Annotated in this window: 48 protein-coding genes (2 of these 48 cut by a window edge); 20 read left to right on the top strand and 28 right to left on the bottom strand. The window is 61.8% G+C overall.

All coding sequences use genetic code 11. From position 1 onward, the window contains the following. The 9 genes from MRX98_RS11670 to MRX98_RS11630 form a co-directional block, all read right to left on the bottom strand. Nucleotides 1-244: the start of a TRAP transporter small permease subunit gene (locus MRX98_RS11670; RefSeq protein ID WP_246908024.1), read on the bottom strand. 299 nt of this gene lie to the left of the window's left edge; 244 of the gene's 543 nt are visible here — the first part of the coding sequence; its start codon is at nucleotides 242-244; the stop codon falls past the left edge of the window. Nucleotides 245-376: 132 nt separating this feature from the next. Then, entirely contained in the window at nucleotides 377-1,414 is a 1,038-nt protein-coding gene (dctP, locus tag MRX98_RS11665) for a TRAP transporter substrate-binding protein DctP (RefSeq protein WP_246908021.1), read from the bottom strand. 483 nt (nucleotides 1,415-1,897) lie between these two features. Further along, nucleotides 1,898-4,003 (bottom strand): FAD-dependent oxidoreductase, encoded by a 2,106-nt coding sequence (locus tag MRX98_RS11660; protein WP_246908007.1) that lies wholly within the window; start codon nucleotides 4,001-4,003, stop codon nucleotides 1,898-1,900. 120 nt (nucleotides 4,004-4,123) lie between these two features. Beyond that, nucleotides 4,124-4,696, bottom strand: a complete 573-nt coding sequence (locus MRX98_RS11655) for an electron transport complex protein RnfA (RefSeq protein WP_246907993.1) — start codon at nucleotides 4,694-4,696, stop codon at nucleotides 4,124-4,126. 16 nt (nucleotides 4,697-4,712) lie between these two features. Beyond that, complete coding sequence (gene rsxE / locus MRX98_RS11650; RefSeq protein ID WP_246907990.1) at nucleotides 4,713-5,336, bottom strand: electron transport complex subunit RsxE; 624 nt, start codon at nucleotides 5,334-5,336, stop codon at nucleotides 4,713-4,715. A gap of 16 nt (nucleotides 5,337-5,352) precedes the next feature. After that, nucleotides 5,353-5,946: an RnfABCDGE type electron transport complex subunit G gene (rnfG, locus tag MRX98_RS11645; RefSeq protein WP_246907987.1), complete on the bottom strand. Its 594-nt coding sequence runs from the start codon at nucleotides 5,944-5,946 to the stop codon at nucleotides 5,353-5,355. A 2-nt stretch (nucleotides 5,947-5,948) separates the two neighbouring features. Next, a complete protein-coding gene (locus MRX98_RS11640; protein WP_246907974.1) occupies nucleotides 5,949-6,908 on the bottom strand; it encodes an RnfABCDGE type electron transport complex subunit D in 960 nt (319 codons plus the stop codon). Next, the gene (locus MRX98_RS11635; RefSeq protein WP_246907972.1) at nucleotides 6,901-8,187 is read right to left on the bottom strand and encodes a 4Fe-4S dicluster domain-containing protein; all 1,287 of its coding nucleotides are present in this window, start codon (nucleotides 8,185-8,187) and stop codon (nucleotides 6,901-6,903) included. The genes MRX98_RS11640 and MRX98_RS11635 overlap by 8 nt, the downstream gene beginning before the upstream one ends. Nucleotides 8,188-8,260: 73 nt before the next feature. Further along, nucleotides 8,261-8,707 carry a cytochrome c3 family protein gene (locus tag MRX98_RS11630; RefSeq protein ID WP_246907970.1) on the bottom strand — a complete coding sequence of 149 codons (447 nt, stop codon included), beginning with the start codon at nucleotides 8,705-8,707 and terminating at the stop codon, nucleotides 8,261-8,263. A 227-nt stretch (nucleotides 8,708-8,934) separates the two neighbouring features. Between MRX98_RS11630 and MRX98_RS11625 the strand changes: the two genes are divergently transcribed. From MRX98_RS11625 to MRX98_RS11600, 6 genes are all read left to right on the top strand, one after another. Next, on the top strand, nucleotides 8,935-9,432 hold the full coding sequence (locus tag MRX98_RS11625) for a PaaI family thioesterase (RefSeq protein ID WP_246907967.1): 498 nt from the start codon (nucleotides 8,935-8,937) through the stop codon (nucleotides 9,430-9,432). Between the two features lie 396 nt (nucleotides 9,433-9,828). After that, complete coding sequence (locus MRX98_RS11620) at nucleotides 9,829-11,598, top strand: acetate--CoA ligase (protein WP_246907964.1); 1,770 nt, start codon at nucleotides 9,829-9,831, stop codon at nucleotides 11,596-11,598. Between the two features lie 110 nt (nucleotides 11,599-11,708). Beyond that, nucleotides 11,709-11,993 carry a hypothetical protein gene (locus tag MRX98_RS11615; protein ID WP_246907961.1) on the top strand — a complete coding sequence of 95 codons (285 nt, stop codon included), beginning with the start codon at nucleotides 11,709-11,711 and terminating at the stop codon, nucleotides 11,991-11,993. Between the two features lie 17 nt (nucleotides 11,994-12,010). Continuing rightward, nucleotides 12,011-13,639, top strand: a complete 1,629-nt coding sequence (locus tag MRX98_RS11610) for a solute symporter family protein (protein WP_246907958.1) — start codon at nucleotides 12,011-12,013, stop codon at nucleotides 13,637-13,639. A 130-nt stretch (nucleotides 13,640-13,769) separates the two neighbouring features. Next, nucleotides 13,770-14,327, top strand: coding sequence for a hypothetical protein (locus MRX98_RS11605; protein ID WP_246907955.1), 558 nt, complete (start codon nucleotides 13,770-13,772; stop codon nucleotides 14,325-14,327). Between the two features lie 174 nt (nucleotides 14,328-14,501). Beyond that, complete coding sequence (locus tag MRX98_RS11600) at nucleotides 14,502-16,169, top strand: HD domain-containing phosphohydrolase (RefSeq protein ID WP_246907952.1); 1,668 nt, start codon at nucleotides 14,502-14,504, stop codon at nucleotides 16,167-16,169. Between the two features lie 9 nt (nucleotides 16,170-16,178). Here MRX98_RS11600 and MRX98_RS11595 read toward each other — a convergent pair whose 3' ends face one another. The 12 genes from MRX98_RS11595 to MRX98_RS11540 form a co-directional block, all read right to left on the bottom strand. Beyond that, entirely contained in the window at nucleotides 16,179-18,116 is a 1,938-nt protein-coding gene (locus MRX98_RS11595; RefSeq protein ID WP_246907949.1) for a DUF294 nucleotidyltransferase-like domain-containing protein, read from the bottom strand. Beyond that, nucleotides 18,116-18,970 carry a lipoyl synthase gene (gene lipA, locus MRX98_RS11590; protein ID WP_246907936.1) on the bottom strand — a complete coding sequence of 285 codons (855 nt, stop codon included), beginning with the start codon at nucleotides 18,968-18,970 and terminating at the stop codon, nucleotides 18,116-18,118. Before lipA ends, MRX98_RS11595 begins: the two co-directional genes overlap by 1 nt. Continuing rightward, nucleotides 18,967-19,659, bottom strand: a complete 693-nt coding sequence (lipB, locus tag MRX98_RS11585; protein ID WP_246907934.1) for a lipoyl(octanoyl) transferase LipB — start codon at nucleotides 19,657-19,659, stop codon at nucleotides 18,967-18,969. Before lipB ends, lipA begins: the two co-directional genes overlap by 4 nt. A gap of 6 nt (nucleotides 19,660-19,665) precedes the next feature. Continuing rightward, nucleotides 19,666-21,111, bottom strand: a complete 1,446-nt coding sequence (gcvPB, locus tag MRX98_RS11580) for an aminomethyl-transferring glycine dehydrogenase subunit GcvPB (RefSeq protein WP_246907931.1) — start codon at nucleotides 21,109-21,111, stop codon at nucleotides 19,666-19,668. Further along, complete coding sequence (gene gcvPA / locus MRX98_RS11575; RefSeq protein WP_246907929.1) at nucleotides 21,108-22,442, bottom strand: aminomethyl-transferring glycine dehydrogenase subunit GcvPA; 1,335 nt, start codon at nucleotides 22,440-22,442, stop codon at nucleotides 21,108-21,110. The genes gcvPB and gcvPA overlap by 4 nt, the downstream gene beginning before the upstream one ends. Before the next feature lie 5 nt (nucleotides 22,443-22,447). Further along, on the bottom strand, nucleotides 22,448-22,846 hold the full coding sequence (gene gcvH, locus MRX98_RS11570; RefSeq protein WP_343217758.1) for a glycine cleavage system protein GcvH: 399 nt from the start codon (nucleotides 22,844-22,846) through the stop codon (nucleotides 22,448-22,450). A gap of 136 nt (nucleotides 22,847-22,982) precedes the next feature. Beyond that, the gene (locus tag MRX98_RS11565) at nucleotides 22,983-23,969 is read right to left on the bottom strand and encodes a DUF4340 domain-containing protein (RefSeq protein ID WP_246907927.1); all 987 of its coding nucleotides are present in this window, start codon (nucleotides 23,967-23,969) and stop codon (nucleotides 22,983-22,985) included. Nucleotides 23,970-23,984: 15 nt separating this feature from the next. Beyond that, nucleotides 23,985-26,171 (bottom strand): Gldg family protein, encoded by a 2,187-nt coding sequence (locus MRX98_RS11560; RefSeq protein ID WP_246907914.1) that lies wholly within the window; start codon nucleotides 26,169-26,171, stop codon nucleotides 23,985-23,987. 16 nt (nucleotides 26,172-26,187) lie between these two features. After that, nucleotides 26,188-26,889: an ABC transporter permease gene (locus MRX98_RS11555; RefSeq protein ID WP_246907902.1), complete on the bottom strand. Its 702-nt coding sequence runs from the start codon at nucleotides 26,887-26,889 to the stop codon at nucleotides 26,188-26,190. A gap of 2 nt (nucleotides 26,890-26,891) precedes the next feature. Next, entirely contained in the window at nucleotides 26,892-27,830 is a 939-nt protein-coding gene (locus MRX98_RS11550; RefSeq protein ID WP_246907900.1) for an ABC transporter ATP-binding protein, read from the bottom strand. Nucleotides 27,831-28,060: 230 nt separating this feature from the next. Further along, nucleotides 28,061-28,333: a transcriptional regulator gene (locus MRX98_RS11545; protein ID WP_246907898.1), complete on the bottom strand. Its 273-nt coding sequence runs from the start codon at nucleotides 28,331-28,333 to the stop codon at nucleotides 28,061-28,063. Beyond that, nucleotides 28,326-28,811, bottom strand: coding sequence for a low molecular weight protein-tyrosine-phosphatase (locus MRX98_RS11540; protein ID WP_281432321.1), 486 nt, complete (start codon nucleotides 28,809-28,811; stop codon nucleotides 28,326-28,328). Before MRX98_RS11540 ends, MRX98_RS11545 begins: the two co-directional genes overlap by 8 nt. Nucleotides 28,812-28,990: 179 nt before the next feature. Between MRX98_RS11540 and MRX98_RS11535 the strand changes: the two genes are divergently transcribed. Together MRX98_RS11535 and MRX98_RS11530 are read left to right on the top strand one after the other, a co-directional pair. Next, nucleotides 28,991-30,136, top strand: coding sequence for a sigma-54-dependent transcriptional regulator (locus tag MRX98_RS11535; protein WP_246907892.1), 1,146 nt, complete (start codon nucleotides 28,991-28,993; stop codon nucleotides 30,134-30,136). 64 nt (nucleotides 30,137-30,200) lie between these two features. Next, the gene (locus MRX98_RS11530; protein ID WP_246907889.1) at nucleotides 30,201-31,829 is read left to right on the top strand and encodes a B12-binding domain-containing radical SAM protein; all 1,629 of its coding nucleotides are present in this window, start codon (nucleotides 30,201-30,203) and stop codon (nucleotides 31,827-31,829) included. Between the two features lie 54 nt (nucleotides 31,830-31,883). Here the strand turns inward: MRX98_RS11530 and MRX98_RS11525 are convergent, their stop codons facing one another. The 3 genes from MRX98_RS11525 to MRX98_RS11515 form a co-directional block, all read right to left on the bottom strand. Continuing rightward, complete coding sequence (locus MRX98_RS11525; protein ID WP_246907881.1) at nucleotides 31,884-34,706, bottom strand: Hsp70 family protein; 2,823 nt, start codon at nucleotides 34,704-34,706, stop codon at nucleotides 31,884-31,886. 193 nt (nucleotides 34,707-34,899) lie between these two features. Further along, complete coding sequence (locus MRX98_RS11520; RefSeq protein WP_246907860.1) at nucleotides 34,900-36,720, bottom strand: Hsp70 family protein; 1,821 nt, start codon at nucleotides 36,718-36,720, stop codon at nucleotides 34,900-34,902. A gap of 16 nt (nucleotides 36,721-36,736) precedes the next feature. After that, complete coding sequence (locus tag MRX98_RS11515) at nucleotides 36,737-37,519, bottom strand: DUF2760 domain-containing protein (RefSeq protein ID WP_246907857.1); 783 nt, start codon at nucleotides 37,517-37,519, stop codon at nucleotides 36,737-36,739. Between the two features lie 321 nt (nucleotides 37,520-37,840). Between MRX98_RS11515 and MRX98_RS11510 the strand changes: the two genes are divergently transcribed. Beyond that, nucleotides 37,841-38,512, top strand: a complete 672-nt coding sequence (locus MRX98_RS11510) for a TVP38/TMEM64 family protein (RefSeq protein ID WP_246907854.1) — start codon at nucleotides 37,841-37,843, stop codon at nucleotides 38,510-38,512. A 63-nt stretch (nucleotides 38,513-38,575) separates the two neighbouring features. Here MRX98_RS11510 and MRX98_RS11505 read toward each other — a convergent pair whose 3' ends face one another. Together MRX98_RS11505 and MRX98_RS11500 are read right to left on the bottom strand one after the other, a co-directional pair. Then, nucleotides 38,576-40,867: a hybrid sensor histidine kinase/response regulator gene (locus tag MRX98_RS11505; RefSeq protein WP_246907851.1), complete on the bottom strand. Its 2,292-nt coding sequence runs from the start codon at nucleotides 40,865-40,867 to the stop codon at nucleotides 38,576-38,578. 93 nt (nucleotides 40,868-40,960) lie between these two features. Then, a complete protein-coding gene (locus MRX98_RS11500) occupies nucleotides 40,961-41,521 on the bottom strand; it encodes an HD domain-containing protein (protein ID WP_246907848.1) in 561 nt (186 codons plus the stop codon). 269 nt (nucleotides 41,522-41,790) lie between these two features. Here MRX98_RS11500 and MRX98_RS11495 point away from each other — a divergent pair, with 269 nt between their 5' ends. The 10 genes from MRX98_RS11495 (at nucleotide 41,791) to MRX98_RS11450 (ending at nucleotide 54,807) form a co-directional block, all read left to right on the top strand. Further along, the gene (locus MRX98_RS11495; protein WP_281432316.1) at nucleotides 41,791-44,532 is read left to right on the top strand and encodes a 2-oxoglutarate dehydrogenase E1 component; all 2,742 of its coding nucleotides are present in this window, start codon (nucleotides 41,791-41,793) and stop codon (nucleotides 44,530-44,532) included. Between the two features lie 94 nt (nucleotides 44,533-44,626). Continuing rightward, nucleotides 44,627-44,788: a hypothetical protein gene (locus MRX98_RS11490; protein WP_246907842.1), complete on the top strand. Its 162-nt coding sequence runs from the start codon at nucleotides 44,627-44,629 to the stop codon at nucleotides 44,786-44,788. 118 nt (nucleotides 44,789-44,906) lie between these two features. After that, nucleotides 44,907-46,229, top strand: coding sequence for a 2-oxoglutarate dehydrogenase complex dihydrolipoyllysine-residue succinyltransferase (gene odhB / locus MRX98_RS11485; protein ID WP_246907840.1), 1,323 nt, complete (start codon nucleotides 44,907-44,909; stop codon nucleotides 46,227-46,229). 2 nt (nucleotides 46,230-46,231) lie between these two features. After that, complete coding sequence (gene lpdA, locus MRX98_RS11480) at nucleotides 46,232-47,644, top strand: dihydrolipoyl dehydrogenase (protein WP_246907837.1); 1,413 nt, start codon at nucleotides 46,232-46,234, stop codon at nucleotides 47,642-47,644. Between the two features lie 142 nt (nucleotides 47,645-47,786). After that, nucleotides 47,787-49,229 (top strand): acetate--CoA ligase family protein, encoded by a 1,443-nt coding sequence (locus tag MRX98_RS11475; protein WP_246908090.1) that lies wholly within the window; start codon nucleotides 47,787-47,789, stop codon nucleotides 49,227-49,229. A 109-nt stretch (nucleotides 49,230-49,338) separates the two neighbouring features. Then, complete coding sequence (locus tag MRX98_RS11470; protein WP_246907834.1) at nucleotides 49,339-50,145, top strand: SDR family NAD(P)-dependent oxidoreductase; 807 nt, start codon at nucleotides 49,339-49,341, stop codon at nucleotides 50,143-50,145. A gap of 157 nt (nucleotides 50,146-50,302) precedes the next feature. Next, nucleotides 50,303-51,775 (top strand): CoA-binding protein, encoded by a 1,473-nt coding sequence (locus tag MRX98_RS11465; RefSeq protein ID WP_246907831.1) that lies wholly within the window; start codon nucleotides 50,303-50,305, stop codon nucleotides 51,773-51,775. Beyond that, nucleotides 51,772-52,476: an acetate--CoA ligase family protein gene (locus MRX98_RS11460; protein WP_246907828.1), complete on the top strand. Its 705-nt coding sequence runs from the start codon at nucleotides 51,772-51,774 to the stop codon at nucleotides 52,474-52,476. The genes MRX98_RS11465 and MRX98_RS11460 overlap by 4 nt, the downstream gene beginning before the upstream one ends. Continuing rightward, nucleotides 52,457-54,247 (top strand): SLC13 family permease, encoded by a 1,791-nt coding sequence (locus MRX98_RS11455; RefSeq protein ID WP_246907825.1) that lies wholly within the window; start codon nucleotides 52,457-52,459, stop codon nucleotides 54,245-54,247. Before MRX98_RS11460 ends, MRX98_RS11455 begins: the two co-directional genes overlap by 20 nt. A gap of 59 nt (nucleotides 54,248-54,306) precedes the next feature. Beyond that, entirely contained in the window at nucleotides 54,307-54,807 is a 501-nt protein-coding gene (locus MRX98_RS11450) for a GNAT family N-acetyltransferase (RefSeq protein ID WP_246907822.1), read from the top strand. A gap of 79 nt (nucleotides 54,808-54,886) precedes the next feature. On the opposite strand, the gene MRX98_RS11445 is transcribed toward MRX98_RS11450, so the two are convergent. Together MRX98_RS11445 and MRX98_RS11440 are read right to left on the bottom strand one after the other, a co-directional pair. Continuing rightward, on the bottom strand, nucleotides 54,887-56,569 hold the full coding sequence (locus MRX98_RS11445) for an AMP-binding protein (RefSeq protein ID WP_246907818.1): 1,683 nt from the start codon (nucleotides 56,567-56,569) through the stop codon (nucleotides 54,887-54,889). Between the two features lie 28 nt (nucleotides 56,570-56,597). Further along, nucleotides 56,598-57,167, bottom strand: coding sequence for a helix-turn-helix domain-containing protein (locus MRX98_RS11440; protein ID WP_246907815.1), 570 nt, complete (start codon nucleotides 57,165-57,167; stop codon nucleotides 56,598-56,600). Nucleotides 57,168-57,552: 385 nt separating this feature from the next. On the opposite strand from MRX98_RS11440, the gene MRX98_RS11435 reads away from it, so the two are divergent. Beyond that, on the top strand, nucleotides 57,553-57,671 hold the beginning of the coding sequence (locus tag MRX98_RS11435) for an SGNH/GDSL hydrolase family protein (protein ID WP_246907811.1). It continues 649 nt past the right edge of the window; only the first 119 of its 768 coding nucleotides appear in the window; its start codon is at nucleotides 57,553-57,555; its stop codon lies off the right edge, out of view.

Genomic DNA, 57,671 nt, shown 5'->3' with positions numbered 1-57,671 from the left:
AGAGAATATCGACATTCACATGACCGCCCCAGCGCAGGATGTGGCCACCGGAAAGAATGACGTACACACCGAAGGTGAGCTGGGTCAGCTCCTGGCCCCACACCGTGGGCGCGTTGAAAATGTAGCGGCGGATCACCTCGCTGAGCACCAGCAGGAACATCAGCAGGACGGCGTAGGAGAGGATGCGCCCCAGATGATCGTTCAGGGCGTCCACAAACCCGAGGATGGCATTGATGGCTCTCATAATGGTCTCCGGTACCGAATGATTCTTGCAACCTGCCCCGGCAGATCCCTTTTAGGTGGCTGCCGGGGTGCGGCTGCAAAGCTTCAGGGAAATTCCATAGCCGGGCCGATGACGACCGGCCGGCAGGACCGGTTACGGGAGGCGGCCCATGCTGCGGTTGAACTCTTTGATCATCTCCACCGCCTTGGCGCAGTCGGGTGAAAGCGCTGCCACTTCATCCCAGATTTTGATGGCGGCGGCCTGCATTTTCGAAAACTCCGCGGGCGGTATGGTCAGTACGGTAACGTCATGTTCTTTCTGGACCTTGGCCAGTTCAAGTTCTTCCAGGTATTGGTACTGATTGGTGCGGCGCCAGAAATGCTCTTCGAGCGTCCTGGTAAGGATCTCCTGGATGTCGGCGGGCAGCTTGTCGAAGGCATTTTTGTTGATCACCCAGATGTCGGTGGCGGCCACGTTGAGGGCCGGTTTGAGATGGTATTTATTGATTTCATAGAATTTCATGCTGCTGCTGCCCTGCACGGCACCCCAATGGGCGCCGTCCAGCATGCCGGAAGCCAGACCGGCATAGATATCGCCGCCGGGAATCATGGTGGCGGCGGCACCGATGGAGGTGAGGTATTTTTGCATAATGCCCGAAGAGCGCAGCTTCAAACCCTTGAAATCATCCATGCTGCGTACCGGCTTTTTCAGCGAGAGTTCCGTCGTGTAGATGCGGTCGGAAAAAAAGAGCAGGCCGTGGTTTTTGAGCATGTCGTCCTTGACCAGTTGTTCGAATCCCATCCACTGGTGAAAGTATACCCCTTCCCATTCGGCGGCGAAATTGAGCGGGAGCCCCGCCACCACGTTCAGGATGGGTACCCGGGCCATGTCGTAGGCCGATGAGGTCATGCCGATAGGCACCATTCCCCGCTTGACCGCGTTGAACACCTCCGGGCCGGGAATCAGCGATCCGGCCGCATACGGTTCAATGATAAAACGTCCGTTGGTGCGCTCTTTGATCAGCGCGGACACAAATTGAACGCTGTCTTTGAAGGAGGAGCTGGCGGCCGGGAAGTGGGCCGGGCAGCGCCAGGTAATGACATCCTGGGCTTGGGCGGTTTGGGGGACCATGCCCAGGGTGCCCATGCAAATCAACGAAAGAATCATCAGCGACATCAGAAATCGTTTCATGGGGGGCCTCCTGAATAGGGGTGAAGAGTTGACGAACGCCTTTGTGCTCCGGGTTGACCCGAAGGGATCGTAAAGCGGCATTGCAAACGGCTCCTTTAGGTTGATGCAAATGGCAAAAGTGCAGCAGCAGCCGACTGCCGTCGTCCTGCAGGCCTTTATATATCGTCGACGGGAATCGCCTTGAATCCAATGGAAATTCTTGAAGCAGATCACATCGATTGGCGACGATTATGAGATATATAAAGGAGCAAAGAATGAATAGTGTTTTTCTAACCCGAAGCGGAAGGTTTTGTCAATCATGAGGTGTGAAATAGTGTACGAAATTATCGAACCCGGTATGTTGATACCGGTAATGAAATACGATGCGGGCCGGAAAAAGAACAGCGCCGGTTGCCATTGAAGGCGACCGGCGCTGTTGGGCTGTTGGACGGATTCGATATTTACTTTGTTTTCACTGGGCTTTCCGGATCAACGAAGTGGTCGTCAGCCCTGGGCCACCACTTGAGCCTCCGGGGGCGTTTCCGGCACCTCCGGATCGTAGCAGAGCCGACAGCAGTGCAGGCAACGGTGGGATTCATGGACGGCATCCTTTTCGCTGATGACCAGATCCACTTCCACCATGCTGGTGATGCGGTCGGCCACGGGCAGTTCGGGCATGGGGGTGCGCGGCTTTTTGATGACCCCGGGAACCGTTTTGAACAGCGACTCGGGAATGTGCTTTTTGAGCAACGATTTGGGCGAGGTTTTGATCTCCTCGCCGGTCAAATATTGATGGATGGAGCGCGCGGCCCGTCGCCCGCCGCCGATGGCATCCACCACCAGGGAAGGCCCTGTGGCGGCGTCGCCGCCGGTGAACACATAGGGCAGGCTGGTTTGCAGCAGCTCCGGATCGTTGTCGAAGGTGTTCCAGCGGGTGATGGCCAGATTGTCCTTTTCAGCCTCTTTTTCCAGGAAATCGATCTCCGGTTGCTGGCCGATGGCGGTGATCAGCATGTCCACAGGCAGCACGGTTTCGGAACCTTCCACCGGCACCGGTCGCCGCCGGCCGCTGGCATCGGGCTCGCCCAGCTCCATGGTCAAGTACTCCAGTCCGGTGACGTGGCCGTTATCGTCGCCGATGACCCGGACCGGGGCCGCCAGGAACTGGAACTTGACCCCCTCGTGTTCGGCGGCCACGATTTCCACCTCGTTGGCCGGCATCTCCTTGCGGGTCCGGCGGTAAACGATATAGACCTCTTCGACCCCCAGGCGGAGCAGGGTACGCACACAGTCGATGGCCGAGTTGCCGCCGCCGACCACGGCGGCGCGCTTGCCCACCGGAACCTTCTTGTCGGGTGCGCCGGCCACCTTGGAGAGGAACTCGATGCCCTTCCAGCAACCCTTCAGATCTTCGCCGGGCACTCCCAATGCGTAGTCCTTCCAGGCGCCGATGCCGAGGAAAATGGCTTCGTAGCCCTCCTCGCGCAGGGACTGGATGGTGAAATCGCGACCCAGAATGTGGTTGGTGTAGGCTTCGACGCCCAGATCCAGAATGCCTTGGATTTCCCAGTCCAGCACCTGGTCGGGGAGGCGGTACTCGGGAATGCCGTAACGGGTGATGCCGCCCAGCCTGGGCATGGCTTCGAAGATGGAAACCGTGTGCCCAAGCCGGCGCAGGAAGTAGGCGCAGCTCACACCGGCGGGTCCGCCGCCGATGACCGCCACCTTCTTGCCGGTGTCGGGCGCGCAGGGGATGGGCAGCCGTTGACCGGAGTTCATTTCCCAGTCGGCCACGAACCGTTTGAGTTGGTTGATGGAGACCGCTTCGTCCTCCAACCCCCGTCGGCAGTAGCTTTCGCAGGGATGGGGGCAGACCCGGCCGCAGGTGAGCAGCAGCGGATTGCGTTCCCGGATGGTGTTCACCGCGCCGGCATAGTCGCCTTTGCGAATCTGGTCGATGTATTGGGGAATGTTGATTTCGGCCGGGCAGGTTTGCTGGCAGGGCGCCAGGGCATCGTCCAGTTCATTGAAATGGAGCAGCCGCTGGCTCATGGTGCGCACCGTCAAGATGCTTTTGGGGCAGGCGGTTTCGCAAGCGCCGCAGCCAACGCACTTGGTTTCGTCGACCACCGGGTAGCCGTCGGGCCCCATGTGAATCGCGTCGAATTTACAAGAGCGGATGCAATCGCCCATACCCAGGCAACCCACCACACAGACCCGTCGGCCGCCGTGCAGGCTGGCCAGGGCGGCGCAGGTTTGGGCGCCGTCGTAGTAATATTTGTCCGCCGCGCGATGGCCGCCCAGGCACTCGTTGTGGGAGAGCAAGGGCTCGGCGGTACCGGGGTCGACGCCCATGATGCCGGCGATTTCAAGGGCCGCTTCGGGGCCGGCCACGATGCAGACGCTGGGCGCTGCCTTGCCCGCCACCACCGCATTGGCCGCCGCGGAGCAGCCGGCATAGCCGCAGCCACCGCAGTTGGCGCCGGCCATGAAATATTCCACCTGGGAGATGCGCGGGTCTTCCCAGACGTAAAACACCTTGGATGCAACGCTGAGCACAATGCCGCAGGTGGCGCCGATACCCAACATAATCAAAACGGCTTCAATCACAGGATCCTCCTTGAACCCCCGTGGGGGTTCCCAGTAAAACAAAACCGCCCGGAACCCGGGGCCCCGAACGGTTTGTGCAAAAACCAATGCGCAATGCCCGCCAGGGGCGGCGTGGGGCGGTTAGACCATGCCGCGAAAAGCATAAAAGCTCAATGAAATGACACCCGCCGTCACCAGGGCGATGGAGGTGTCTTGCAACGGTTTGGGCACACGGGCCAGCAGGATGCGTTCCCGGACGCCGGCGAAAAGCACAAGCGCCAGCGCAAAGCCGACCGCGTATGCGAAAGAGGTGACCAGTGCGGGCATGAAAGTGAGCTCTTTATCGGTGTTGAGCACGCAGGCACCGAAGACCGCACAGTTGGTGGTGATCAGCGGCAGGAAAATGCCCAGGCCGGAGTAAAGGGCCGGGACGCTTTTGCGCAGGAACATCTCCACGAACTGCACCAGTGATGCGATCACCAGAATGAAGGCGATGGTGCGCAGGAACTCCAGCTTGTAAGGTATCAGCAGCCAGTTGTAAATCATCCAGGTAATGGTTCCGGCCATGACCAGCACGAAGATGACCGCCATCCCCATGCCCAGGGCGGTTTCCATTTTTTTGGAGGTGCCGAGGAAAGGGCAGTTGCCCAGGAATTGGGCCAGCAGGATGTTGTTGACGAAGATGCCGGCAACGATGATCTCTATGTATTCCATTTAATTCTCCTTAATCCTACTTGCTCGGAACAAGGTTCATCAAGCACAGCATCAAACCCAGGCAAACGAAGGCGCCGGGGGCTTGGATGGCAAAGGCGAACGGTTCGAAGGAGGCACCGAAAAGGTTGGGCACATGGTAGGCCAGGTGGCCGAAGATGTCCCCCTCGAGGGCGCCGGTACCCAGGATCTCCCGCACTGCGCCCAGGGCTGCAAGCGACAAGGTGAAGCCGATGCCGATACCCAATCCGTCGGCAATGGAGGGGACCACGCCGTTTTTGGAGGCGAAGGCTTCCGCGCGTCCCAAGACGATGCAGTTCACCACGATCAGCGGGATGAAGACGCCCAGGCTCTTGTAGATATCGTAAGCGTAGGCCTGGAGCATCTGCTCGACCACGATGACGAACGAGGCGATGATGATGATGTAGCAGGCGATACGTACCTTGGAAGGGATCACCTTGCGCAGCAACGACACCAGAATGTTGGAGCAGAGCAGCACGAAGGTGGTGGCCAGACCCATGCCGATGCCGTTTTTCATGGAGGTGGTGACACCCAGCACGGGGCAGAGACCCAGCACCAGGCGGAACGGCGCGATCTCCTTCCAAAGCCCCTTGGTGAACTCTTGTGCGATCGATTTGGCCATGATGTGGACTCCTTTGTTACTTGACGGCGCGCTGCATCTCTTCGGTCAATTGGGGTTTGAAGTTCTGGTAGAGGGTAAGCGCCCGATTGGCGGCATCCACCACCGCCCGGGAGGTAATGGTGGCGCCGCTGATGGCGCTGATGTCACCCCCGTCGTTGGTGACGGCGAAGGGTTTATCGACGGGCTTGCCCCTGAACTGCGCCGCGAAGGCGGGGTTGTCCTTGGCCTGGGCGCCCAATCCGGGGGTTTCCGTGTGGGTGGTCACACTGACGCCGAGCAACTGGTCCTTTTCCACATTCACCGCCACCAGTAACCCGATGGGGCCGCCGTAACCCCGTCCTTCCGATTCCAGGACCACCGTATCGGCTTTGCCGTCGAAGGCGCCGACGAAAACGGTGTGCTCCTGTTCGCCGTCCTCGATGCGGAAGCGGGACTCCACCGGATCGTTGGATGCGCCCGCCAGAATTTCACGGATGGCCGGTCCTTTGACGTTTTCCAGCACCTGCGCTTCGATCTTGGGTTTGGCGAACTCTTCGATCCATTTCAAACCGCCGCCGGAGATGACGCTCAGGACGGTCAAAACCACTACCATTTTGATCATTTCGCCCATTGTTATGCCACCTTTCCAATCGCCTTGGGTCTGATTTTGTCGACCAGCGGGTTCATCAGATTGATCAACAGAATCGCGAAAACGACCCCTTCCGGGTACGCGCCGATGTTGCGGATGAGCATGGTCATGATGCCGCCGACGACGCCGTAAATCAGCATGGGGACGGTGTTCACCGGTGAGGCGCTGTCGTCGGTCGCCAGGAAAAAGGCGCCGATCAGCGAGAATCCGGTGAGCAGGTGAAACAGGGGGCCGGCGTACGACGCCGGATTGGCTGCGTGAAACAGGCTGGCGGTGGCAAAAAGGCCCACGACGAAAGCCAGCGGAATTTCCCAGCGCACATAGCCGCGGGCCACCAGGTAGATGCCGCCGACCAGCAGGGCTAATGCGCTGGTGGATCCGATGCCCCCGATTTCAAAACCGAGCAGCAGGTCCCGCAGAGGAATGTCGGCCACTGCACCGCTGCCGAACGCCTTGGCGGCGGCCAGCGGATAGAACGGGGTGAAGTCCACGTTCACATTGGCCAGTTGGGCGTCGTAATCAAAGTAGACGCGCCAGGCCACCGAAAGAATGGCGTAGGCCAGCACCGGCGGGTTGAAAGGGGTGGCGCCGATACCGCCGAAGCTCTGCTTGGCGATCACCACGGCCACGAAAGTGCCGGTCAGCACCAGCCACCAGGGTGCCGTGGCCGGCAGCAGCAAGCCGAAGATCAGCCCGATGACGGCGGCGTTCCCATCGCCTACGGTGTTGGGCCGCTTGGCGATGGTGGTGATCAGAAATTCCCAGCCGATGGCCGTTGCCACGGAGAGGCAGAGCACCGCCAACGCCGGTGCGCCGTAGATGCCGATACCCACCAGGGCGGCCGGTAATGCGGCGATCAGGATGTTGTAGTTGCGTTCGGGCACGGCGCTGCCGATGTGCCAGAAGGGGGCATGGGAAACAATGAGCTTTTTCGGGCTATTCATTCTCTTCCTCCGCCGGGACCGCACGAGCGAGTTCATATTTGGCCAGCTTGATATACTGGAGGATCGGGATGCGGGATACGCAAACGAAGCTGCACAGGCCACATTCCACGCAGGAATAGAGGTCGTACAGGTCGGCGCCCTCCTGATATTGTCCCACTTCCAGAAAACGCACCAGCAGATTGACGGCCATCTTGGAAGGGCAGATGCGCACGCATTCGCCGCAGTTGATGCAGGGGTAGTCGCTGGTGAGGATGATATCGCGGCTGTCCTGCACCAGGATGGCGTCGGTGTCGGCCAGAACGGGTTGATCTTCGGAGTAGACGGCGGTACCGGTCATGGGGCCGCCGAAAATCAGGCGGTCGCGATCCTCGAGGGAGATGTCGAAACGGCCCAGGATGGCGCCGATGGGCGTGCCGACCCGCGCCGCCACCAGGTGTTTGCCGCCCTGTTTGTCCAGCACCGTGACCACCTTATCCAGGGGGATGCGTCCGTCGGTCATGGCCTTGCCGATGGCGGCCACCGCTTCGGCGCGCATGAACAGCACCCCGTGGTCCTCGAAACGTTCCCCCTGGTCGAGAATTTTGCCGAACAGCTGATAGAAAACCATCAGCGGCTGCCCGTGGGGATAGGTGTTGGGCACCGCCCGCACATCGGCTTCGAAATGGCCGTCGAAATTTTGGAAACTGTCGCTGGGCACGGCGAGCAGGATCTTGTCGACCCCCGCGATCTCCTTCAGGGCATGAATGCCCTCGTTGACCATGGCCGTTTGACTTTTGAGGATGTACAAATTGGTGTCCACCAGCAGATCGGTATCGCCGCCGTAGATGACGATGGTGTCCACCGGCTTTTTGGGGTCGGCCAGCTTGTCCAGCGCGGGGGCGCCCGGCACATTGCAAAGATAGTCGATCAGCAGTTGCCGGTCCGCTTGTCGTGAGGCCTCGGCGAATTGCTCGTCCCACTCATCGGCGGATTCGGGGGCGATGGTGATGGCGGTGAATTTGCGGCCGTAATCGCCCAGGTGGGGTGCCACCGATTGAATGACGCCGGTGGCCGTGGCAATTACCGAAGGGCCCGGTTGGTCGTCCCATGTCAGGCGCTGTCCGGTTTTGACACGCGTACCGGGCTTGAGCAGGGGCGAGGGCGCGGGGCCCATCTCCCTGGGCAGCAGCACCGTCATTGCGCCCGTCGATGCAACAGAGGCCGGTTGGGGCAGGGCGGTGCTCAGCAGTTCATACTGAAATCGGGGTTTGGCGTAGCCGAAAAACGGTTTGGATAGCATGTCTTAACCTTTGCTGGGCTGCGGCGGTAACGGTAGAAGGACGATTGCCAGGGGCGGGCGACCGTCCTCGGGCCTACATCACATGGCACTTGGCACATTCATCGGGACCGAAGGTAGGGCCTTTGCCATAATGTTCGTGGCACGACATGCACTGTTCGTGCAGAGCATCGGAGCGTTTCATGATCATGGGATCTTCGATTTCGTCCGGCATGTGGCAATCGAAGCAGGACTCGGGGACGGCCATTCCCTCGGGGCGTGGCGGGTGGCACATAGCGCAGGAAACCGGCTCGATTTCCTCTCCCACGTGGAGGTGATGGCAGTCCGTGCAGGAGAGCGCGAAACCACCGGCGGAGGCGTGGGTCTGGTGGTCGAAAAGCACTTTGCCGGCATTGGTGTGATACATCAAGCGGATCGGCTCCTCCGGCGTCGGGACCGGAAAAGCGGCATAAGCGACGATGGCAACGACCAGCAGCAATATCGTCACGCCATACAGGATCGTCCGGTGCTTCTGTGAAGTCATCTGCGCAAGTTCCTTGCTTTCTTAAAGGTTGGAAAGGCTACTGCAAGTGACCAAAAGCCAAGGCATCCGACTACCATAATGGCTATGGGCTTTCAAGTCTTTTGTTGCGATACTTGGTGAGACGTGGATGAAATCATTGATAATAAGGTGTCATTGGCGCTATACTGAATCAGGTGTGCGAACGTCGCCCGACCCAAACACTTCCGGCGAAAGGATGAACCACCCCCATGCCGCAAAGCGATGCTTTCTTGCCCATCGAGCCCTTCACCGGTGATTTGAACTGTTTCGCCTGCGGGGCGCACAACCCCTTCGGCCTCCACATGCAATTCGCCACGGACGGCCGCACCGTGGTCTCCAGGGTCACCCTGCCGGAGCACCTGTGCGGTTGGGGCCATTTGATCCACGGCGGCATCATCGCCACCTTGCTGGATGAAACCATGAGCTGGACCGCCATCCACCTGCTGCGGCGTTTGATTTTGACCCGTTCCATGGAAACCGAATTCGTGCTGCCGGTGGCGCCCAACGTTCTTCTGCGGACCGAAGGGCGCATCGAGCGACGGGTCAAAAACACCGAAGCCGTCGTCGGTGCGGTGCTTTTCGATGCACAGGAACGGGTATGCGCCCGGTCCACGGGCCGTTTCGCACTATTGCCCGCCAAAATGATGCGGCGCATGAAAATCGTCGACGAACAGACCATCGCAGATTTTGAAAAGCGTTATGAATAGCCGGTTTCCGGCAGTTTCGTGCTCTCCAATCGACCCCGCGCTGCTTTAAGCCGACCCGGCATGCCGTTTGGCGACTTGTCAAATTGTGAAGCCCTGAAAAAAGGTGTTTACAAACTACAAAATTAAAATTAGATTCATTTAATGAAACACCTTGTAGCCGGTTCCAGACAGCAGGAACGGTCGCGACGTTCATTCCCAAAAAAATGTTACGGCAGATCTTGGATGACGGCTCTCACCTGTAGGTCAAAAAAATCGGTAAGCGCGATGGCGCTTTTTATTTCGGTCATTTTTGCGAAGGGGCGTTGGTTTGCGCCAAGCAGTGCCTGATGCGCGTGCGGGGATCCGGCGGGCGCCGGTGCGCGTGCACCGACCACAACAACCACAAGGAGGGCATGAATGGGGATGGAGAGCTTGTACAAAGAGGTAATGGACCTCAACACAATTGAGAATCTGGACCAGCGGCGGGATACGGCCAAGGCCTTTTTCGAGAAGCTCAACAAGATGGCGCTGCCCGAATATTTCAATTGGGTTGAGGAGATTTTCGAGGGGTTTCATGTTCGGGAGCGCGCCGACCAGAAAGCGTTGATCTGGGCTGACATCGAATCCGGCCAGGAGCGATCCTACACCTATGCGCAAATGGCCGCGCAAGCCAACAAGTGCCTCAACTTCCTGCGGCAAAATGGTGTGCAGCAGGGCGACAACATGTACATGATGCTGCCGATCATCCCCGAAACCTGGTTTTCCACTATGGCCAGCCTCAAGGGTGGGATGATCAACGTGCCGACGGCCACCACTATGACCATGCGGGAGTTGCGCTTCCGGTTCGAGTCCTATCCGCCCGACTGCCTGATCACCAGCGAGGCGGGCGCCGAGATGATGGACGAGGCGTTGAGCACGCTGACCAACAAGCCCAAGGCCAAAATTGTCATGGGGCAACGGGAGGGTTGGACCAGTTACACCGATCTGGAAAAAGAAGCGGATCAAGCCCAGGGCGCCAAGATAAAAAAGGAAGATTGCCTGGTTTGCTTTTTCACTTCCGGCACCACCGGTCTGCCCAAGCGGGTGGGCCACAGCGCCGTCTCCTATCCCGTGGGCCATCTGTCCACCGCCGTCATGGCCGGCATCCGCCCCGGCGATGTGCACCACAATCTGAGCGCACCGGGATGGGCCAAGTGGGCCTGGAGCAGCTTTTTCGCACCGCTGAACGTGGGGGCCACGGTGTGCGGCTTCGATTTCAAGGCGTTGGTGCCCAAGACCTACCTGGAGTATGTGGCCAAGTACAAGGTGAACGTTTTTTGCGCGCCGCCCACGGCCTGGCGGGCCTTTGTCGGTGTGGATTTGAGCCAGTTGAATTTCGAAGCGTTGCGTTCGTCCATCAGCGCCGGCGAGCCCCTCAACCCCGAGGTGATTCAGCAGTGGAAGAAATATACCGGCACGGAGATCCGGGACTTCTACGGGCAGACCGAATCCACCGCCATGATCGGCAATGCGCCCTGGATGGAAGGCAAAATGCGCTTCGGCTCCTTCGGCATGCCCTCCTTTTTGTACGACATTACCCTGGCCGACGATGCGGGCAAGGAGATCGCCTCTCCGGGCGAGACCGGTCACATCGTGGTGCGCACGGATCGCTGGCGGGCCATCGGCCTTTTCCAGGAGTACATCGGCGATCCGGGCAAGATGAAACAGGTATTCATGGAGAACTACTACTTCACCGGCGACCGGGCGCAGTTCGACGAGGACGGCTACTGGTGGTTCGTGGGCCGGGCCGACGATGTGATCAAGTCCTCCGATTACCGGGTGGGTCCCTTCGAGGTGGAAAGCGCCTTGATCGAGCATCCGGCGGTGGCCGAGGCCGCGGTGGTGGGCAGCCCCGATCCGGAGCGCTATCAGTTGGTCAAGGGGTATGTCATTCTGGGCCAGGGCTATGAGCCTTCGCGGGAACTGGCGCTGGAGCTGTTTCAGCACTGCATCAACATCCTGGCCAAATTCAAGATTCCGCGGATCATCGAATTCGTCAAGGAGGTTCCCAAAACCATCAGCGGCAAGATTCGGCGCATTGAACTGCGGGAGCAGGAGACGAAGCGAAAGGAGAGTGGCGAAAGCAGGGCCGCCAATGAATATTTCTACTGGGATTTTCCCGAATTGAGCTCCAAGAAAAAGCAATAAGACCATTGGTCCGTGCCGTTAATTCGGATCCGGGTTCGTAAGCCTATTCCTCTCAAATGCTTCCCGTTCTTGCCTGGTCGGGAAGCAAACCAACATATGGAGGTTGTCCAATGAAGGAAAAGCTCTACGCGAAGGAAATTCTGGTCACCATCATTTTCACGATCGTGCTGCTCATTTTCGGGCATTTCGCCCAGTTGTTCGTACTCTTTCCCTCTCTGCAAAGCGGTACCATGTGGGGATTTCCGGTACACTACATTCTTCCCATCCTCATGGGGTGGTTCGGCCTGTTGGTGGTGACCATCATCATGGCGCTGGTGCTCAACCGGCTGGACGATGAGATCGACCAATACGGGGAGACCAACCGCGCGGCCGCCAAAGGCGGTCAAAACCAATAAAGAGGGGGGATTGAACCATGCAGATGACCGAATTTGTGCTGCCCAACATATGGGTAGGGGTCTTAGTCGTCGTTGCGCTGTTCGCCATTTTCTACTATGTGGGTTATGTTTCCGCCAAGAAGACCACCAGCGAAGAGGACTTGTATGCCGCCGGTTTTAAAATCGGTCCCATCACCAACGGTTTGGCCATGGCGGCCACCTGGGCCAGTCTGGCCACTTTCATGGGGGTCATCGCCCTCATCTACCGACTGCAGGCGCCCTTTGTTTATCTTTGGATTCAATGGGCCCTGTCGATCCCCCTTTTGGTATTGCTCTACGGCACTTGCCTGCGGCGTATGAAGGCCTTTACGCCGGCCTCTTTCATCAAGGTGCGTTACGGCAACCAGGCGGCCATGGTGGTGATCGCCTGGATGTGTTTGAGCATGGTGATGTACGCCCTGGGCCAGATCATCGGCCTGGGCATGGCCTTCGAGGTGCTGTTCCACTTGCCCTACAAGTGGGCCCTGATCATTGTGGGCCTGGCCACCCTCGGGTATGTCACCATCGGCGGCATGTACGGTGCCTCCTACAACGCCGCCTTCCAGATGGTGGTCATGACCGTGGCCATGGTCGTTCCCATGGGCGCCATCATGAAGCAGATGGGCTCTTCCGGCTGGTGGTTCCCACCGCTGGCTTACGGTGACATGGTGCCGGGGATGCTGGCCCAGATCCCCGAGTTCTTCGACATGAAATACGATTACCGCTGGTATTTCGCCTTGATACCGGCCTTCACCCTTGGTCCCATCGCCCTGCCCCATCTGGCCATGCGCGTGTTCACCTCCAGCAGCTTGAAGAGTGCCCGCTGGTCGGTGGTCTGGTTCATTCTTTTCCTCGGCCTGCTGTTTGCCGGCACCTACACCGCCGGTTTCGCCGGCAACTATTTCACCGCGGTCACCGGCAACACCATCGCCAAGCCGGACCAGACCATCCTGGTGCTCAATGTCTACTACAACCCCGTACTGGTGGCCGCGTTCGTGGTCGGCGGTGCCGTGGCGGCTGGGCTGTCCACCGTGGGCGGCAACCTGATGGCCATTGCCGGCCTGGTGGGCGCGGATCTACTGGGGATCTTGAAACCCAAGATGGAAGCCAAAAAACGCATGACCTACGGTTACGTCGCACTGGGCGGTGGTGGCCTGATCGCACTGTTGCTGGCCTTCAACCCGCCGGCCTTTCTGGTGACCAGCATCCTCTGGGCCTTCGGTTTGCTGGCCACCGCCGTCAGTCCCTCGCTGTTGCTGGGGGTGTGGTGGAAGCAGGCCAACAAGTACGCCATGATCATCAGTTCGGTGGCCTGCGGGGTGATCTACATCATCATCTCCCCCCACGTGCTCAAAGGGATCGTCGTGGGCAAGGGGCTGGTGGCGGCCCTGGGCATGTCCGGCGCAATGATCACCGTGCCCCTGTCCTTTGTTTCCTTTATTGTGTTGTCCGTCATTTTCAACAAGATGAACATCGCCGCGCCCACCCTGGCCGACATGCAGTACATCGACCGCATCCACGGATGGGGCGACGAACACGTCGAAAGCCGGTACAACAGCTATGCCATGCCGATCTTCGCCGTCGTGGCCTCGGTGATCATCTTCATCTGGGGGTTGCAACCCTGGTAAAATTGAGGCGTTACCTGGCAAAGCATTTGTGATACAAGGCAGGAGGGAAGGTGGTCGTACCTCCTGCCTTTTTTTCTTCGGCCGCTGTGCCGCGGTTTTCTGATTACGCAACGCGCCATCGAGGGGAAACGTGAACTACACATCAGCCATGGTTGCCATCCTGCAGTTGGATCAAGGCATCTACCCGGCGGTCCATAATGCCGGCAAAGCCGTCAATTACTGCATGATCAATATTCTTGTGTTCGGGTTGTTGCACAGCATGTCGGCGCTTTATTTCGCCGAGGCATTTGCCTCGGTGGGTGAGGCCGGACAAACGATTCCGTGGGCTTTGAAGCTGCAATTGATGGCTGTCGCCGTCGGGGTGGCGTTCTTGATGCACGCCAGCGCGGCGCTGTTTCTCTGGGTCTTTTCCCGCGGTTTCGGCGGGCGAACGGCCTTTTTACCGGTTTACCTGAATCTCGGGCTCGGCCTGATCGCCCTGTGGCCCATGGCCCCGGCCCTGGCGGCGCTGCAGACCGGTATTCGGGGATTTGCGCTGCAAGGGTTTTTCATTTTGGCCGCGCTTTACGGGCTGTGTGTGATTTTTGTCGGTACCAAGAGTGCGTCGGGCCTGTCCACCTTGCGCATGGCCGTTGCCATGGTGGTCACCATTGTGGTGGCGGTATCCATCGTTTATCTTTGGACTTAACATTCGCGGTCCATCCGAAAAGGGCATTTCCCGGTCCGGAAACGCGCCTTCGCTTTATTGCGCCTTTGGTGACGGAGTCGCGACGACTGCGGGTGCCAAAATCGCTGCAACCGGATCCAAACCGCACAGCCCGTCGTGACGGGCCGAGCAACAGCTATCAACGGAATCGGCGCCATGGCGGAAACGGCTAAATTCCAACGGTTTTTCGAGGTCATCACCCAGGTGAGCCGTGCGCTGCATGAAAGCGGCGACCTGAAGCAGGCCATGGCCGTGATGGTGGAGACCATTACGGCGGCATTCGAGGCCCGCGGCTGTCTGCTGCGGCTGCTGGACCCCATCGGTCAGGAGCTGGAGTTGCTGGCGGCCACCGGGTTGAGCCACGACTTTTTGGAAAAGGGGGTGGTGGCCGACCTTGATTTTTCGGCGGCCGCGGAAGATGCACTGCTGGTGATCGAGGATGTGGCAGGCGACAATCGCGTCCTGGATCCGGAAGCGGTCCGCCGCGAGGGGATCGTTGCGATCATCGGGGTCCCCCTTCGGATCACGGGCACCATGCGCATGGTGCTCAAGATCTTCTTCGATCGCCGCCTCACCCTGGACGATCAGGACCAGCGTTTTTTATACTACCTGGCCCAACAAAGCGCCATGGCCATCCGCAGCTCCTGGATGTACACCCGTTACCTGGAGGCGTTTCGCCAGGTCACCTGGGCGATTCATGCCGGCGAGGCGGTGGACGAGATACTGGAGAGCATCGTCGTCAACATCCGGGAAATGATGGAGGCCCGGGGTTGCATCTACTGGATCGTGGACACCAATCGCCGCCGGGTGCATATGAAGGTCACCAGCGGTTTCCAGATGGAGAGCCTTTCTCAAATTGAATATGAAACCCTGGAGGAGGTGTTTCGCTTTCACGAAGACAAGGAGGTGTTCATCCGTGATGTGATCCAGGATCCGCGCATTCCCAGCGTCAGCCGCCTGGGCAAGCAGATGGTCAAAAGCATCATGGGCATCCCCTATCCCATCGTCGATCAGTACCGCGGCATCCTGGCCGTCTACTTCAGCCGGGAGCGAGAGCTGTTGCCCACCGAAATCAATTTCATTCGTGACTCCGGTCGCCAGGGGGCCATCGCCCTGCACCGCGCCTTTCGCTATGACGAGCGCACCCTCAAGGCGCTGCGCGAAACCATCGGCGGACTGGTGCTGGCGCTGGAGGCCAAGGATGTGTGCACCCATGGCCACTCCCTGAACGTGGCCAACTATGCCCGTCTGACCGCCCAGCATCTGGGCCTGGCGGCCCATCAGGCCGACGCGGTGTTCAATGCCGGGCTGCTGCACGATATCGGCAAGATCGCCATGGGCAACGAAATTCTGGACAATCTGGGCAACCTCTCTCCCGGTGAATTTCAAACCATTAAGCAACACCCGGTGATCGGGGCCAACATTCTGCGCTCCCTCTCGTTCCTCGATGAAGTGACGCCCATGGTGCTCTATCATCATGAACGCCATGACGGCAGTGGTTATCCCGAGGGGCTGGTGGGCGAGGCGATCCCCCTGGGGGCACGGATCCTGGCGGTTTGCGACAGTTTCGATGCCATGACCTCCGACCGCCCCAGCACCCAGCGCATCAGTGTACAACAGGCCTGCGGCGTGCTGCAGGAGTTGGCCGGCACCCGGTTCGACCCCGTCGTCGTGAGGGCCTTTGTCGAGGCGGTGACGCAACATCCGGAGGCGGTGACCCCCTATCGGTTGCCCGAAGATTACGTGGCGGCCTGCAAGTTGACACCCGTCAACGGCCAACCGTCCTTCAAACAGCGGTTGCGTCGTTTTCTGCCCGGTTTTTAATGGGGTCGCTCAGGGAAAATTGAGAAAGAAATCCAAGCGCATTTTGGCCTGCGCGATGCGGATGCACTTGAACGCTTCCTTGAGCGATTGCTGCTCGATCTGGGTCATTTCGGCGGGTCTTAAATAGTTGTCCGGCGCGGCGCCGGCGCGGGTGATGCGCCGGGCCTGGTGCTTGAGGCGCTGGAGCATCAGGTGTTCATAGGCGTGCACCAACTCGTCGTGATCTTTTTCCTCCAAAACATCCCGTTCCCGCAGCAGGCCGAGCCTTTTGATGGTGCCGGTCTCCCGGATGCGCTCCTGCATGGCGTAGATCCGGGCGAAATCCACCACCAGCCGCATGGCGCTTTTGATGTCCAGGCCCCCTTTGCGCGCGCCCTTTTCCTCCAGTACGAAATTGCCGAAAAAGCCCAGCGGCGGCCTGAAATGGAGGGTGTTGCGGGCCATGTGGCGCAGAAATCCGGAGTATTCGGACAACTGGTCGAACAGCGCGGCGTGCAGCGCGTCCACCAAACGCGATTCACCGTACCCCAACCGGAAGTCGAAGAAAATGTTGGCGTTGAGCAGCCGTTCCGGGTCGTCGCTTTCCACCCAGCGGCGGTAGTGTTCCTTCCAATCGTGCAAGGGTCGGCACCACTGCGGGTTTTTGGCCATGATGTCGTTTTCGCAGTAAGCCTGGCCGATGGCGTTCAGATGGTCGCAGACCCGGGTGCCCAGTTCGAGAAAGTAGGCATGCACCTGCTCGGCTTGATCGGTGTCGGTGTCGGCGTAGACAATGGCGTTGTCCTGGTCGGTTTTCAAGGTCTGCTCCCGGCGGCCTTCGCTGCCGAAGAGCAAGAACGCAAAGGGCGCCGGCGGTGGCCCGAGGGCTTCCAAGGCCATCTCCATGATGCGGGTCAAGGCGGCATCGGTGAAGGCGGTGATGATGCCGTTGAGGTGGTCGGCCTTGGCGCCGCCGACGATGAGCTGGTCGATGAGTTGGGGCAGGCGGCCGTAGCCGTCCTTGATCGCCTCCAGTCCGGGCGCCGTGTGGATGGCGTGGGTCAGGATAATGGGCGAGGGGGTGCGGGCCAGGAAAAGTTCCCGCTCGGTGATCATGGCCTCGATTCGTTCGCCGCGCAACACCCCCAAGTGCTTCACCTGGTGGCGCATCATGGTGATCATGGCCTCGAAGATGTGGGTGTCGCCCGATACGATGATCAAGGGGGCGGACATGACGGCTTCCGCTGGGGTATCCGGGGAGCGGCCGTCGGCCACCACCTTCTTGCGCAGGTCATAGTCGGTGATGATGCCCAGGGGACGGTGGTTGTCATCGGTCACCATGATGGCGCTTTGTCGGCCGGTGGTCATCAGTTCCGCCGCTTGCCGCACGGGAGCGGTGCGAAGGCAGGCGGGAAAAGCGCGGGCGACTTCGGAGACGGCCTTTGAAAGAAAGGTGCCGCGGGCATCGTAATCGGTTCCATCCAGCGTGCCGGACGCCGTCGCGGGCGTCAGGCGCTTGTCTTCTTCTTTCAGGGAAGTTTTGAAGTGAGCGGCAAATGCCGGATGCTTGGCGCACAATCGAAAGAAATTCTCCCGGTCCAGGTGGTGCACGGTGGAAGTTTCCAGAGTGCGCACCGAACTGGTGGAGATGCCGTTGTTGAAGAGGATGGAGATGCCGCCGTAAATCCTGCCCACCCCCAATATTTCGTGCACCCGCACCTGGCCGTTGGACTGTATGGTTCGCTCCAGGCGCCCGCTTTCCACGATCAAAACGTGGGTCACCACCGTTTCTTCCTGCACCAAAAGCGTTTGTTCCGCCGGATGGACTTCGGTTTCCAGGTTGGCGGCCATGGTGGCGATTTCGCTTTGCGGCAGGGCCTGGAAGGGTGCAATGCTGCACAAAAAGGCCTGCTTGCGGCTGAGGTCCGCCGGTTGAAGCAAATGAACGGGGCGCGGAAAATTTTCCATTATTGAAAACTTTCTTTGGCTTTATAGGAGCTGCGCACGAACGGTCCGGCGGCAACGGTGCTGAAACCCATGTTCAGCGCCTTTTGGCGCCAGGCGGCGAACTGCTCCGGCGGGATGTAACGGGCCACGGCGTGGTGGGCGGGGGAGGGCTGCAGGTACTGGCCCAGGGTCAGAATGCGACAGCGAGCCCGGCGCAGGTCGGCGAGGACCGCTTCGATCTCGGGGTCGCTTTCCCCCAGGCCCAGCATGAGCCCCGATTTGGTGAAAATGGCCGGGACATGGTCGGCGGCGTTGCGCAACAGTTCCAAGGAGCGGCGGTAGCCGGCTTGGGGGCGCACTTCGGCGTAGAGCCGTGGCACGGTTTCCAGGTTGTGGTTGAGCACGTCCGGCCGGGCCGCCAGAACGGTGCGCAGGGCTTGGGCATCGCCTTGGAAGTCGGGGATCAGCACCTCCACGCGCACTTTGTCGATGTTTTCCCGCAGGGCCTGGATGGTGGCCGCGAAATGGGCGGCGCCGCCGTCGGGCAGGTCGTCGCGGGTGACCGAGGTGAGCACCACATAATCCAGGGCCAAGTCGGCAGCGGCGCGGGCCACCCGTCGCGGTTCGTCGGGGTCTGGCGGTGCGGTGGGGCCGCCTTTGACCGCGCAGAAGGTGCAGCCGCGAGTGCAGTGATCGCCCAGAATCAAGAAGGTGGCGGTCTGGTGGGCGAAACATTCGAACATGTTGGGGCAGCACGCTTCCTGGCAGACGGTGTGCAGCCGACCGCCGCGCAGCAACCGGCGGGTGCGTTCGTATTGGGGGCCGCTGGGAAAACGGATGCGCAGCCAGGGCGGTTTGGGCAATGGGGTGCTCATGCCGCCTCCCGCACCATGGGGGCCAAATCTTCCAGAGTGGCGGACGTAAGCGGCAGACGCAGCAGTCGGCCCAGATGGTCGGCCATTCGGCGGCGCACCTTTGCCATGTCCACCGGCCGGTCGGTTTCCCGGGCCAGGCTGGTCATCCGGCAGGCCTGGATGCCGCAAGGGTTGATCCAATCGAAGGGGGTCAGATCGGTGGTGGCGTTAAGGGCCAGGCCATGGAAGCTGACCCCCCGGCGCACGGTGATGCCCACGCTGCCCAACTTGCGGGAGCCCACCCAGGCGCCGCGGTGCACGGTGTCGCCCCGGGCCGTCACGCCCCAATGGGCCGCGGTCTGCACCATGGCCGCCTCCAGGGCGGTCACCAAATCCACCACGCGGATGGCGGCGGCATTGAGGTCGATCAGGGGATAGACCACCAGTTGACCGGGGCCGTGGTAGGTGATGTCGCCGCCGCGTTCCACCGGGATCACCGCAATGCCCTTGGTTCGGAGTTCCGATGCGGTGATCAGCAGGTTCTCGCGGCCGCCGCGGCGTCCCAAGGTGAAAACCGGCGGGTGTTCCACGAGGATGATCAGATCGCGATCCAGCCTTCCGTCACGGCGCGCGGCCGCGGCCGCCCTTTGCATGGCGAGGGCCTCGGCGTAAGGGGTGGCGGGCAGATCGAGCAGGTATGCGGGAGGCATGGCGCGTTATCCGGTCAGGCACGGTTTGCGTGCCGCTTGTACTTCGTCCAGGCGGCGCCGGTGAGCGTGCAGCGGCGCCTGCCGCAAGCGTTCGGGATCTTCGACCGCTTCTGCGGCGATGGCTTGCATGGCGGCGATGAAGCGGTCCAAGGTCTCCTTGGTTTCGGTCTCCGTGGGCTCGATCATCAGGGCGCCGGGCACCACCAGGGGAAAATAGATGGTGGGCGGATGGAAGCCGAAGTCGATCAGTCGCTTGGCAATGTCCAGGGCGGTCACTTTATGGGCTTGCTGATGCTTGTCGCTGAAAACGCACTCGTGCATGCAAGGCCGGTCGTAGGGCAAATGGTAGTGGTTGCGCAGGCCGGCGCGGATGTAGTTGGCGTTGAGCACCGCCAGCGGGCTGATCCGTGTCAGGTCGGCGCCCAGGCTCAAGATGTAACTGTAGGCCCGCACCAGGATGCCGAAGTTGCCGTAAAAGGCGTGCAGCCGGCCGATGGTGCGGGGAAAGTCGTCGCTCCAGGTGAAACCGTCGGCCGTTAGCACCACCCGCGGTACGGGCAGATAGGGGGCCAGCGCGGCGCTGACGCAGACCGGTCCGGCGCCGGGGCCGCCGCCGCCGTGGGGCGTGGAGAAGGTTTTGTGCAGGTTGAGGTGCAGCACATCCACCCCCATGGCGCCCATGTCCACTTGCCCCATGACGGCGTTCATGTTGGCGCCGTCGGCGTAGACCAGTCCCCCTTTGGCGTGGACGATGTCGGCCACTTCACGGATGTGGCTCTCGAAAAGCCCCAGGGTGTTGGGGTTGGTGACCATGATGCCGGCGGTGTCCGCGTCCATGCGCCGCGCCACAGCTTCCGGTTCCAGGATACCGTCGGGGCCCGAGGGCACCGCCACGGCGGTGAAGCCGCACAAGGTGGCGCTGGCCGGATTGGTGCCGTGGGCCGTGTCGGGAATCAGGATCTTGGTGCGCCGGCGTCCCTGGTCGCCGTGATAGGCGTGGAAGATCAACATGCCGGTCAGTTCGCCCTGGGCCCCGGCGGCCGGTTGCAGGGTGACCGCCGGCAGGCCGGTGATGGCGGCCAAAAATTGCTCCAATTCGAACATCAGGCGCAACAGCCCCTGGCTTAACGGGGGCGGCAGCAGGGGGTGGGCCCCGGCAATGCCCGGCAGGGCGGCCTGCCGATCGTTGGTTTTGGGGTTGTACTTCATGGTGCAGGAGCCCAAGGGGTACATGGTGGTGTCCACGGCCATGTTCCATTGACTCAGGCGGGTGTAGTGGCGCACGATTTCCGGTTCGCTCAAGTCGGGGAAATCGGGGCCTTCGCCGGCCAGGGCCGGGTCCAGCGGGTGTTCGGGCACGTCCCGCTCGGGCAGGGAGAAGGCCAGGCGCCCCCGGGCGCCCATTTCCCAGAGCAACGGCTCCGCCGACGGCTTGCGGACCTTGTCGTTCATGAAGACACCTCCGCCACCAGTCGATCCAGTGCCGCCTTGTCCGTGGTTTCGGTGACGCACAGCAGGTAGTGGTCGGCCAGTTCCGGGTAGAACGGCGCCAGGGGCAACCCGGCGACGATGCGGCGTTCCAGCAGGCGGCGATAAACGGCCTCCGAGCCGGGCGGCAGTTGCATGACGAATTCGTTGAACACCGGCGCGCTGAAAGGCAAGGCGACGCCGGCGTTGCGCAGCGCGGTTTGCAGATAACCGGCCTTGTCGTAATTGAGGCGCGCCAGGGCGCGGATGCCGGTGCCGCCCAGGGAGGCCATGTACATGGCGGCGGCGGTGGCGCACAACCCCTGGTTGGTGCAGATGTTGGAGGTGGCCCGTTCGCGCCGGATGTGCTGTTCGCGGGTGGCCAGGGTGAGCACGAAACCGCGGCGGCCGTCGGCGTCCACGGTCTTTCCGACCAGCCGTCCCGGCATGGCCCGCAGGTGCGCGTTGCGGCAGGCGAACATTCCCAGTCCGGGGCCGCCGAAGCTGCGCGCAATGCCCAGGCTCTGTCCTTCGCCGCAAACAATATCGGCGCCCAGGGCGCCCGGAGAAGGATAGAGACCGAAGGCCAACGGTTCGGTGAAGGCGGCCACCAGTAAGGTGGCGGGATCGCCATGGGCCGCTTCGGCCGCGGCGGCCAGATCCTCGATGCAACCGAAAAAGTTGGGCGACTGCACGGCCACGGCCGCCGGTTCGCGGGCATCGTCCAAGGGGTTCAAATCGGTGCGGCCGTCCGGGCCGTAGGGCAGCTCGATGATGTCCAGACCGGTGGGCCGCAGGTAGGTGGCCACCACATGGCGGTAATGGGGGTGTATCGCCCGGGAAATGGCCACAAGGCGCCGTTTGGTGATGCGCACGGCCATGAGCAGTGCTTCGGCCAAAGCCGAGGCGCCGTCGTAGACCGAGGCGTTGGCCGCCTCCATGCCCAGCAGGCGCGCCGTGAGGGTCTGGTATTCGTAGATGGCTTGCAGGGTGCCCTGGCTTACTTCCGGCTGATAAGGCGTGTAGGCGGTGGCCAGTTCCCCCCGCCGCAGCAGTTGCTGGACGGTTTCGGGAATGTAATGATCGTAGCTGCCCGCACCCAGAAAAATGTCGTAGCCGGGGCCGGTGGCTGTTTCAGCGGCCAGGTTTTCCATGTGCCGGTTCAGGGCCCACTCGCTGAGCCCCGGCGGCAGGTGCAAGGGTTGGGCGGGCCGGCAGTCGGCGGGGATGTCGTCGAACAGCGCCGCCAGGTCCTTGCAACCCACGGCTGCCAGCATGGCGTCGATGTCCGCCTCGGTGTGGGGAAGAAAACGCACTGCGTTCACCCCTTGAGCATGGCCAGGTAAGCGTCCCGATCCATGAGCGCTTCGAAGTCTGCTTTGTCGGCGGGCTTGATCTTCATCATCCAGCCATCGCTGTACGGTTCCTGGTTGACCTTTTCGGGGGCGTCGTCCAGCGCCCCATTGACTTCCATCACCGTTCCGGCCAGGGGGGCGAACAGCTCGGAGACCGCTTTGACCGACTCCACCGAGCCGAACTCCTCGTTCTGCTGCAGCTCGCGGCCGGTTTCGGGCAGTTCGACAAATACGATGTCGCCCAGTTGATCCTGGGCGTAGTCGCTGATGCCCACTACAAAGAGATCCCCTTCGGGGCGTGCCCACTCGTGATCTTTGCTGTAACGCACATCGTCGGGAAACTGCAGCTCCTCGATATCCTTCATCCAGGCCTCCTCACTGACGGGGGTAAATGGCCGGGGCGCATGGAACACCCCGCCCGAATGGGTCCGAACATGTCTATTCTGAACCCATCGGGCGGAAATTGCAAATCGAATTCGCTGTCGCTATCAGGATCGGGGACTATTGATCGCCGGCCAGGAGTGCGTCCAGCGCGGTTTCGTATTGTTCGACGCGCGTGGCGTCCAGGGCGAAGGCGTAATCGTTGGTGGAGGCCATGGCCGGTACTTTGTCTTCCGACAGTTGGGGTTCCGCGTCGGACGCGAACACCATCAGGGTGAAATTGCCGTCGGGGCTCTCGAAGGTGATCTGCCAACGGGGGGCCACGAGCCTTTCCACCGCCGCGTCGTCCAGGTAGCTGTCGCACTGCAGGCGGGCCATGCCCTCCAGCAATCGGGTGACGGCTTCCTGGTCCACGGTGCGGCCTTGGGCGTCCTGCCACGCCTTATGGACCGGGGGGCCGCCGCCGACACCGGGATCGTTCCGATCTTCCGAGGTGGTCCCATCGTCAACGGGTTGCAGTTGCAACACACTTGTCGCATCGGCACGGCTCAGGGCGATGGTGTGCACCCGGTCACGGTCGAAATCGAACACCGTGCGGTCCCGCAAGCTTGCGACGGTGCGGTCGAAGGTGCGCACGATCTGGCCGCGGGCGTGATAAACATTGGGATCGTCGGCCAGCAGGACGAAGGTGTGCTGCTGGGTGGGGGCCGGTTTGCCGATGACAAAATCCCGCACCCGGGCATCGCCCTGAAAGGCCTGCACCGTGATCCGCTCCTCGGGGGTCAATCCATAGCGTTCATAGCTGCGAGATTCCGATACCAGGGCGGTCAGGGTGAGATCCGCGGCGGCCTTGACCATGTTGTTGACGGCGGCCCTGTCGGCGGGATAGGCGCGGGGTCCGACGAACCAGCGTTCTCCCCTTTTTTCCAAGGTCATGGGCGGTTCGTTCCCCTTTGCAACCACCAACCGGTCGATACCGCCGCTGTCCGAAGCCGCCGGCTGGGGCAGGCCCCGCGCCGGATCGCCGCCGGAACGCAGCACCAGGTAAAGGACCAGGGTGAGGATGACCACTGCAAGCAGAACGAATTCAATCTTTCTGAACTTCATGTACACTCCCTCGCGCTATTTTTGGAAAAGGGTCTGGATACGCTTTTTGCGCAGGTGGCGCAACCACCACACGATCAGGCCGGAGAGCACCACCAGCAAGGGCAAGCCGGCCACGTTCAAGGTTTTGATGGCGGTTTTGAGCGTTGCGCTGGTGGGTTCCAGGGGGTTGTACTGCTGCTCCTTGCTGCGCATGACCGCCACCGCTTCGCGCCCGTTCAGGGCATCGATCATGTTCAGGATGAACATGCTGTTGGGATGCCGCCCGCCATCGTCCAGCAATTGGTCGGTGATCATCTTGGACGACGCGATCAGAAGGATTTTGGCCGGCCGCCCGGTTTCACGGAAACCGGTCTCGCTGATGATGGGCGGTCGTGCATCGACGGCAGGCGTGGTCGCATCGTTTGCTTCATCCGTTTCGCCGCCGGCCTCCGCGTCCGTTTCCGGCGCCGGCTTTGCGGGTATGGGTTTGTCCTTGAAGTAGCTGGAAAAGGCGCCTTCCAGCAGATAGGCCAGGGGGCGGCTGGCCATCTCCCGGTCCGCGGTGGGCGGTTGGATGAACATGGGGTTGAGCATGATGCGGTCGCGCATCTCCCAGGAGCGGTCCGAGGAGGCGAACAGTTGGTGGGCGGTCACCCCCTGGGCGGCGATGCGGTCGGCATCCAGCGTCAGGGGGGAAATCTCCAGGGTGATCAATCCTTTGATGTTTTGCAGATAGTCCAATTCCTTGTTGATGCGTTGGTTTTCGATTTCAGGGGCGAAGTAGATGGGTTGTTCGCCGCCGCCCTGTTGTTGCGGCAACCGCTGCCGGTAGCATTTTTCATCCAGCACCAGGGCCCGTTCGATGTGCACGCCGTAATGGTTCAGCAGCCTTTCCAGGCCGGTGTCCAGGGGCACGTGGACCGGCATCTGCTGGGCCATCATGGGTTGTTGGCGCGGTTGTTGCTGTTCGAAGGCGTCGATGAACAGGGCCAGGTTGGTGCCGCGCATCAGGGCCTGGTCGATCTGGAACAGATCGTAGTCGGAAAAGGTTTCGCCGGGTCGGGCGATGACCAGGGTCTGCAGCCCGTCGGGAATGGGTTCTTCGCGCAGATGAACCGGGGTGACGGCGTAGCTGCGATCCAGCAGGGTGCTGAAATTGTTGAGGGCGTCTCCCCGGGGGCCGAAGGGGCCGCCGCCGAGGGGCAGGGTGCCGAAGTCCGCCAGGTAGCCGAGGGATTCGTTGATGCCGATCAGCCGCTCCAGATGGGTGGCGACCAAAGTCTCGATCAGTTCCACCTCGGTGAGTTGGTACTGGTCGCCGAAAAGAGGTACGCGGATCGCCCGCAGCAGGGGGATTTCGCGAATTTGATCCTTGTATTGCAGCAGCAGGCCGACCACCCCTTCACCGGCCTGGACACCCATCGTAGGGGCGCTGTCCCAGCGCAGCGGCTGCAGGTCGGTGCGGGCGACCCGATCGGCCGCCGCGGGTTGGGTGCTGGGGTCGATGCGCTCGAAAGTGAGGCGGTCATAGGTTTTGGCGCCCATGCCCTCGATCACGGCGCGCACCTGGTCGGGATAGCGCTCCAGGTCCTGGATGCCGATCAGGGGTGCGATTTTGTAGAGGTCGGAGGAGAGCGCCAAGGTGGCCTGGACCGGTTCGTCCAGGGCCAGCAGGGCGCTCACCTTGTGATTCAGCTTTTGGATGGTTGTCGTCAACCGGTACTCCAGGCCGTCGGTGTCGCTGATGGTGGGGATCCGCTCCACGATGTCGCCGTGGATCATGACGAGTCCCATGTAAGCCTGCCGGAATTTGAGTTCGTCCCGTTCGACGATCTGGATCTGCACCGGTTGAATGCCGTAATCGCGGGCAATCTGTTGATTGGTGAGGTCCCGGTCGTCGGCGCCTTCGCCGCCCACGTTGTACACGTCCACCTTGAAAAAGCGCGGGTTTTGCTGGGCATACTCGTTGAGCAGGTCGCGCAGGTACTGCGCGTTGGTGTTGTAGGGGGCGGGCAGATCCCGTGAGAAGAACACCTTGACGGTCAGCGGCTCGGAGAGGGTGGCCGCCACCTCTTTGCTGATGGGCGAAAGCGAGTAGACCCGGTTGCGGGTCAAGTCGATGCGAAAGAAGATCCCCGTGGCGACGATGTTGATCAGCACGATCACCGTCACATACATGGCATACTTGATGTATTTTACGTGTCCTCGGTGCGTTCTTTCCATTGGTGCTTTCCTTTGCTTATCGATCTTCCATGGCCAGGTGGGTGGCGTACAATCCCAAAAAAGCGATGCTGAAAAAGTAGAGCAGGTCGCGGGAGTCGACGATCCCTTTGGCGATGTTCTTGAAATGGGCGTTGGCGCTGAGGTGGGTCAAAACATCCAGCGCCGGCGGTGGAAAGAAGAAAAGCATTTGGTCCAGCATGGCCAGCGCCACGCAGATCACGATGGCGGCAATGCAGGCGATGATCTGGTTGCGGGTCAAGGCCGATGTGAAAAGACCGATGGCGGCGTAGGCGGCGCCCAGCAGCAGGGCGCCCATAAAGCCGCCGATGGTGACCCCCCAGTCGAGATCGCCGATCCAGCTGATGCTCAGGGCGTAAAACAAGGTGGGCAGCAGAATGGCGGCCACGAACGCCACGGCCGCCAGAAACTTGCCGAAAATGATGTCCCGCAAGGTGACCGGCAACGTCAGCAGCAGTTCGTAGGAACCCGTGTTCAACTCCTCGGCGAACAAACGCATGGTGATGATGGGCACCAGCAGGGCGAAAAGAAAGGGCAGCATATCGAAAAAGCGTCGCATCTCCGCCTGGTCGTAGAGAAAAAAGGTGGAAAAAAAGAGCCAGCCGGCGAAGGCCAGAAAGATGGCGATGACAATGTAGGCGATGGGTGAAGCGAAGTAGTCTTTGAACTCTTTGTTGAATATCAGCAAGGTTTGGCGCATGGTCAGGACTCCCTGGTCAATTCACCGAAGAGGGTTTCGAGGGTTTGGGTTTCGCGGATCATCTCCAGCAGCACCCAATCGGTGGCCTTGATGGCGCCGTAAAGATCGGCCCGCACGTCCGTACCGGGCCGGCAGGTGACCGTGGCCTGCAAGATTGCGCCATCCGGCCCCGCCTCGATCTCCGCCGATTGCACGCCGGTCACCGTTTCCAGCAGGCGTCGGGCCGCGTCGGCCTCGGCCCCTTGCAGCGCGAGCTGAATGCGCCCGGCCCGTTGCCGGCCGGTGGTCAGTTCCCGCGTGGTGCCGTCGACGATGATGCGGCCCTTGTTGATGATGACGATGCGGTCGCAGGTGGCTTCGGCCTCACTGAGAATGTGGGTGGAGAGAATGACCGTCTTTTCCGTGCCGATGCGGCGGATGATCTCCCGGATCTCGACGATCTGGTTGGGATCGAGTCCGGAGGTGGGTTCGTCCAGGACCAGAATCTCCGGATCGCTCATCATGGCGTGGGCCAACCCCACCCGCTGTTTCAAACCTTTGGACAAGGTGGCGATGGGCTTGTGCATGATCTCCCGCAAACCGCACAGGTCGGTCAGCGCCTGCAGCCGTTGGAACCGCTCATCGCCCCGCAGACCGCGGATGCGGGCCACGTGGTCCAGATAATCATACACCAGCATGCTCTGGTAGAGCGGTGCCGACTCCGGCAGATAACCGATCGATTGTTTGATGGACAGGGGATCCTCGTTCATGTCACTGTCCTTGACCTGGATGCGACCGGCGCTGGGGGTGAAATAGCCGGTGAGCATGCGCAAGGTGGTGGTCTTGCCGGCGCCGTTGGGCCCCAGAAGCCCGACGATCTCCCCCTTGTGAATGTCCAGGTCGATGTGGTCCACGGCGCAGATGTCGCCGTAATACTTGGTTAAACCCTCCACGTGGATCATAGGCAAGCTCCCTGGTGCGCCTGTTTGGCGGCAGCACTTTCTCAAAACCTCGGCGTTGGTGTTGGATGTTCTCGGCGGTGACGGCGGTTGGCGGCTCAGGGTGATGTGTTGGAATGAATGGATGCCGCCGCGTCACCGTTGAACGGCATGAATCTGCCGTTCAAGAGGCGTTCATTAGATGAAAAGGGATGGGTTGTCAATATCCGCGGACCAACTCGCACAACACCCCTTCACGGGACGGTGCGTCCGGCCGGGTGCACTTCGTACCACGGACCCAGGATGCGGGATTGCTTGCATTTGGGGCAGCGGCCGGGGGGCGCCAACCGGCGGCGTTCCTTGAAGACAAAACCGCAAGCGCTGCACTCGGCCGGCGTCACGATCAGCCGGTCCTTGCGGGCGGTCACCGTTTTGGCGATATGGGGCAGATGGGTGAGCAGCTCTTTTTCCCGCAGGCCCAACGCCGTGGCAAGACGGGAGGGGTCCACGGGACCCTGCTCAAGCATCGCGACGATCTGCTGTCGTAAAGTCTTCATGGGTGCGCAGCCAATGGATGACGCCGTCGATACAGGGCCGCAGGATGCGCAGGCAGGCCTCGTAGCTTTCCAGGGGCAGCCCGTAGGGATCCTCGATTTCCGGCGGCTTCTGATCCTCGTAGCGGTGATCGAATTGGGTCAACAGCCTGATGCGGGGCCGTTTCCAAAAGACCATGCGGTTGAAATATTGGGCATGGGCCTTTTCCATGACCAGGGTCAGGTCGGCATCGGCGACCATGTCGCGGCTCACCTGACGCGCACGATGGCTGCGGATGTCGATACCTGCCTGCCCCATGACCGTCACCGCATGGGAGGCCGGCTGATGGCCGTGCAAGGCGTGGGTGCCGGCCGAAGCCACTTCGACCTGTGACCGCAGCCCGGCGGGCAGCATGGCTTGGAGCAACCCCTCGGCCATGGGGCTTCGACATATGTTGCCGGTGCATACCATTAAAATATTGAACATAGGATCAACCCGACGTCCCTTTCCAACGATGGGGTCCTCTCCAACCCCTTATTTTATACATATCGTGCGTGTTCGAGGCATGTCAACTCGACCTCCATCCTTGATATTTTCGTCCGGCTCCATTATATATTGACGATTCACTCCCTTGATGCTTGGAGCACACTATGGAATCTTGCCGCATCCTCTTTGTCGACGACGACAGGGACATCCTGGTGATGGTCGAACAATACCTGCAGATGCAACAGTATGACATCACCACGGTGGACAGTGGCCTCAAGGCGCTGGACATCGTCAAAGACCGGGATATCGACATCATCTTCACCGATTACAAGATGCCCGAATTCAACGGCCTGGAGCTGCTGGCCGCGGTCAAGCAACACAAGCCCGAGATCGAAGTGATCATGGTCACCGGCTACGGTTCCATGGAGTCGGCCATCCAGGCCATGAAGTACGGCAGCTACGACTATTTGCAAAAGCCGTTCAAGCTGGACCACCTTAAGCTGATCATCGACCGTATCGTGGAGGAAAAGAAGGTCAAGGACAAGGCGGACCTGATTCGCAAGCGGGGTCGTGTGCGACACAAGTTCCACGACCTGGTGGGCATCAGCCCCACCATGCAGCAGGTGTACGAAATGATCGAAACGGTCGGTCGCACCAACCCCATGGTGTTGATTCAGGGCGAAAGCGGCACCGGCAAGGAGTTGGTGGCCCGTACCATCCATCAACTGAGTGATCGGCGGGACAACGCCTTCGTTCCCGTCAACTGCGGGAGCATCACCGAGGGCATTCCCGAGGAGGAGGTGCTGGGTCACGTGACCGCCTTGATGGGCAAGGTGCACGGGGGCACCATATATTTGGACGAGATCGCCGAGCTGGCCCCCTCCCTGCGGCTTTCCATTCTCCAGGCCCTGGAGGCCGACTACCATCAAAAGCAGAGTGCCACCCGGGTCATCGCCGCCACCGGCAAGGAGCTGGGTGAGGTGATTGCCAGCGGTGCACTCAAAAAAGACGCCCTGGATCTGCTCAACGCAGTGGTCATACGGATGCCGCCGCTGCGCGAGCGCATGGAAGATTTGTGCCTGCTGATGCACCATTTCCTCTACCAGGCCTGTACCAAGCAGAAACGTCGGGTCATCGCCGTATCGCCGGACGCCCTCGATATTCTCATGCGTTACCACTGGCCCGGCAATCTGATTCAGGTGCAGAACGTCATCGACCGGGCGTTGGCCCTGGGTGTCGACGATGCCATCCAGCCCGATGATCTGCCGGCGGAAATTCAGACCTTTTCCACCATTTCCAAGATGGGATGAGCAACACGGCAGCGCCCGGGGCGCACCTCGGGGCCATCGCAACACTTGTACCGGCTTTTCGCCCATGCCCGACATTTTGCTCATCCAACCGCCGATTCAAGACTTCTACCTCACCGCCAAGCGCACCATGCCCTACGGCTTGGCATGCATCGCCGGTGCGCTGCGGCGGGATGGCTTCAGCGTGGCGCTGCTGGACGGTCTGGCCAGCGATAAATCCCGTATCCTGCCGTGGCCCTCTGCTCTGGGATACTTGCAGCCCTACTATGGACGGAAGGATCGCTCGCCCTTCGCTCTGTTCCACACCTATCGCCATTTCGGGTACAGCCTGGATCACATCGCCCGCCAGGCCAAAGCCTCGGGCGCTGCCCTGATTGCCATCTCATCCCTTTTCAGCGCATACAGCGACATGGCGTTGCAAACCGCCGCAGCCGTTCGGCGTGCGTGCCCGCAGGCCGTCATCGTGCTCGGGGGGCACCATCCCACGGCCCTGCCCCACTCGGTGATGGATCATCCGGCTGTGGATTACGTCCTTCGCGGTGACGGCGAGTGTGGTTTGCCACAATTGGCGCGAGCGCTGCGGCAAGGGGCCGCACTGGAAAGCGTCCCCGGCTTGGTGCGTCGGCGGCCCGGCGGCGGCGTGCAGATCAGCCCGCCGGCGGTGGCCGCCGATTTGGATGCATTGCCCGCACCGGCCTTCGATCTTGTCCAGTGGCGCCATTATCGCAGACACGGGCACGGCGGCTTGGCCATCACCGCCGGGCGCGGCTGCCCGATGCGCTGCACCTACTGCGCGGTCAACGCCGCCACCTATCACGGCCACCGCCGTCGCAGCGTGGCCGCCGTCATGGAAGAGATCATCGCCGCCGATGCCATCACGCCCCTCGGTTTCATCGATTTCGAGGACGAACACCTAAGCGTCGATAGGGACTGGTTTCTGGCGCTGCTGGATGTTCTGGAACGGCGCTTTGCCGGTCGGCGGATCGAATTGCGCGCCATGAACGGTCTGCTGGCATCCTCCCTGGACGACACCCTCTTGGCCGCCATGGCCCGCGCGGGCTTCAAAACCCTCAATCTGGCGCTGATCACCACCGCCGCGGCCCAGCTCAAGCGCTTCGGTCGTCCCGACGTCACCGCCGACGTGGATCGCATTTTGAAAACCGCACCGGCCCACGGCCTGAACGCCGTGGCCTACCTCATCGCCGCCGGACCGCAACAGGATCCCATGGACACCGTCCGGGACTTGCTTTTCCTGGCCCGCCGTCGCGTCCTGGCCGGCGTTTCCATCTTCTACCCCGCGCCCGGCAGCGCCGACTACCGCTGGTGCCGGCGCCACGATCTGCTTCCATCGCAGACCCTGCAACTGCGGTCTTCCGCATTGCCGTTGCAGCACACCACCACTCGGCGCCAAGCCTTCACCCTCCTGCGCCTCGGCCGCATCCTCAACTTCACCAAACAACTGTTGGACCAAGGCGTGCCATTGCCCTCACCCGCTCCCGCTCCCCTTGTCGTTGCGGACACCGGCGACCGACTTTCGGTGGGTACGCGGCTGCTGGCCGCCTTCCTTCATTCAGGCACCATTCATGGCGTGGATGCGGACGGCGCCCTTTACCCCCACCGGATCGACGAGGTCCTGGCCGATGCATTCCGGGAGGGACTGATGACGCAACCCGTCAAGGGGGCATTGAAGCATTGATGCGCGGCTTATAGCGCTGCAGGGTTGAAAACAGCCAAGTGCGCAACTTGACTGCTATCGCAAAATCAACCCTGCCGGCAGTGATTCGCCGAACAGGGTTTGTTCTTCTTGACGGGCGATGGGAACCACGGTTTCCAGCAAGCGGATGTGGTCGGCCAGTTGGGAGTGCGGGGCCATCCAGGCGCGGATGCGGTCCACGGTGGCGGCGTCCATGTCCCGGGTACGGTCGCCGGTTTTGCGGGCCAGTTGCGCCAGGGCCGGGCCGACGATGTCGGGTTGAGGCCATTTTTGGGCCAACAGGTGGTCGATCCAGCGGGCGACTTCGTCGGGGGCAACGACCCGGTCGGCGGAGCCGTACAGCAGCTCCCGTGCGCCGATGCGGGCCAGGGACCAGAGCTGCTGGCGGCGGGCTTGCTGGGGATTGAGCTGGTCGAGCAGCAGACGTCCCCATTGGATTTTGTCGTTCACATAGAGCCGCTCCAGATTGGCGATGGCCATCCACAATTCGATCTGGTGCTGGGCGGAAAGGCGCGTTTTTTTACCCTTCTTGGGTTGCAGCAGACGGGTCCAGGCCTGGCTGAGCTGGCGCTGCTGACCGGGGGTGAGGCCGCCGGCCAGGCGGCGCCAGAGAATCCACCATTCGCTCTGCACCTGGGCATGTTTGGGGTGGGCCGGGCCTTGGGCAAAAAGCTTCCATATCCGCTGGATGCGCTCGGGGTCGAGGCTGTCACCGAAGCCGGGCCGCAGGCAGTAGCCGGTCAAGTTCATCCAGCGTGCTTCGTGGGCCGGGCTTTGCGTACGCCGGGGCAACAGTTGGATCAGTTGGTCGACCAGGTCCCGCAGCAAGCGCAGGGGCCACTGTTCCCGTGGCAGGTCCACGGCGGCGGCAATGGCCTTGGTCATCCCGTCCAGCCTTCCGGTGTCCGTGCCCTCGAGGGCGGATTGCACCTCCTGGCGGGCGGCTGCCACCAGATGTTCCTCCAGCACCACGGCCTCCTGAACCACGGCATCGGCGGGCAGGGCGTCGCGCAGTTGGAATTGGAGCTGCCAGCGGTGGTCGCTGATGCGGGAGCGGCACCAGAGGTTGAGGGCGCCCAGCTCGGTGTATTCGGCTTCGATGTGCGCCGGGATGCGGGTGCGGCTGCCCTTTTTGCCGTAGCGGATGACGGTTTGCAACGGCGGCAGACGAGAAAAGGTGTCGTCGATCCGCACCAGGTCGGCGCCGCGGTCCCCGCTGCGGTAGCTGGAGCTGAACAGTTCGATGCGCACCGGTTCATTGGCCCGCACTTCGAATTGGTGCTCGGCCAGGGTGATGCGGCTGCCTTCGTCCAGCCCCCGGGGCACCACACAGATGGCCCGCTCGGTGGCCGACGGCGCGGCCGCCGCATCCGCTTGCCCCACGCCCAAATAGTAACCTCGGGGGCTGCCGCTGCCCACCCGCAGGCCTTTGCCGGCCTTGACCAGACCGTAATAAGCGGCCCCTTGGGCCACGGCCAGATCGTGGTGCCGGTTTTCCAGGATGGCCGGCCGCCGCCCGTCGGCAGGGCCGAACCAATGCACCAGGGCGTTGACGATGCGCTGCTGGACAATGGCCGGCGCCAGGGCGCCGCCGTTGAAGAGCACCAGGTCGGGCAGGGGATCCGCTTTGCCGATGGTCTCGGCCACGTCCCGGCGGTGGCGCTCCAGGAAACGCATCAGGTGGCGGGTGATGGCCGGTTCCGCTTCGTAGGGCAGACCGAATTCTGCGATGGCCGGGCGTTGGGGTGGGGAGTCTTGCCCGGTCTCTTTGTCCACCAGGGGGAAAAAGCCCTCCAGGATCATCCCTTCGATGGTGGCGCGGTCCAGATCCGCGGAGAGGGTGCCGGCGATCAAACGGCTGCCGCTGCCCACCATGGTGACCCGGTGGCGCTCGGCCTGGCCGGAAAGGATTTGTTCCTTGGCTTGGCGGCATTGGTGGCAAAGGGTCTGCCAGCGGTGGGCGTCCAGGCCGGGCCGCTGCTGCGCTTCGCGCCAGCGGGCCTCCACCTGCCGCGCCAGGGCCAGATCCATGTTGTCGCCGCCCAGCAGCAGGTGATCGCCCACGGCGATGCGCTCGAACCGGGGGCTGCCGCCGCCGGGGTCGGCGGTGAGGGTCACCAGGGTGAAGTCGGTGGTGCCGCCGCCCACGTCGCAGACCAGGATCAGTTGGCCGGGTTGCACATGCTTTTCCCAGTCCTCTTCGTGGCGCGCCAGCCAACTGTAGAAGGCCGCCAGGGGCTCTTCAAGGAGGGTCACCCGGCGCAGACCGGCCTGCTCGGCCGCCGCCAGGGTCAACTCCCGCGCCACTTCGTCGAAGGAGGCCGGCACCGTGACGATCACCGTCTGGTTTTCCAGGAACAGCTCTTCCTCATCGCCGTGGCTGTGGTTCCAGGCCTTGCGGATGTGTTCCAGGTAGGCGGCACCGGCCTGCACGGGCGATATTTTGTGCACTTCACCCGGCGCGCCCCAGGGCAGGATGCGCGCCTGACGATCCACGTTGCCGTGGCACAGCCAGCTTTTGGCCGACGCCACCAGCCGCGCGGGCACCCGGGCGCCGTGATCCCGGGCCCAGACGCCCACGAAACTGTCGTCGGGGCGGGGCCAGGGATGGTGCAAGGCCTCCCGATCGATGTCGTAGTCACCGGGCAGATAGAGAAAAGAGGGCAGCACCGCCACGCGGCTGAAAGTGCCGGCAGCGGTCAACTGGGGCACTTGGAAAAGGGTGCTGCCGGCACCTTTCGCCGGTGCCGCCGTCAAATCCACATAGGCCGCCGCGGAGTTGGTGGTCCCCAGATCAACACCGATCAGAAACCGCCGCCCCCCACCATCAATTTCCGGCCCCTCCGCCGAATCATCCATACGACCCTCCGATCCAACCATCCAACCCAAACCTTTCCCACACCTCACCAGCCCTTTTCACGCCGCTCCCCATAATTCAAACACCTCAATCAAATCGACAAAATACCTTGCTTTAAACTTTAAACTTCTCTTATTCTTTTTCTTCTCTTCATCCTTCGAATTAAACTTAACACTTAACACTTAACACTTAACACTATCTCTCCCTCACATTCCATTCCAACTTCCACCGCCGCTCATCCACCTTCGAAACACACCACAATTCCAACGTTCCCACCTCGGTCACATGCAGTTCCAGGGTGACCGGCAGTATTTGGCCCGGCTCGCCGTCCAATGTGGTTTCCAGGGTGGTGATGGGTTGGATTTGTTCTTCCCAATCCTCCACCACCGTGCCCACCGCATCCGCTTTGCGGGTGGTGGAACCGAGGAAATCGAACACCACCGGCTCGCCTACCCGCAGGACGAATTCCCGATCGGCGATGGCCGCCGTGGTGCCTTCCTCCATGCCGAAAGCGGCCACGCACAGCGCCTTGGTGGGGGCGGGCAGGCCCGGCACGGCGGGCATGGCGGCGGCGATGCCGATGTAATAGGCGCGCCCCAGCCCGCCGCGGATGCGAATGCCCGTGCCCTGTTTGGCCAGTCCGTAGCAGGCGGCGCCGCGGGCCACGGCCAGATCGAAGTCGGCCCCATCGATTTCCCGCACGGTGCCGCTCGGTGACCAACGGTCGAGGGCGGTAAGGATCTGTTGTCGAAAGAGGGCCGATTTCATCACGCCGCCGTTGAACAATACCGCCGTGGGCGCCGCGGAGCGGCCGTCGGCCGCGGCGCGGTCGAGAAAGGCGGCCAAATGGCGCGTGATGGCCGGGTCGGCTTCGAAGGCCAGGCCGAACTCCTGGATGCCGGCCCGCTTGGTGGCCTGCGGCCTGTCTTCGCGGTCGCAAAGGGGCAGAAAGCCGTCCCGCAGCAGATGCTCCGCGGTCTCGCGGGTGAGGTCGGTGGAGATGGTGCCGCCGATGAGTCGGCTGCCGCGGCCCAGGACCGTCACCGGCAGGCGCTGCAGGTCGGGCTCGCTGAGCAGCCGCTCCTTGGCCGTGCGGCAGCTCTGCCAGAGTCCGTTCATCTGCCAACTGTCCAGGCGGGTGCCGCCCTCGGCCAGTTGGCGCGCCAGGGCGTAGGCCAGGGTAAGGTCCATGTTGGTGCCGCCGATGAGCAGGTGATTGCCCACGGCCACGCGTTCCAGGGAAAGCCGTCCTTGATCGTCGGCCACCTGGATGAGGCTGAAATCGGTGGTGCCGCCGCCCACATCGCACACCAGCACCAGGTCGCCCGGCGCCATCACTTCGCGCCAGCGTTCGGCGTGATGGGCGATCCAGGCATAGAAGGCGGCCTGCGGCTCTTCCAGCAGGGTGACCTTGGGCAGACCGGCCATTTGGGCTGCCGCCACCGTCAACTCCCGTGCCACGGGGTCGAAGGAGGCCGGCACCGTGAGAAACACGGCCTGGTTCTCCATGGCCAGGTGGGCTTGCGTCTCGCCGGACGGCGAGCGGGCCATCACATGGTTCCAGGCCAGGCGCAAATGGCGCAAAATGGCGGCGGAAGCCTCCACCGGCGACATCTTGCCTTCGGTGGCCGACGGGCTGCCGCCGGCGGCTTCATCCCAGGGCAGGATGCGGGCCTTGCGGTCCACCAGGGTGTTGCACAGCCAGGACTTGGCCGAAGCGATGAGCCGGTGGGGGATCTCCTCGCCGCGCCGGCGGGCAAATTCCCCCACCGCCATGCCGGGGTTCGGATCCCAGGGCAGGGCCAGGGCATCCCGGGGCACGTCCTGCGCCGTGGGCAGCAGCACGAAGGAGGGCAACAGGGGGCGCGATGCCACCACCCCCGCGTCCACCAGTTGAGGGATTTCCAGCAACCGGATGGAGGCCTCTTCCACCCGGTCGGTGTCCGCCGGTACATAGGCCACCGCGCTGTTGGTGGTGCCCAGGTCGATGCCGATGATATATCGGGGGGTGTTCATGGGCTTAAATTCCTTTTCATCTCACTTCCACTTCCGCCGGGGCGATGATCTCCGGGGCCACGCTGCCTGAAAAGGACGGCAGGTCCAATTTGCGGGCCCGCCAGCCGCGATGGCGCACGATGCCTTTAAAAGGGGGGCGGCCGGTCACATTGCCCACCAGTTTGAGGGCGTTGGGGTCGAAATCGGCCGCCACCTCGATCTCCTCCTCTTCTTGCTGAGCGAGGATCGCCTGCGGGGCGATGACATCATCAAGGGCTTTTTTGCACCCCTCGTGAATGCTGCGCACCGCGGCACCGATTTGACCGTCGTTGTAAGGGGTGAGATCTTCCGAGAAGAAGTCCAGCAGGCGACCCTCTTTTTGCAGCACGGACACCAGGTGCAGATAGAGCCGCTTGGCGTCGGCCGCCCGCTGTGCTGCCGCCTCGGCCGCTTCGTCCGGTTCGCGCGTTGGCGCCGGCTTTGATTTTTTGCGGGATTTGGCGGCGGGGGGCACCGCGTCGCGGACAACGTCGGCCATGGCACGGCGGGCGGACCAGGCGGAGAGCAGGGTGATGAGCAGGAAAAAGAGACAAACGGCCGGCACGATAAAGGGCCAGAACCCCTCCGCGGCCTTGCCCATCCACTCGGCCAGGCGGGTGATTTCGGCCGAGGCGGGGTGGGCCTGGACCAATCGTCCGGTTTGCGCTGCGGCGACATCCAACAGCCAGTAGGCGGCGCCGATGAGCGCCCCGCAGGCCAACAGGTTGAAAAAGGCGATGCGAATAAACAGACGCCGGAAAAGCGGTACGGAATTGTTCATGACCATCGTACTCCTCATTGACATGGAAATCGGCCGGAATCCATTGGTTGGCACGGCAATGCACCGGTGTGCAAAAAAACCTTTCCATATCATTATTCGGCCCTGGTGTACATCACTCCGGCGGGTGAAAAGCGACCCATTTGCATCCGGCCCCTTTGCCTTGGCGACGGTATTCCAGGTGTCGGTATTTCAAGTTGTCGCGGCACGATTTTCAGAACAGAGGGCGAACATGCTATGGTGTGCCATGTCCGGCGCCCCTGCGGGCAAGGCCGGGTCATTGAACACAGAAAACCGGGGTGGGATCGGGTTGTGGATGCAAAAATGGCCAAGCCCCGATACAAACCCATTTTGTTCGGTCTGGTGGTCGTGCTGGGCATCGTCGCCGGGCAGTTGGGTTGGTTCGATTGGCGGCTGTTTGTCGCGCAAGGGGAGCGGTACGCCCACTTGTGGTGGTTCATACCCGCCCTGATCGCGGCCAAGGTGGTGTTGTACACTTTCGCCTTGCCCGGATCGACCCTGATATGGGTGGCAGGGCTTTTTTATCAACCGTTGACGGCCACCGCCATCATCGTGGCCGGGGGTACGCTGGGGGCCTTGGCCGCCTACGGCCTGTGCCGGTGGTTGGCCGGTAAGGGGGGCGGATCCCCGGCCAAACCAGCACGGGTGTTGCGCTTTCTGTACAGCAACAGCGATTGGGGCACCCTTTTGGCCGTTCGCACCCTGCCCAATTTTCCCCACTCGGTGATCAATTACGGGGCCGGCGTCCTGGCGGTGCCTCTGCCGCGATTTCTGATTGCCACAGCGGTCGGTTTTACGATCAAGGGGTTCCTGTACGCCCTGATGATCCGCAATGCCGCTACGGCCGACACCATTGCCGAGGCCATCGACCTGCAAACCCTCGGGCCATTGTTTGTCCTGGCAGCACTGTTTTTGGCAGGCCCGGCGCTGCAGCGCCGCTTCCAAGCTTCGCGCCGGTCCGGCGGTACACAGTGAATTGGCTTTCGCGGCCGGAAACAAGGGCCACGGCCGCCCTCTGTGCTTGAAACCATTGCGCAATCACGATGGGCGCCATGATGGCGCAGCAGCGGGTGGTTCGGATGCCTGCGTCGGTTCACTGGACAGCGCGTTTTTGACCGCCAATCCCAATTTTTCCATGGAATATGGCTTTTTCAGATATGCCCCGGCACCCAGGCGCAATGTTTCCTTGATACGCTCGGTTTCGGAATAGCCACTGGCGATGATCGCTTTTTGGCCCGGATGCAAGGCAAGGATGCGTTTGTAGGTTTCGAGGCCGTCGATACCGGGCCGCATGATCATGTCGAGCAACAGCAAATCCACCTTGTGCGTTTTGCAGTGCGCCACCGCGGCCAAACCGCTGTCGACGGCTTCCGGCGCATAGCCCAGCACGGTGAGCATTTTTGAGGCGACTTCCCTTTGCGTGGCCACATCGTCCACAATCAGGATGCGTTCGCCATGGCCGCGGTAATCCGCGACGGAAAGGGTGGGCGTTGGTTGCAGAACCGCTTCGCGAGTTGCCGGCAAGTGGATGGTGAATGTTGTGCCCCGGCCCGGTCCGCTGCGCACATCGATGTGGCCGCCATGGTCCTCCACGGTGCCCCAGACCACCGCCATGCCGAGTCCCGTGCCGCTGCGGCCCATCACTTTTTTGGTGAAGAAGGGCTCGAAAATCCTGTCGATATCTTCCGGGGGGATGCCTTCACCGGTGTCGCGGACCGTCAAAACCACATAATCACCTTCCGCAAGATTCCCGGACGTCGCCTCGTTCTGCTCCACATATCGGTTGGCGGTGGACACAAAGATGGTCCCCTCGTCCTTGATGGCCTCCGCGGCATTGGAAATCAGGTTCATCAGCGATTTGGACAAATGGATCGGCGATCCGGATATGTTGAGCAAAGAAGGGGCCAGCTGGGTTTCGAACTTCACTTCGGCATGAAATGCCTTGAGGGTGTGAAATTCCGTGCTTTGTAGATATTCATGCACCAGGGTGTTCAGATTGGTGATCTCCTTGACGGCGACGCCTCTTCTGGCCAGGGTCAACAGATCCTGAACGATGGCCACCGCCTTTTCCCCCGACTTTTTGATGCCCATGATGGGTTTGCGCAGCGGGTCGGTTTCCGGCAGATTCATGAGCAGCAATTCGGGATAACCGACAACGCCCGACAGGGTGTTGTTCAGGTCATGGGCGACCCCTCCGGCCAAGGCGCCCACGGCTTCCATTTTGCGAGCCCGCTGCAAGTGCTCCTCCATCAGGCGATTTTCCGTGATGTCCCTTGACAGCCCTTGGAATTTGACCGGTGCGCCGTCGCCGTCGCGTACCAATGTCGCCAGCAGACTGAGAATCCGGATCCCTTTGTGGCGGGTGCGGATCTCGATATCCACCGACTGAGCGGCACTTCCGGAACGAAAGAGCTTGTTGAACGCCCGCACCAGCTTTGCGGCATGGGCGCCATCCACCAAAGTGCGAAAATGGGTCCCGATCAATTCAGCGCCGCTATATCCCAATTGAACTCCCAGGGAACGGTTGAAAAATGTCAGCTTGCCCTGCAGGTCGACCTCGAAGTAGGCGTCTTCCATGGTCTCCAAAATCGTACGATACTTCTCCTCGCTTTCCTGCAGGGCTTTGGCGATGGTTTTGCGCTCCTCTATTTCGAGCGCCAGTTGGCGGTTGAAGGCGGCCAGCTTGTTGCGTTCTTCCAAAAGCTGCCGGGAAAGGCTTTTGGCCGCCTGATCGGACTGCCCGATGCGGTTGGAAAAAAAGGTGGTCAGCAAAGCGGTGGCCACGTAAATGAACAGCAAATCGATGGTGATCATCAGCCAGTGGTGCGCGCCCTTTCCCGCATCGAACAGGTGTGCCCAGAAATCGGTCTTGATCAGCATCCAGATGCCGAGCCAGGTCACGAAACTAACGACCATGGATGCGATGGCACCCGGCCAGCCCAACAATATGCAGGCCATGATACTGAAGGCGAAAAGCCATTCCCGGGAGGACAGGAAGGGGCCGACGGTGAGCACGATGGAAATGCCGATCAAATAGATGAGGCCGCAGACGGTCGCGGCGCGCCATTCGAAACGTGCTTCGGGAAAGAAAAAAACCAACAGGCAACCGACATAGCCGATGGTGCATGCAAACAGGATGTACCAATAATCATGCTGGATATTGTCATACATGCCCAGCAGCAGCGCAAGGAATCCAACGGAGACCGCCACCAGCACAAACAGGTAAAGCACGATCTCCTGCCAATGTTTCGGCGCGTCGGGATCCAGTACGGCTTCGGGCGCATATTTGCGATAGAGGTTCGTGGCGATTCCAAGAAGCCTTGATCGCATGCCCGCTGGTATCAACTTCCTCAAATATCGTTGTGTCCGTTGCAGTGCAAAAAAACACTTGTTCGCATGGCATTCGGCATGGCGCACTGCTTGTTATGGCGGACAGCGCTCGGCGTCCACCCGGTCGCACAGTTGCAGCGGCGTGAAGCGCAGGTAGGCGAACAGCCGCTTCTCCAATTGATCGGTTTGCTCCCAGACCTTTTGCAACATCCGGACATGGGTCTCGGTTTTGGCGTAACGCGCGAGAATGTATTGCATGCGCTGGTCCAGAGGCACGATCTTGTCGTGGAGCACCCGCTTGTCGGCGTAGTTGACGATCTCCGCCTCGTTGGGCGCCTCGGCCGCGAAGTAGGCGTCCAGCACCACATGCTGGCGCACCACCTCGCCCACCTCCGGGAATCCCAATCCGGCAAGATATTCACCACCGGTTTGGGCGTGATTTTCGCCGGTGGTGAAGCTGCGCGGTTTGGTGATGTCGTGCAACAGGGCCGATGCATGGACCAGAGGCCGGTTGAGCGGCACACCGGCCGCTTGCAAAGCGTCCGTGAGCAGCAAGGCCACTTGGCACACCAACTGGGAATGGGCCAGGATGTGCTCCGGCATGTCCATGTCATCCAGCAGGCTGAGGCATATTGCGCGTTCAGGGATGTGCACGGTCGACCTCCGCTGTTAACCGATCAGGTGCCATTGATGGACGATCTTTGGTCCAACCTCTCTATTTTCGGCCCAAGGGGGATAAAAGTCAAAGAAATGTTGCACATTCGACCAACCAAAGGAACCCGATTGACACCCTTGGCGCTTTTGCCTATCATCCATCACAGAATGAACCCTGATCACCGGCCAGAACCACCATTCACCGGTCCCGATCCCGAACTGTTCGCCGATCCGGGGTCACCCGGCCACCGTTCAACCCCTTCGAGAAAATGAGCAGCATGCAGATACCCGAAGCCTTGAATCTGGACTATATCGACGAGCAGTATGCACGCTACCGGAAAGATCCCCGATCCGTGGGCCGCGAGTGGCGCCTGTTTTTTCATGGATTCGACATCGGCCGGGAGCAACCCGCTTCGGCGGCCGGACCCGCCGCGGCGGGGGATTTGGCGGCCAGGGTGGCCGAGCTGATCCACCGCTACCGCGACCTGGGCCACCTGTTGGCCTGCATGGATCCATTGAGCGCCTGCCCCACCGAACACCCCCTGCTGGCGCTGGAGGCCTTCGGCTTGTCGGACGACCACCTGGAACAAGAGGTGGAAACGCCCCAACTGACTTTCACAGAGCGGGCCACCCTGAAGGAAGTGCTCCGGATTTTGAAGGAGACCTACTGCCGTTCGGTGGGCGTTGAGTACATGCATTTGCAGGATCCGGACGAGCGGCGCTGGCTGCAGGAGCGCATGGAGCCATCCCGCAACCGTCCGGACCTCGATCCGGACCAACGCAAGCGTATTCTGGAAATGCTGGTGCGGGCCGCCCTGTTCGAACAGTTTTTCAACAAGCGCTATGTGGCCGTGACCCGTTTTTCCCTGGAGGGCGGCGACGGCGTGATCCCCATGCTCGATGCCTTGTTGCGCCGGCTGGCACGACAAGGCGCTCGGGAGGTGATCCTGGGCATGGCCCACCGTGGCCGGCTGAACGTGCAGACCAACATCCTGGGACGACCGGTGGCCGAGCTGCTGGCCGAGTTTGAAAACTGCTACGACAGCAGCCAGGTGGTGGGTGCCGGCGATGTGAAGTATCACAAGGGCTACCTGGGCGAAATCGACCTGGGGCAGGAGGGTAGAGTAGAGGCGCTGCTGGTGAACAACCCCAGCCACCTGGAAGCGGTATCGCCCGTGGTGGAGGGGGTGGCCCGAGCGCGCCAGGAGATGGCCGGCGAGGCGGGCCGCGGCCGGGTGGTGCCCTTGCTGCTGCATGGCGATGCGGCCTTCGCCGGTCAGGGGGTCTTGGCCGAAACATTGAACATGAGCCAGCTCAAAGGGTACGGCACCGGCGGCACCCTTCATGTGGTGATCAACAACCAGATCGGCTACACCACCTTGCCCGACGATGCCCGTTCCACGCGCTACAGCACCGACGTGGCCAAAATGCTGATGGTGCCCATCTTCCATGTGCACGGGGAGAACCCCGAAGCGCTGGTGCATGTGATCGGTCTGGCCGCCGATTACCGGGCCGCCTTCGGCAAGGACGTGGTGGTGGACGTGGTGTGCTTCCGCCGCTTCGGCCACAACGAAGGCGACGAACCTTACTTCACGCAGCCCGGCATGTATGATCGCATTCGGCAAAGGCCTTCGCTGCACAAGCTATACGCGGAAGCGCTGATCGAAGAGGGGGTGATCACCGCCAAGGAAACGGCCCGCATGGAAAAGGCGGTCACGGACGCCATGGAACAGGCCTACGCCGAGGTGCACGGTACCACCTGCCCCTTTCCCGAAACCCCCTTTTACAAGGAGTGGGAACCGTTCAGCGGCCGTTACAGTTCCGATCCGGTGGACACCGCCGTGGACCCCGAACGGCTGCGGCAATTGGCCCGTACCGTCAACACCCTGCCGGACGACTTCACACCCCACGACAAGATCGGCCAGTTACTGCGCCGCCGCCTGGAGGCGGTGGAAAAGGGCGAAGGCATCGATTGGGCCAATGCCGAGGCGCTGGCCTTCGCGACCTTGCTGGCCGAGGGAACGCCCATCCGTTTGAGCGGCCAGGACAGCGCCCGCGGTACCTTCAGCCAACGCCATGCCGTGGTGGTGGATCGCAAAAACGAGCGACGCCACGTGCCGCTGCAACACCTCGACGGCCCGGCCGCGCCCTTCCGGGTCTACGACAGTCCCTTGTCCGAGGCATCGGTGCTGGGTTTCGAATACGGTTACGCCCTGGCTCAACCCCGCGGTTTGACTCTCTGGGAGGCCCAGTTCGGCGATTTCATCAACAACGCCCAGGCCGTGGTGGACCTGTTCATCGCCAGCGGCGAAGCCAAATGGGAACGGCTCTGCGGACTGGGCCTTTTGCTGCCCCACGGCTGGGAGGGCTTGGGGCCGGAGCACTCCAGCGCCCGCCTGGAGCGGTTTCTGCAGCTTTGCGCCGGTGCGAACATGCTGGTGTGCGACGTGACCACCCCCGCCCAATATTTCCACCTGCTGCGCCGCCAGGCCAAGGCCGCCTACCGCAAACCGCTGGTGCTCATGACCCCCAAAAGCCTGCTGCGCCATCCGAAGGCGGTCTCTTCCCTGACCGATATCGCCGAAGGCCCTTTTCAAACCGTGCTGGACGACCCGGCGCAACCGACCAAGGCCCGCAAAGTACTGCTGTGCAGCGGCAAAATATACTATCAATTGTTGCAGCGCCGCGAGGCGCTGGAAACCGACAACGTCGCCATCGTCCGTTTGGAACAATATTATCCCTTTCCCACGGAACAACTCAAAACGATTCTGTCCGGCTACACCCGCGCCAAAGAAGTGACCTGGGTGCAGGAAGCGCCGGAGAACATGGGCGGCTGGTGGTTCGTCCGACCGCTGATCCAAGCATTGATCGATCACCCCCTGACCTACGTGGGCCGCAAACCGGCTTCATCCCCGGCCACCGGTTTTCCCAATATTTATAAAGCGGAGCAGGAGCGGATAATCGATGAGGCGGTGGGGGCGCTCAAGGGGAAGGGGGAGGCGGGGAAGTAGAATTAAAAATAGTTTTAAGTTTTAAGTGTTAAGTTTTAAGTTAAGGTAGTTTGTCGATTGGATGCGCCTTGGCGAGGTAGGAGCTTGTGCGGTTATGCACGCATTACGGATGATTAAAGGGCCGAGCTTGACGCATCATCATTGGAGCCCTGCCGACCAAAAAGCCGGATTGCCGGTAGATAAAGACAAGAATAATGGCAACTACATGCACATTCCGGTCAATGCTTTTGCTTCGCCATTCGATGTTGGCGGTTAGCCGCACACAAAAAATACAATGACAGCATTCCTTAACTTAAAACTTAACACTTAAAACTTAAAACTTTCTTCCATTAAATCTCAATGTCCGCCCTCAGAACAAGGAAGGAGAACGTTGCATGGACATCAAAATTCCAACCGTCGGCGAATCCGTGCAGGAAGCGGTTTTGGCCGAGTGGTTCAAGCAGGACGGCGATGTGGTGGAGAAGGACGAGCCTTTGTTCGTTCTGGAGACCGACAAGGTGACCCTGGAGGTGACCGCCGAGGTGGCCGGCACCTTGACCATCCTGGTGGCCGCCGGCGAGACGGTGGCGGTGGGGGCCGTGGTGGCCAGGATCGAGCCGTCGGGCAAGAAGCAGCCGGCGGAAAAAAAGGCGGCTGTCGAGGATGCGGCGACGGAGAAGGAAGAGAAGTCTGCCGAAAAAGAGGATTCGGCGGAGGAGGATAAAAAAGAGCAGCCGCCGGAGGAGAAGGAGAAGCCATCGGCAGCGAAAGTGAAGTCCGGGCCGGAGGCGAAGGAAAAGGGCGAGGCCCCGGAGAAGAAGGGCGGGGAAGGGGCGCCAATTTTGTCGCCGGCGGTACGGCGCCTGGTGGCGGAAAAGGGGCTAGATGCCACAAGCATCGCCGGCACCGGTCCCGGGGGGCGAATTACCAAGGGGGATGTGCTGCTGGCTTTGGAGCAGGCGCCGGCCGGGGTGCCCGATGAATGTGTGCCGCCGGCCGAGCTGGGCAAGGACCAGCCGCCGGCCGAGGTGCGCAAGGCCATGTCCCCCATTCGCAAGCGTATCGCCGCCCGGCTGCTGGAAGCCAAGCAGAACACCGCCATGCTCACCACTTTCAACGACATCGACATGAGTCGTGCCATGGCCTTGCGTGCCGAGTACAAGGAGGCTTTCAAGGAGAAGCACGATATCTCCCTGGGGTTCATGTCCTTTTTCGTCAAGGCATCGGTGGCCGCGCTGCAGGAGTTCCCGGAGGTCAACGGCTTCATCGACGGCAGCGATATCGTCTACCACAACTACCAGCACATCGGCGTGGCCGTGGGGACACCCCGGGGGCTGGTGGTGCCGGTGATCCGGCATGCCGAGCGCATGGGCTTCGCCCGGATCGAAAAGGCGATCCTCGACTACGTGGCCAAAATCAAGGAGAACCGCCTGGAACTGGCCGATCTGGAAGGGGGCACTTTCACCATCAGCAACGGCGGCGTCTACGGCTCCATGCTCAGTACCCCCATACTCAACATGCCCCAGAGCGGGATTCTGGGCATGCACCGCATCGAGAAGCGGCCGGTGGTGGTGGATGACGAGATCGTGATCCGGCCCATGATGTACGTGGCCCTGAGCTACGATCACCGCATCGTGGACGGCCGCGAAGCGGTCACCTTTCTCAAACGGATCAAGGAGCTGGTGGAAAACCCCGAGCGGCTTCTGTTGGAGGTGTAATCATGGCAGGAAAACAGGATTACGATCTGGTGATCATCGGTTCGGGCCCCGGCGGGTATGTGGCCGCCGTGCGGGCCGCCCAACTGGGGCTCAAGACCGCCTGCGTGGAGAAAGCGCCCCGCCTGGGCGGCGTGTGCCTTAACGAGGGGTGCATTCCCAGCAAGGCGCTGCTCGACTCCAGCGAGTACTATCACCTGGCGCTGCACCAACTTGCGGATCACGGGGTGAAAACCGGCAAGGTGAGCCTGGACCTCAAGACCATGATGGCGCGCAAGGAAAAGGTGGTGGAGGAGTTGACCGGCAACGTGCGCAAGTTGCTGGAGAGCCACAAGGTGACGATCATCGAAGGTACGGCCGCCATTGCCGAACCGGGAGCGGTCGCGGTCAAGCCCAACAAGGGCAAGAAGCAAACCCTGTCCACGCGCCACATCCTGCTGGCCACCGGTTCCGCTCCCGTGACGCCCCCCGGCCTGGATTTCGACGGCGAGCGCATCGTCAACTCCACCGATGCCTTGCGCTTTGACGCGGTGCCCAAGCACCTGGGCATCGTCGGCGGCGGCTACATCGGCCTGGAGCTGGGTTCCGTTTGGCTGCGTCTGGGCGCCAAGGTGACGGTGATCGAAATGCTGCCCAAGATCGGCACCGGTCTGGACGGCCAGGTGTCCCGCACCCTGGATCGCATTTTGCGCAAGCAGGGGTTCGATATGCGCCTGGGCACGCGGGTCAAATCGGCCAAGGCATCGGCCAAGGGGGTCTCCGTCACCGTGGAGAAGGATGAAAAGAGCGAAGACCTCACCTTTGATCGGCTGCTGGTGTCGGTGGGCCGACGGCCCTTGACCCGCGACCTGGGTCTGGAAGAACTGGACGTGAAAACCGACGACAAAACCGGTCACATTATCGTGGACGCCGCCTACCAAACCAGCGTGTCGGGCATCTACGCCATCGGCGATCTGGTGCCGGGCCCCATGCTGGCGCACAAGGCATCGGCCGAAGGTATCGCCGCCGTGGAAGGCATTGCCGGCCGCCACGGCGAGGTCAATTACGACGCCATTCCTTCCGTGATCTACACCTGGCCGGAAGTGGCCGGCGTGGGACTGACCGAGGAGCAGGTCAAGGCGCGGGATCTGCCTTACTGCGTCGGCACCTATCCCTTCACCGGCGCGGGGCGGGCCCGCTGCATGGGCGAGACCGACGGTTTCGTCAAGCTCATCGCCCATGGCAAGACCGACCGCGTGCTGGGGGTCCACATCATCGGCCCCCGGGCCGCCGACATGATCGCCGAGTGCGTGCTGGCCATGGAGTTCGGCGCCGCTTCCGAAGACATCGCCCGTACGGTGCACGGACATCCCACGTTTGCCGAGGCTTTGCAGGAGGCGGCCATGGCGGTGCGGAAGTGTTCGATATATGCTTCATGATGAAAAGAAGTGTTAAGTTTTAAGTGTTAAGTTTTAAGTTGAGGAATTCTACCGATTGGATGGGGGGTGGGTTTTTCGCGAGACCTTACTCCTTGAGTGAGTGGTGGCGGGCTGGATTGGAGGGGTTGTTTTTTTGGATTCTGTGACGATGCAAGCTATGGAGGCGATTTTCAGGCCGCGGGCCATTGCGGTGGTGGGGGCCTCTGATACATTCGGTAAGTGGGGGCATCGGTTGGTGCAGCGGCCTTTGCAGACCGGGTATCCCGGTGCCATCTATCCCATCAACCACCGCCGGAAGGAGATTCTGGGGCTCAAGGCTTACCCGGACCTGGCCTCCGTGCCGGGGCCGGTGGATTTGGCGGTGGTGGCCACGCCTACGGAGACGGTGCCGCAGGTGTTGCGCGCCTGTGTCGCGCGGGGCATCAAGGGCGCGGTGGTGATCACCGCCGGATTCGCCGAAACCGGAGAGCAGGGTGCCCGTTTGCAGGAAGAGATGACGGTGGTGGCCCGCTCCGGCGGCATCCGCCTGGTGGGTCCCAACTGTATGGGCATCTGGAGCGCGGCCGGGGAGCTGAGTCTTTGCTTTCCCAAACGCCCCAAAACCGGTCCCATCGCCTTTGTCTCCCAGAGCGGCACTTTCGGCGTTTCCATGGCCCAGGTGGCCGCCACCCAGGGCTACGGCTTGAGCAAATTCATCAGTATCGGCAACCAGGCCGATCTGGAGGTGTCGGACTACCTGGATTACCTGGCCGAGGACGATGATACCCGGGTGATCGTGCTTTATCTCGAAGGGCTCAAGGACGGCGCCCGTTTTTTCGATACCGCCCGGCGGGTGGTGCGCCGCAAGCCGATCATCGTTTACAAGGCCGGCCGTTCGGCGGCCGCCGAGCGGGCCGCCATGTCCCACACCGCCTCCATCGCCGGATCGGCGGCGGTCTTCGACAGCATGTGCCGGCAGATCGGCCTGCTGCAGGCCGCCGAGTCCTTTCACCTCTTCGAAATGGCCCAGGCCCTTTCCGGCCTGCCCCTGCCTCGGGGCAACCGGGTGGCCATCCTCGGCAGCGGCGGCCAGGGCGTGGTCGGCACGGACGCCTGCACGGCGCTGGGGATCGCGCTGCCGGAACTGGACGCCGACACCGCCCGGCGCATCAGCGCGCTGCTGCCGGGCCATGCACCGGCGGCCCGCAACCCGGTGGATTTTGCCGGCAGTCACCGCACCGCCCTGCAAGAAGCCGAGATCATCGAGATGTTTCTCAAGCTCGATTACATCGACGGGGTGATCAGCAATGTGCCGGTGAGCCCCCAGCTGTTCGACAGCAGTCTGAAGATCGATCCCGACGCCGAAGATCTGCCCGAGGCGGTGCGCATCGCCGTCGAAGGCGGCCGGCGCTACGCCGCGCTGCCTCGCAAGTACGGCAAGCCGGTGATCTGCCTGCGCTTCGCACCCCTGGAGAACGACATCATGGAGGCGATATTGGGCCAAGGGGGTATCCCTGTGTACAGTTATCCGGAGCAGTGTGCGCGGGGGATGGGGGCGTTGGTAGAATATGCGAAAGTCAGGCGGAGGGGCGAACCGGGTGGTTGATAACGGGCGCGGGGGAAATGAGAAAAAGTTTTAAGTTTTAAGTGTTAAGTTTTAAGGGAAGGTATGTTTCCTTTTATATTTACTTCTTGGATTGATTTGGAGGTTGTTTATGGGCGGTCGATTGGATGGGAAGATTGCTGTTATTACGGGGGGTACCAGTGGGATCGGTGAGGCGACGGCGGAAGTGTTCGCGGCCGAGGGGGCCACGGTGGTCATCGCCGGGCGGTCCGAGGAGAAGGGCGCGGCCATTGCCGCCCGGCTGGGCGACAAGGTGAGTTACAAGAAGTGCGATGTGACCGAGGAGGCGGACATCAAGGCGCTGATCGAAAGCACGGCCGAAGCCTTCGGACGTATCGATTGCCTGTTCAACAACGCCGGCGGTAAGGATCGCGGCACCCTGGACACCGTGACCATGGACGATTTCGTCTACAGCATGAAGCTGCTCTTGGGCAGCGCCGTGCTGGGCATCCGCTATGCGGCGCCGGTGATGAAGGCCCGGGGATCGGGCTGCATCATCAACAACTCCAGCATCGCCGCCCTGCGCTCCAACCAGGGGGGATATCTCTACAGCGCGGCCAAGGCGGGCGTCACCCAGCTGACCCGCATCGCCGGCGTGCAGTTGGGCCCCCACGGCATTCGGGTCAACTGCATCTCTCCCGGCGCCATCGCCACGCCCATCTTCTATGGGGGCTCCCAGGTGGCCCAGGCCTTGGATGACGAGGCCAACCAGCGCAAGATGGACAAGCTGATGCGCAACCTGGCCAGGGCCACGCCGCTGCCGCGGGCCGGTATCGGCAAGGACATCGCCTATGCCGCTTTGTTTCTGGCCAGTGACGAAGGCAGCTTCGTCAACTGCCACGACCTGGTGGTGGATGGTGGGCGCACCTCGCTCTTTTACGAGAAGCCGCAAGGGTAGCAAAGGCAAGACATGCCGATGACCGCTGCCGGGGGTGTGCGGGGCCGAAAGGCGCCCGCATGCCGCCATCCGGCAGCGGCCGTGTATCGGTGCGCCGCCGGCACAATGGGCGTGGCGGCAAATGCAGCAGTTGACCCGAGGAGGCGACCTTCGACCGATGAACGACATGCCATCATCTACGGTGACCACTGACTTCGAGCGCATCTTCCATCCGCGGCGCATCGCCATTGTGGGTGTTTCCACCCGCGGGCCGGGGTTCGGCAGCGGCATTTTCCACTCGCTTCGCACCATCGGGTTCGAGGGCGAGATTTTCCTGGTCAACCCCAAGGGCGGGACCTTGGACGGCGTCCCCATTTTGCCCAGCGTGGCCGATATCCCCGGCGCCATCGATTTTGCCATCATCGCGGTGCAGGCCCGGGCGGTGCCCGAAGCACTGGAATTGTGCCGCCGCAAGGGGGCGGCGGGCGCCGAGATCTTCTCCTCCGGCTTCAAGGAGCTGGGCACCGAGGAGGGGCGGCTGCTGGAGCAACAGGTGGTGCAGGTGGCCCGGCGCGGGATCCGCGTGATCGGCCCCAACTGTTTCGGCATCTACTGCCCCGCGAGCGGTTTGACGGTGCTGCCGGGCCCCGACCTCTCCCGTGAGAGTGGGCCGGTGGCCTTTCTTTCCCAGAGTGGCGGGATGGCCATCGATTTTGCCAACACGGGCAAATCCATCGGTTTGCGGTTCAGCAAAATGGTCAGTTTCGGCAACGGCGCCGATTTGCGGGAAGTTGAACTGCTGCGCTATTTGACCGATGATGCCGAGACCGGTGTCATCACCCTTTATATCGAAGGCGTCGCCGACGGCGCCGCTTTTTTTGACGCCATGCGGGCCGCGGCCCGCCGCAAGCCGGTGATCGTCTACAAGGGCGGCCTGTCCAACGCCGGTGCGCGGGCCGTGCAGAGCCACACCGCCTCCATGGGCGGCAGCCGCCGCATCTGGCGCGCCATGCTGCGACAGGTGAATGCAGTGCAGGTGCGGGACCTGCCGGAGATGAGCCAGGCGGCCCTGGCCTTTGCCATGCTGCCGCCGCGACCGTTCCGCCGGATCAGCGTGCTGGGCGGCGGCGGCGCCCTGGGGGTGGCGGCGGCCGATGCGGCCGAGCCCTTCGGCTTGACCATCCCGGCCTTTGACCCACCCCTGGTCGAGCGCATCGAGGCGATCCTGCCCCGACCGGGCTCTTCCGCCGGCAATCCTGTGGATGTGGCCAACCCTTTTGTGGCGCCCGAAGTGCTCAAGGAGGTGTTGCTGCTGGCCGCCGAGGACCCACGCATCGAATTGCAGATTTTCATCAGCCTCTTGAGCCACTACAAGAACATGGCCCGCATGATGGGCCTGCCCGTGAAAGAGGTGGCGCCTTACCGCGATCTGGCGGCCCATTTCCAAGAGGTGGCCCGCCGCACGGGCAAGCCGGTGGTGGTCGTGCTGCCCAATCCGCGCAGGGGCCTGGATCACCTGGATGTGGTGGAGATGATCGCCCTGGCGCGCCGGACCTTCATGGCGCATGGCATCGTGGTGTTCGACGAGCTGCACGAAGCACTCCGGGCCATCGGCCATTTGAATGTTCATTACGGAAGGAAAACGGTATGAACCAGGCGATGGCGCAACAGATCATCCAAGAGGCCCTGGCCCAAGGGCGCAAGGCCTTGTCCGAGCACGAGGCCAAACAGGTGCTGACCGCTTTCGACATACCGGTCACCCGGGAGGTGCTGGTGACCGACCGTACGGCGCTGGCCGACGCTGCCGCAAGCATCGGTTTCCCGGTGGTGATGAAGGGGTGCGCCGCCGACATCGTCCACAAAACGGAACGGCATCTGGTGCGCCTGGATGTGCGCGATGCGGCCGAGGCGCTGCGGATGTACGATGAGATCGTCGGCGCCATGCAGGGCGTCGACGGCGGCGTGTTGGTACAGGAGATGGTGCGGGGGCGGCGGGAGCTGGTCATCGGCCTGACCCGCGATCCCCAGTTCGGGCCGTGCGTCATGTTCGGCCTGGGGGGTATATTCACCGAGATTTTAAAGGACATCGCCTTCCGCCGCGCGCCTTTGAGCCAAGGAGATGCAATGGAGATGATGGCGGAGATCAAGGGCGCCGGGATTCTGGAGGCGGTACGGGGCATGCCCGCCGCGGACAAGGAGGCGCTGTCGCGCATCTTGATGGCGGTGGGTAACATCGCCCTGGCCTTTCCGGCGGTCGCCGAAATCGATTTGAATCCGGTGATCCTGGCCGGCGAACGGCCCGTGGCCGTGGATGCTTTGATGGTGGTGCGCCATGATGGGGATGACCGTTGACCAGACCATCGTTTTCGCCATTTTGCTGGCGACCTTGCTCCTCTTCGTCTGGGGGCGCTGGCGCTACGATATCGTCGCCCTGGGGGCTCTCTTTCTGGTGTTCATTGCCGGGCTGGTGCCGCCTGCCGAGGTGTTTCTGGGGTTCGGCCATCCGGCGGTGATCACCGTGGCCGCCGTGCTGGTGATCAGCCGCGGCCTGCTCAACGCCGGCGTGGTGGATGCCATGTCCCGCCTGCTTTCCCGCGTGGGCGACCGTCCCACGGTGCAGGTGGCCACCCTGACCGCCATCGTGGTGCTCTGCTCGGGCTTCATGAACAACGTGGGGGCACTGGCCTTGCTGATGCCCGTGGCCATCTGGCTGTCGCGCAAGAGCGGCCGTTCGCCCTCCCTGCTGCTCATGCCCCTGGCCTTCGGATCCCTCATCGGGGGGCTGCTGACCTTGATCGGCACCCCGCCCAACATCATCATCGCCACCTACCGCACCCAGACCGATGCGCCGCCTTTCGGCATGTTCGATTTCGCCCCCGTGGGCGCGGGCGTGGCACTAGTGGGCCTGGTGTTCATCGCCCTGGTGGGTTGGCGCCTCACCCCCAAGCGGGAGAGTGCCGAATCGGCCGAAGAGTTGTTCGAGATCGACGACTATATCTCGGAGGTGATCGTCGCCGAGGAATCCAAAATGGTCGGCCGGACCCTGTTCCACCTGAACGCCGCCATGGAGGACGGCGAGCAGATCACCGTTGCGGGCCTGATCCGCGGCGACCGGTACATCCCCGCGCCGTCATGGTACGAAGTGCTGCAAGCAGGGGATCTGCTGGTGGTGGAAGCCGACGCGGAGGAGTTGCAGTTTCTGGTCGAGGAACTGGGGTTCGAGTTGGCGGAGAACAAGGTGGACCACAAGGAGGCGATGGAATCGGAGGAGATCCGGATCATCGAGGCCATCGTCACCACCGGTTCCGTGCTGGTCGGGCGAACCGCGGCGGGCATGCGGTTGCGGCGCACCCATCATGTCAACCTGCTGGCCGTGGCGCGCCAGGGGCAACGGCTCAGAACCCGCCTGGGTCAGACCCAACTGGCCGTGGGCGACATCCTGTTGCTCCAGGGCGGCCAGGAGGCGCTGCAGGCCGCCCTGACCCACTTGGGGTGCCTGCCCCTGGCCGAACGCGGCTTTCGTTTGCCCAAACCGCGCAAAGTGGTGATGGCCGTCGGCATTTTCGGCGCGGCGATGGCGGCGGCCGCCTTCAATGTAATGCCCGTGCAGATCGCATTCATGGCGGCGGCACTGATCATGATCGTCATCGGACTGATTTCGGTGGAGGAGATCTACGAGAGCATCGACTGGCCCATCATCATTTTGCTGGGGGCCATGTTTCCCTTGGGCAATGCCCTGGAAACCACCGGCGGGGCACAACTGATCGCCGACAAGATGATGCTGTTGTCCGACCACTTCGCCCCGGTGGTCACTCTGGCGGTGCTCATGGTGGGCACCATGCTGCTGTCCAACGTGGTCAACAATGCCGCCGCCGCCGTGCTGATGGCCCCCATCGCCATCCACCTGGCCCTGGGCATGGGCGTGTCGGCCGATCCCCTGTTGATGGGTGTGGCCGTGGGGGCCTCCTGTGCCTTTCTGACGCCGGTGGGTCACCAATCCAACGCCCTGGTCATGGCCCCCGGCGGGTACCGTTTCGGCGACTATTGGCAACTTGGCCTGCCCATGTCGATCCTGGTGGTGGCGGTGGCGGTGCCGTTGATCACCCTTTTTTGGCGGTTCTGAAATTGCCGATTGCCGGTCAAGCGGTCCGGCCGGCGACCGCATTCTCTTGGAAGGAACGCATGATCGGTTTCCACAAGGTTCGATCACAAACGCAAATCGCGGCCGTGGCGCGGCTGGCGCGCGAGATCTGGACGGCTCATTACACGCCCATTATCGGTCGGGCGCAGGTGGACTACATGGTGCAGAAGTTCCAGAGCGCGCCGGCGGTGGCGGCACAGGTCGACGAGGATTATGCATACTACCTGGTGACAAGTGACGCACAGGAGGTGGGCTACCTGGCCGTGGTGCCGGATGTCGACGACGGCTCGCTTCTGCTCAGCAAGATCTATCTGCTCGCCTCGCAGCGCGGCCACGGCCTGGGCAAGGAGATGCTGCGGTTCGTGGAGGATCTTTGCCGCCGCCAAGGGCTGGGGATGGTCTGGTTGACGGTCAACAAGCACAATGCCGCCGCCATCGCCTGGTATGAACGGATGGGTTTCACCAATGCCGGACCCATCGTGCAGGACATCGGCGGCGGCTTTGTGATGGACGACTACAAGATGGAAAAGACCTTCGACTGAAGCCGCCGCCCTGCGCTCCTTGAACAATGGGGGTCCGCGGTTCGGCTGAGGGCCGCTGCAATTCGGCAACGGCCGGGCCCTATTTGTTGGCGATGCCCATCTCTTCCACCGACATGCGGTCCGGTCCGGGGAACAGCGCCACGGACATCTCCTGCAACTTGTATTTTTGCACCTTGCCGCTGGCGGTCATGGGGTAGCCGTCCACGAAGGCGATGTGCCGGGGGATCTTGAAACGACTGATCTGCCCGCGGCAGAAGTCCTGGATGTCCTCGGCCTTCAAATCCACCTCCGGCTTCTTGATGACGAAGGCGCCCACCTCCTCGCCGTACTTGCGGCTGGGCACGCCCACCACCTGCACGTCCACCACCCCTTCCATGCGGTAGATGAACTCCTCGATCTCCCGAGGGTAGATGTTTTCGCCGCCGCGGATGATCATGTCCTTGTGGCGGCCGGTGATGGCCAGGTAGCCGTCGGCATCCATCACCCCCAGATCCCCCGAATGCAGCCAGCTCTCGTTGTCGATGGTCTTGGCGGTGGCTTCGGGCATGTTGTAATAGCCCTTCATGACGCTGTAGCCGCGGCAGCACACTTCGCCCTGTTCGCCGGGGCCGAGGATGCGTCCGGTTTCCGGATCGACGATTTTGACGTCGATGTGGGGCATGGCGCGGCCCACCGTTTCGGTGCGGCGCCGCAGGTCGTCGTCGGGCAGGGTCTGGGTGATCACCGGCGAGGCCTCGGTCAGGCCGTAGCAGATGGTGATCTCGCGCAAATTCATCTTGTCGATCACCTGGCGCATCACCTGCACGGGGCAGGGGGAGCCGGCCATGATGCCGGTGCGCAGGGAGGAGAAATCGAACTTGTCGAACAGCTTGTGGCCCAGCACGGCGATGAACATGGTGGGCACGCCATAGAGCGCCGTGCAGCGCTCCTGTTCCACCGAGGCCATCAGCTGCACCGGGTCGAACTTTTCCAGGATCACCAGGGTGGCGCCGTGGCTGACGGCGCCCAGCACTCCCATGACGCAGCCGAAGCAATGGAAAAGGGGTACCGGCACGCAGAGCCGGTCTTTTTCGCTGAAGCGCTGGTTGCGCGCGACCCAGTAGCCGTTGTTGCCGATGTTGACGTGGGTCAGCATCACCCCCTTGGGAAATCCGGTGGTGCCGGAGGTGTACTGCATGTTGACCACATCGTCGGGTGTCAGTTCGGCCTGGCGCGCGGCATAGGCCTCCGGCGGGGTCATGGCGGCCATGGCCATCACCTCGGGCAGGGCGTAGAACCCCCGGTGCTTTTCCATGCCGAGAAAGAACAGCCGTTTGAGATGGGGAAAGCGGGCGCTTTGCAGCCGGCCGCGCTCCTGTTTCTTGAGCTCCGGCACCAGGTCGTAGACCGTCTGCAGATAGTCGGTGTCCATGTGACCGTCGATGATGAACAGGTTTTCGGTTTCGGACTGCTCCAGCAGGTAGGCCAGCTCGGCCCGTTTGTAATTGGTGTTGACCGTCAACAGGATCGCCCCGATTTTGGCCGTGGCGAACTGCAAGGCGACCCAGTAGGGCACGTTGGTGGCCCATACCGCCACCTTTTCCCCCTTGGCCACGCCCAGCGCCATCAGGCCCCGGGCCAGCTGGTCCACCACGCGACCGAATTCGGTGTAGGTCATGCGCAGGTCGCGGTCCACGTAAACCAACGCTTCATTGTCCGGATAACGGCCAATGGTGTCGTCCAGCATCTGCCCCAGGGTCAGTTTGCGCAATGGCTCACTCATGGTATCTCCTTTGCCGGATGCCCACGATCTATTTGGGGATGTACAGCACTGCGTAGATGGCGGCCTTGGTGCCGCCCTTGCAGCTGACATAGTGCGGCACGATGGAGTTGTAATAGATGCTGTCGCCCACCTTGAGGGTGTGGTTCGCATCGCCGTACTGCACCTCGATCTCGCCTTCCTGGACAACGATGAACTCCTCGCCTTCGTGGCTCGACAAATGCTTGTCCACGGCCGATTCCGGCAGCAGTTCGACGTAGAAGGGTTCCATGTGGCGGTCGCTCTTGCCTTTGCCGAGGGAGAAAAACTTCATGTCCGCCGGCTTGTCCTTGCCGCGCAACATGCTCAGCTCGCTTTTGCGTGCCTCCCGGCGCATGATCAAGGGGTCCTCACTGAATTGATCGTCCAGAAAGGTGCCCAGGCGCACATCCAGGGCCCGGGCGATTTTGAGCAACGGCCCGAGGGAGGGGTAGACGTTGTCCTCGATCACCGACGTGAGAAAATCGGTGGAGAGGTCCGTTGCGGCAGCCAGTTCGGTCAAGGTGAGTTCCTTGCGTTCCATATATGTCTTGATTCGCCGGCCGACTTTTTCCGATTTCATAAAACCTCCATGGCTGGTGTGGGTCCGGTGCACAGGGTTGATGTCGCATATCCGCTTGGCTCCGCAGCCGTTTTCGTGTCCTGCGCCGCCAAAACGCCCGTCCTTATAACCCATGATCCTTCGGTGATCAAAAAAAAAGTGACCCTATGGGCCCACGGCCATTTTCCGGTTGGGCCGGATCGAGGGTTTTCGACGGTCATTTCCGGGGGTTTCCCCATGGTGCGGCGGATCCGGGTTTGCTAGTATGCGCCGTGAGCGACCAACAGGCCGGAGCGATTCAACATCAGGCTTCCTTGTGACGCTTTGTGCTCGGGACCGGCAGTGATAACGTACGTGAACCGGTTATTCGCTCTTGTCTATTCCATCATCAATCAGGGAGGATGTCATGAAGATGAAGAAAGGCTGGAAAGTATGGTTGGGCTTGAGTCTGTCAGCGTGTCTTGTATGGGCCATGGTCGCCTGCGTGCCATCGGGGGGCAATGTCAATTCCCAAGTGGTGATCAT

This window comes from Desulfatitalea alkaliphila, assembly GCF_022968795.1.
Taxonomy (GTDB): Bacteria; Desulfobacterota; Desulfobacteria; order Desulfobacterales; family Desulfosarcinaceae; genus Desulfatitalea; species Desulfatitalea alkaliphila.
The sequence above is the reverse complement of the archived record's forward strand: the minus strand, read 5'-3'. Positions and strand labels throughout refer to the sequence as shown.

What these genes read in the sequence shown, in the direction of transcription:
- MRX98_RS11525 (WP_246907881.1), bottom strand. Translation starts at nt 34,706, where the DNA reads ATGGATGATTCGGCGGAGGGGCCGGAAATTGATGGTGGGGGGCGGCGG.
- MRX98_RS11455 (WP_246907825.1), top strand. Translation starts at nt 52,457, where the DNA reads ATGATGGGGATGACCGTTGACCAGACCATCGTTTTCGCCATTTTGCTG.
- MRX98_RS11595 (WP_246907949.1), bottom strand. Translation starts at nt 18,116, where the DNA reads ATGGAAAATTTTCCGCGCCCCGTTCATTTGCTTCAACCGGCGGACCTC.
- gcvPB (WP_246907931.1), bottom strand. Translation starts at nt 21,111, where the DNA reads ATGAACGACAAGGTCCGCAAGCCGTCGGCGGAGCCGTTGCTCTGGGAA.
- MRX98_RS11530 (WP_246907889.1), top strand. Translation starts at nt 30,201, where the DNA reads ATGCCCGACATTTTGCTCATCCAACCGCCGATTCAAGACTTCTACCTC.
- MRX98_RS11445 (WP_246907818.1), bottom strand. Translation starts at nt 56,569, where the DNA reads ATGAGTGAGCCATTGCGCAAACTGACCCTGGGGCAGATGCTGGACGAC.
- MRX98_RS11635 (WP_246907972.1), bottom strand. Translation starts at nt 8,187, where the DNA reads ATGCTATCCAAACCGTTTTTCGGCTACGCCAAACCCCGATTTCAGTAT.
- lpdA (WP_246907837.1), top strand. Translation starts at nt 46,232, where the DNA reads ATGGCAGGAAAACAGGATTACGATCTGGTGATCATCGGTTCGGGCCCC.
- MRX98_RS11540 (WP_281432321.1), bottom strand. Translation starts at nt 28,811, where the DNA reads ATGGTATGCACCGGCAACATATGTCGAAGCCCCATGGCCGAGGGGTTG.
- gcvH (WP_343217758.1), bottom strand. Translation starts at nt 22,846, where the DNA reads ATGAAGGATATCGAGGAGCTGCAGTTTCCCGACGATGTGCGTTACAGC.
- MRX98_RS11460 (WP_246907828.1), top strand. Translation starts at nt 51,772, where the DNA reads ATGAACCAGGCGATGGCGCAACAGATCATCCAAGAGGCCCTGGCCCAA.
- rnfG (WP_246907987.1), bottom strand. Translation starts at nt 5,946, where the DNA reads ATGGGCGAAATGATCAAAATGGTAGTGGTTTTGACCGTCCTGAGCGTC.
- MRX98_RS11600 (WP_246907952.1), top strand. Translation starts at nt 14,502, where the DNA reads ATGGCGGAAACGGCTAAATTCCAACGGTTTTTCGAGGTCATCACCCAG.
- MRX98_RS11545 (WP_246907898.1), bottom strand. Translation starts at nt 28,333, where the DNA reads ATGCTTGAGCAGGGTCCCGTGGACCCCTCCCGTCTTGCCACGGCGTTG.
- dctP (WP_246908021.1), bottom strand. Translation starts at nt 1,414, where the DNA reads ATGAAACGATTTCTGATGTCGCTGATGATTCTTTCGTTGATTTGCATG.
- MRX98_RS11510 (WP_246907854.1), top strand. Translation starts at nt 37,841, where the DNA reads ATGGCCAAGCCCCGATACAAACCCATTTTGTTCGGTCTGGTGGTCGTG.
- MRX98_RS11610 (WP_246907958.1), top strand. Translation starts at nt 12,011, where the DNA reads ATGCAGATGACCGAATTTGTGCTGCCCAACATATGGGTAGGGGTCTTA.
- MRX98_RS11520 (WP_246907860.1), bottom strand. Translation starts at nt 36,720, where the DNA reads ATGAACACCCCCCGATATATCATCGGCATCGACCTGGGCACCACCAAC.
- MRX98_RS11655 (WP_246907993.1), bottom strand. Translation starts at nt 4,696, where the DNA reads ATGGAATACATAGAGATCATCGTTGCCGGCATCTTCGTCAACAACATC.
- MRX98_RS11470 (WP_246907834.1), top strand. Translation starts at nt 49,339, where the DNA reads ATGGGCGGTCGATTGGATGGGAAGATTGCTGTTATTACGGGGGGTACC.
- lipB (WP_246907934.1), bottom strand. Translation starts at nt 19,659, where the DNA reads ATGCCTCCCGCATACCTGCTCGATCTGCCCGCCACCCCTTACGCCGAG.
- odhB (WP_246907840.1), top strand. Translation starts at nt 44,907, where the DNA reads ATGGACATCAAAATTCCAACCGTCGGCGAATCCGTGCAGGAAGCGGTT.
- MRX98_RS11515 (WP_246907857.1), bottom strand. Translation starts at nt 37,519, where the DNA reads ATGAACAATTCCGTACCGCTTTTCCGGCGTCTGTTTATTCGCATCGCC.
- MRX98_RS11440 (WP_246907815.1), bottom strand. Translation starts at nt 57,167, where the DNA reads ATGAAATCGGAAAAAGTCGGCCGGCGAATCAAGACATATATGGAACGC.
- MRX98_RS11495 (WP_281432316.1), top strand. Translation starts at nt 41,791, where the DNA reads ATGAGCAGCATGCAGATACCCGAAGCCTTGAATCTGGACTATATCGAC.
- MRX98_RS11625 (WP_246907967.1), top strand. Translation starts at nt 8,935, where the DNA reads ATGCCGCAAAGCGATGCTTTCTTGCCCATCGAGCCCTTCACCGGTGAT.
- MRX98_RS11630 (WP_246907970.1), bottom strand. Translation starts at nt 8,707, where the DNA reads ATGACTTCACAGAAGCACCGGACGATCCTGTATGGCGTGACGATATTG.
- MRX98_RS11490 (WP_246907842.1), top strand. Translation starts at nt 44,627, where the DNA reads ATGCACGCATTACGGATGATTAAAGGGCCGAGCTTGACGCATCATCAT.
- MRX98_RS11565 (WP_246907927.1), bottom strand. Translation starts at nt 23,969, where the DNA reads ATGAAGTTCAGAAAGATTGAATTCGTTCTGCTTGCAGTGGTCATCCTC.
- rsxE (WP_246907990.1), bottom strand. Translation starts at nt 5,336, where the DNA reads ATGGCCAAATCGATCGCACAAGAGTTCACCAAGGGGCTTTGGAAGGAG.
- MRX98_RS11615 (WP_246907961.1), top strand. Translation starts at nt 11,709, where the DNA reads ATGAAGGAAAAGCTCTACGCGAAGGAAATTCTGGTCACCATCATTTTC.
- MRX98_RS11505 (WP_246907851.1), bottom strand. Translation starts at nt 40,867, where the DNA reads ATGCGATCAAGGCTTCTTGGAATCGCCACGAACCTCTATCGCAAATAT.
- MRX98_RS11550 (WP_246907900.1), bottom strand. Translation starts at nt 27,830, where the DNA reads ATGATCCACGTGGAGGGTTTAACCAAGTATTACGGCGACATCTGCGCC.
- lipA (WP_246907936.1), bottom strand. Translation starts at nt 18,970, where the DNA reads ATGAGCACCCCATTGCCCAAACCGCCCTGGCTGCGCATCCGTTTTCCC.
- MRX98_RS11535 (WP_246907892.1), top strand. Translation starts at nt 28,991, where the DNA reads ATGGAATCTTGCCGCATCCTCTTTGTCGACGACGACAGGGACATCCTG.
- MRX98_RS11555 (WP_246907902.1), bottom strand. Translation starts at nt 26,889, where the DNA reads ATGCGCCAAACCTTGCTGATATTCAACAAAGAGTTCAAAGACTACTTC.
- MRX98_RS11620 (WP_246907964.1), top strand. Translation starts at nt 9,829, where the DNA reads ATGGGGATGGAGAGCTTGTACAAAGAGGTAATGGACCTCAACACAATT.
- MRX98_RS11465 (WP_246907831.1), top strand. Translation starts at nt 50,303, where the DNA reads ATGAACGACATGCCATCATCTACGGTGACCACTGACTTCGAGCGCATC.
- MRX98_RS11450 (WP_246907822.1), top strand. Translation starts at nt 54,307, where the DNA reads ATGATCGGTTTCCACAAGGTTCGATCACAAACGCAAATCGCGGCCGTG.
- MRX98_RS11560 (WP_246907914.1), bottom strand. Translation starts at nt 26,171, where the DNA reads ATGGAAAGAACGCACCGAGGACACGTAAAATACATCAAGTATGCCATG.
- MRX98_RS11640 (WP_246907974.1), bottom strand. Translation starts at nt 6,908, where the DNA reads ATGAATAGCCCGAAAAAGCTCATTGTTTCCCATGCCCCCTTCTGGCAC.